The sequence below is a fragment of the Novosphingobium sp. CCH12-A3 genome (assembly GCF_001556015.1).
GTDB lineage: Bacteria > Pseudomonadota > Alphaproteobacteria > Sphingomonadales > Sphingomonadaceae > Novosphingobium > Novosphingobium subterraneum.
In genome coordinates, this window is the sequence record NZ_LSIA01000029.1 from 57,672 (window position 1) to 111,899 (window position 54,228).

The 54,228-nt window shown below is 62.9% G+C and carries 64 protein-coding genes, 1 tRNA gene, 1 pseudogene and 1 riboswitch (2 of these 67 running past the window's edge); of the genes and pseudogenes, 23 read left to right on the forward strand and 43 right to left on the reverse strand.

Annotated features, from left to right (window positions below; translation table 11 throughout):
• From AX703_RS02460 to AX703_RS02470, 3 genes are all read left to right on the forward strand, one after another.
• Window positions 1–410 carry the 3' portion of a cytochrome P450 gene (locus AX703_RS02460; protein WP_062342408.1) on the forward strand. The gene continues 928 nt to the left of window position 1, outside the view, so the window shows 410 of its 1,338 coding nt (coding positions 929–1,338); its start codon lies off the left edge, out of view; its stop codon occupies window positions 408–410.
• 145 nt (window positions 411–555) lie between these two features.
• Window positions 556–1,050, forward strand: coding sequence for a peptide-methionine (R)-S-oxide reductase MsrB (gene msrB / locus AX703_RS02465; RefSeq protein ID WP_062342409.1), 495 nt, complete (start codon window positions 556–558; stop codon window positions 1,048–1,050).
• 61 nt (window positions 1,051–1,111) lie between these two features.
• Complete coding sequence (locus tag AX703_RS02470; RefSeq protein WP_197423584.1) at window positions 1,112–2,104, forward strand: esterase-like activity of phytase family protein; 993 nt, start codon at window positions 1,112–1,114, stop codon at window positions 2,102–2,104.
• A gap of 74 nt (window positions 2,105–2,178) precedes the next feature.
• On the opposite strand, the gene rpmB is transcribed toward AX703_RS02470, so the two are convergent.
• Window positions 2,179–2,463, reverse strand: a complete 285-nt coding sequence (gene rpmB / locus AX703_RS02475) for a 50S ribosomal protein L28 (protein WP_039333029.1) — start codon at window positions 2,461–2,463, stop codon at window positions 2,179–2,181.
• A 120-nt stretch (window positions 2,464–2,583) separates the two neighbouring features.
• Here rpmB and AX703_RS02480 point away from each other — a divergent pair, with 120 nt between their 5' ends.
• Window positions 2,584–3,039, forward strand: a complete 456-nt coding sequence (locus AX703_RS02480) for a nucleoside deaminase (RefSeq protein ID WP_062342497.1) — start codon at window positions 2,584–2,586, stop codon at window positions 3,037–3,039.
• On the opposite strand, the gene AX703_RS02485 is transcribed toward AX703_RS02480, so the two are convergent.
• The 14 genes from AX703_RS02485 to AX703_RS02550 all read right to left on the reverse strand — a co-directional run bounded on the left by AX703_RS02485 (window position 3,036) and on the right by AX703_RS02550 (window position 16,815).
• Window positions 3,036–3,740, reverse strand: a complete 705-nt coding sequence (locus AX703_RS02485; RefSeq protein WP_062342413.1) for a ribonuclease T2 — start codon at window positions 3,738–3,740, stop codon at window positions 3,036–3,038. The two genes, AX703_RS02480 and AX703_RS02485, sit on opposite strands and share 4 nt — an antisense overlap.
• Before the next feature lie 4 nt (window positions 3,741–3,744).
• Entirely contained in the window at window positions 3,745–4,137 is a 393-nt protein-coding gene (locus AX703_RS02490) for a hypothetical protein (protein WP_062342415.1), read from the reverse strand.
• A 12-nt stretch (window positions 4,138–4,149) separates the two neighbouring features.
• Window positions 4,150–5,016 carry a carboxylating nicotinate-nucleotide diphosphorylase gene (gene nadC / locus AX703_RS02495; RefSeq protein ID WP_062342417.1) on the reverse strand — a complete coding sequence of 289 codons (867 nt, stop codon included), beginning with the start codon at window positions 5,014–5,016 and terminating at the stop codon, window positions 4,150–4,152.
• Between the two features lie 120 nt (window positions 5,017–5,136).
• Complete coding sequence (locus AX703_RS02500) at window positions 5,137–5,934, reverse strand: LytTR family DNA-binding domain-containing protein (protein WP_039333025.1); 798 nt, start codon at window positions 5,932–5,934, stop codon at window positions 5,137–5,139.
• Window positions 5,935–6,045: 111 nt separating this feature from the next.
• The gene (locus AX703_RS02505) at window positions 6,046–7,203 is read right to left on the reverse strand and encodes a sensor histidine kinase (protein ID WP_039333024.1); all 1,158 of its coding nucleotides are present in this window, start codon (window positions 7,201–7,203) and stop codon (window positions 6,046–6,048) included.
• Window positions 7,204–7,261: 58 nt separating this feature from the next.
• Window positions 7,262–8,059, reverse strand: a complete 798-nt coding sequence (locus AX703_RS02510; protein WP_062342419.1) for a DsbA family protein — start codon at window positions 8,057–8,059, stop codon at window positions 7,262–7,264.
• 10 nt (window positions 8,060–8,069) lie between these two features.
• On the reverse strand, window positions 8,070–9,449 hold the full coding sequence (locus AX703_RS02515; protein ID WP_062342421.1) for a M48 family metalloprotease: 1,380 nt from the start codon (window positions 9,447–9,449) through the stop codon (window positions 8,070–8,072).
• A 10-nt stretch (window positions 9,450–9,459) separates the two neighbouring features.
• A complete protein-coding gene (locus tag AX703_RS02520) occupies window positions 9,460–10,416 on the reverse strand; it encodes an alpha/beta hydrolase (protein WP_231735322.1) in 957 nt (318 codons plus the stop codon).
• Window positions 10,417–10,472: 56 nt separating this feature from the next.
• A complete protein-coding gene (locus AX703_RS02525; RefSeq protein WP_062342423.1) occupies window positions 10,473–11,834 on the reverse strand; it encodes a hypothetical protein in 1,362 nt (453 codons plus the stop codon).
• A gap of 89 nt (window positions 11,835–11,923) precedes the next feature.
• Window positions 11,924–12,796: a CoA ester lyase gene (locus tag AX703_RS02530; protein ID WP_062342425.1), complete on the reverse strand. Its 873-nt coding sequence runs from the start codon at window positions 12,794–12,796 to the stop codon at window positions 11,924–11,926.
• Between the two features lie 19 nt (window positions 12,797–12,815).
• Window positions 12,816–14,075 carry an MFS transporter gene (locus AX703_RS02535; RefSeq protein ID WP_039333016.1) on the reverse strand — a complete coding sequence of 420 codons (1,260 nt, stop codon included), beginning with the start codon at window positions 14,073–14,075 and terminating at the stop codon, window positions 12,816–12,818.
• On the reverse strand, window positions 14,075–14,503 hold the full coding sequence (locus tag AX703_RS02540; RefSeq protein WP_039333014.1) for a DUF2141 domain-containing protein: 429 nt from the start codon (window positions 14,501–14,503) through the stop codon (window positions 14,075–14,077). Before AX703_RS02540 ends, AX703_RS02535 begins: the two co-directional genes overlap by 1 nt.
• Window positions 14,500–15,210, reverse strand: coding sequence for a sterol desaturase family protein (locus AX703_RS02545; RefSeq protein ID WP_062342427.1), 711 nt, complete (start codon window positions 15,208–15,210; stop codon window positions 14,500–14,502). The genes AX703_RS02540 and AX703_RS02545 overlap by 4 nt, the downstream gene beginning before the upstream one ends.
• Window positions 15,211–15,282: 72 nt before the next feature.
• Window positions 15,283–16,815, reverse strand: a complete 1,533-nt coding sequence (locus tag AX703_RS02550) for a DEAD/DEAH box helicase (protein WP_062342429.1) — start codon at window positions 16,813–16,815, stop codon at window positions 15,283–15,285.
• Window positions 16,816–17,142: 327 nt separating this feature from the next.
• On the opposite strand from AX703_RS02550, the gene AX703_RS02555 reads away from it, so the two are divergent.
• Together AX703_RS02555 and AX703_RS02560 are read left to right on the forward strand one after the other, a co-directional pair.
• Window positions 17,143–18,453, forward strand: coding sequence for a M20/M25/M40 family metallo-hydrolase (locus AX703_RS02555; protein WP_062342431.1), 1,311 nt, complete (start codon window positions 17,143–17,145; stop codon window positions 18,451–18,453).
• Entirely contained in the window at window positions 18,450–18,638 is a 189-nt protein-coding gene (locus AX703_RS02560) for a DUF1289 domain-containing protein (protein ID WP_039333007.1), read from the forward strand. Before AX703_RS02555 ends, AX703_RS02560 begins: the two co-directional genes overlap by 4 nt.
• Here AX703_RS02560 and AX703_RS02565 read toward each other — a convergent pair.
• Complete coding sequence (locus AX703_RS02565) at window positions 18,611–19,930, reverse strand: alginate export family protein (protein ID WP_062342432.1); 1,320 nt, start codon at window positions 19,928–19,930, stop codon at window positions 18,611–18,613. The two genes, AX703_RS02560 and AX703_RS02565, sit on opposite strands and share 28 nt — an antisense overlap.
• 92 nt (window positions 19,931–20,022) lie before the next feature.
• A riboswitch (yybP-ykoY riboswitch) is annotated at window positions 20,023–20,206 on the forward strand.
• A 26-nt stretch (window positions 20,207–20,232) separates the two neighbouring features.
• On the opposite strand from AX703_RS02565, the gene AX703_RS02570 reads away from it, so the two are divergent.
• Together AX703_RS02570 and AX703_RS02575 are read left to right on the forward strand one after the other, a co-directional pair.
• Complete coding sequence (locus AX703_RS02570) at window positions 20,233–20,808, forward strand: TMEM165/GDT1 family protein (RefSeq protein ID WP_039333003.1); 576 nt, start codon at window positions 20,233–20,235, stop codon at window positions 20,806–20,808.
• 37 nt (window positions 20,809–20,845) lie between these two features.
• Window positions 20,846–21,346, forward strand: a complete 501-nt coding sequence (locus AX703_RS02575; protein ID WP_039333001.1) for an MmcB family DNA repair protein — start codon at window positions 20,846–20,848, stop codon at window positions 21,344–21,346.
• Here the strand turns inward: AX703_RS02575 and AX703_RS02580 are convergent, their stop codons facing one another.
• A complete protein-coding gene (locus tag AX703_RS02580; protein ID WP_039332999.1) occupies window positions 21,347–21,760 on the reverse strand; it encodes a hypothetical protein in 414 nt (137 codons plus the stop codon).
• Window positions 21,761–22,030: 270 nt separating this feature from the next.
• Here AX703_RS02580 and AX703_RS02585 point away from each other — a divergent pair.
• A tRNA-Arg gene (locus AX703_RS02585) sits at window positions 22,031–22,107 on the forward strand.
• 305 nt (window positions 22,108–22,412) lie between these two features.
• Window positions 22,413–24,191 (forward strand): hypothetical protein, encoded by a 1,779-nt coding sequence (locus tag AX703_RS02590; RefSeq protein WP_062342434.1) that lies wholly within the window; start codon window positions 22,413–22,415, stop codon window positions 24,189–24,191.
• On the opposite strand, the gene AX703_RS26380 is transcribed toward AX703_RS02590, so the two are convergent.
• The gene (locus tag AX703_RS26380) at window positions 24,109–24,696 is read right to left on the reverse strand and encodes an isoprenylcysteine carboxylmethyltransferase family protein (protein ID WP_082734355.1); all 588 of its coding nucleotides are present in this window, start codon (window positions 24,694–24,696) and stop codon (window positions 24,109–24,111) included. The two genes, AX703_RS02590 and AX703_RS26380, sit on opposite strands and share 83 nt — an antisense overlap.
• Window positions 24,697–24,718: 22 nt before the next feature.
• Here AX703_RS26380 and AX703_RS02600 point away from each other — a divergent pair, with 22 nt between their 5' ends.
• A complete protein-coding gene (locus AX703_RS02600; protein WP_062342499.1) occupies window positions 24,719–25,204 on the forward strand; it encodes a helix-turn-helix domain-containing protein in 486 nt (161 codons plus the stop codon).
• Window positions 25,205–25,218: 14 nt separating this feature from the next.
• On the opposite strand, the gene AX703_RS02605 is transcribed toward AX703_RS02600, so the two are convergent.
• From AX703_RS02605 to AX703_RS02690, 18 genes are all read right to left on the reverse strand, one after another.
• Complete coding sequence (locus tag AX703_RS02605; RefSeq protein WP_062342438.1) at window positions 25,219–26,859, reverse strand: IS66 family transposase; 1,641 nt, start codon at window positions 26,857–26,859, stop codon at window positions 25,219–25,221.
• Window positions 26,860–26,919: 60 nt separating this feature from the next.
• A complete protein-coding gene (gene tnpB / locus AX703_RS02610; RefSeq protein WP_255355017.1) occupies window positions 26,920–27,261 on the reverse strand; it encodes an IS66 family insertion sequence element accessory protein TnpB in 342 nt (113 codons plus the stop codon).
• Window positions 27,258–27,626, reverse strand: coding sequence for a transposase (locus AX703_RS02615; RefSeq protein ID WP_062342440.1), 369 nt, complete (start codon window positions 27,624–27,626; stop codon window positions 27,258–27,260). The genes tnpB (AX703_RS02610) and AX703_RS02615 overlap by 4 nt, the downstream gene beginning before the upstream one ends.
• Before the next feature lie 260 nt (window positions 27,627–27,886).
• Window positions 27,887–28,372 (reverse strand): peptide-methionine (S)-S-oxide reductase, encoded by a 486-nt coding sequence (locus AX703_RS02620; RefSeq protein WP_062342442.1) that lies wholly within the window; start codon window positions 28,370–28,372, stop codon window positions 27,887–27,889.
• 2 nt (window positions 28,373–28,374) lie between these two features.
• Window positions 28,375–29,229, reverse strand: coding sequence for an alpha/beta fold hydrolase (locus AX703_RS02625; RefSeq protein WP_062342444.1), 855 nt, complete (start codon window positions 29,227–29,229; stop codon window positions 28,375–28,377).
• A gap of 29 nt (window positions 29,230–29,258) precedes the next feature.
• Window positions 29,259–29,753 carry a Dps family protein gene (locus AX703_RS02630; RefSeq protein ID WP_058454282.1) on the reverse strand — a complete coding sequence of 165 codons (495 nt, stop codon included), beginning with the start codon at window positions 29,751–29,753 and terminating at the stop codon, window positions 29,259–29,261.
• A 193-nt stretch (window positions 29,754–29,946) separates the two neighbouring features.
• Complete coding sequence (locus AX703_RS02635) at window positions 29,947–30,213, reverse strand: hypothetical protein (RefSeq protein ID WP_062342446.1); 267 nt, start codon at window positions 30,211–30,213, stop codon at window positions 29,947–29,949.
• A 62-nt stretch (window positions 30,214–30,275) separates the two neighbouring features.
• Window positions 30,276–30,722: a nuclear transport factor 2 family protein gene (locus AX703_RS02640; protein WP_197423586.1), complete on the reverse strand. Its 447-nt coding sequence runs from the start codon at window positions 30,720–30,722 to the stop codon at window positions 30,276–30,278.
• 160 nt (window positions 30,723–30,882) lie between these two features.
• Complete coding sequence (locus tag AX703_RS02645; protein WP_027297106.1) at window positions 30,883–31,638, reverse strand: SDR family NAD(P)-dependent oxidoreductase; 756 nt, start codon at window positions 31,636–31,638, stop codon at window positions 30,883–30,885.
• 38 nt (window positions 31,639–31,676) lie between these two features.
• Window positions 31,677–31,958 (reverse strand): DUF427 domain-containing protein, encoded by a 282-nt coding sequence (locus tag AX703_RS02650; protein ID WP_062342448.1) that lies wholly within the window; start codon window positions 31,956–31,958, stop codon window positions 31,677–31,679.
• A gap of 64 nt (window positions 31,959–32,022) precedes the next feature.
• On the reverse strand, window positions 32,023–32,295 hold the full coding sequence (gene grxC, locus AX703_RS02655) for a glutaredoxin 3 (protein WP_027297105.1): 273 nt from the start codon (window positions 32,293–32,295) through the stop codon (window positions 32,023–32,025).
• Between the two features lie 131 nt (window positions 32,296–32,426).
• Complete coding sequence (locus tag AX703_RS02660; RefSeq protein WP_223850255.1) at window positions 32,427–32,786, reverse strand: response regulator; 360 nt, start codon at window positions 32,784–32,786, stop codon at window positions 32,427–32,429.
• 16 nt (window positions 32,787–32,802) lie between these two features.
• Window positions 32,803–34,407: a sensor histidine kinase gene (locus AX703_RS02665; protein ID WP_062342449.1), complete on the reverse strand. Its 1,605-nt coding sequence runs from the start codon at window positions 34,405–34,407 to the stop codon at window positions 32,803–32,805.
• Window positions 34,408–34,473: 66 nt separating this feature from the next.
• Window positions 34,474–35,265: an NADP-dependent oxidoreductase gene (locus AX703_RS02670; protein WP_231735323.1), complete on the reverse strand. Its 792-nt coding sequence runs from the start codon at window positions 35,263–35,265 to the stop codon at window positions 34,474–34,476.
• A 244-nt stretch (window positions 35,266–35,509) separates the two neighbouring features.
• Window positions 35,510–36,775, reverse strand: coding sequence for a thiolase family protein (locus AX703_RS02675; RefSeq protein WP_062342452.1), 1,266 nt, complete (start codon window positions 36,773–36,775; stop codon window positions 35,510–35,512).
• Window positions 36,776–36,850: 75 nt separating this feature from the next.
• Window positions 36,851–37,864 (reverse strand): NADP-dependent oxidoreductase, encoded by a 1,014-nt coding sequence (locus AX703_RS02680; protein ID WP_062342453.1) that lies wholly within the window; start codon window positions 37,862–37,864, stop codon window positions 36,851–36,853.
• Window positions 37,865–37,936: 72 nt separating this feature from the next.
• The gene (locus tag AX703_RS02685; protein ID WP_062342455.1) at window positions 37,937–38,683 is read right to left on the reverse strand and encodes a ferredoxin reductase; all 747 of its coding nucleotides are present in this window, start codon (window positions 38,681–38,683) and stop codon (window positions 37,937–37,939) included.
• Complete coding sequence (locus AX703_RS02690) at window positions 38,676–39,281, reverse strand: sulfite oxidase-like oxidoreductase (RefSeq protein ID WP_062342457.1); 606 nt, start codon at window positions 39,279–39,281, stop codon at window positions 38,676–38,678. The genes AX703_RS02685 and AX703_RS02690 overlap by 8 nt, the downstream gene beginning before the upstream one ends.
• Window positions 39,282–39,584: 303 nt before the next feature.
• Between AX703_RS02690 and nadE the strand changes: the two genes are divergently transcribed.
• From nadE to AX703_RS02735, 9 genes and pseudogenes are all read left to right on the forward strand, one after another.
• Window positions 39,585–40,460 carry an ammonia-dependent NAD(+) synthetase gene (gene nadE, locus AX703_RS02695; protein WP_062342459.1) on the forward strand — a complete coding sequence of 292 codons (876 nt, stop codon included), beginning with the start codon at window positions 39,585–39,587 and terminating at the stop codon, window positions 40,458–40,460.
• A 239-nt stretch (window positions 40,461–40,699) separates the two neighbouring features.
• Complete coding sequence (locus tag AX703_RS02700) at window positions 40,700–41,173, forward strand: peroxiredoxin (RefSeq protein ID WP_062342461.1); 474 nt, start codon at window positions 40,700–40,702, stop codon at window positions 41,171–41,173.
• A gap of 3 nt (window positions 41,174–41,176) precedes the next feature.
• The gene (locus tag AX703_RS02705) at window positions 41,177–41,668 is read left to right on the forward strand and encodes a DM13 domain-containing protein (protein WP_062342463.1); all 492 of its coding nucleotides are present in this window, start codon (window positions 41,177–41,179) and stop codon (window positions 41,666–41,668) included.
• Between the two features lie 8 nt (window positions 41,669–41,676).
• Window positions 41,677–42,936 carry an MFS transporter gene (locus AX703_RS02710; protein WP_062342507.1) on the forward strand — a complete coding sequence of 420 codons (1,260 nt, stop codon included), beginning with the start codon at window positions 41,677–41,679 and terminating at the stop codon, window positions 42,934–42,936.
• Between the two features lie 49 nt (window positions 42,937–42,985).
• Complete coding sequence (locus tag AX703_RS02715) at window positions 42,986–43,723, forward strand: AzlC family ABC transporter permease (protein ID WP_197423588.1); 738 nt, start codon at window positions 42,986–42,988, stop codon at window positions 43,721–43,723.
• Window positions 43,724–43,747: 24 nt separating this feature from the next.
• Entirely contained in the window at window positions 43,748–44,176 is a 429-nt protein-coding gene (locus AX703_RS02720; protein WP_062342465.1) for a transposase, read from the forward strand.
• Window positions 44,173–44,520: pseudogene (gene tnpB / locus AX703_RS02725) on the forward strand (IS66 family insertion sequence element accessory protein TnpB). Before AX703_RS02720 ends, tnpB (AX703_RS02725) begins: the two are co-directional and overlap by 4 nt.
• A 112-nt stretch (window positions 44,521–44,632) precedes the next feature.
• Window positions 44,633–46,264: an IS66 family transposase gene (locus tag AX703_RS02730; RefSeq protein WP_062342510.1), complete on the forward strand. Its 1,632-nt coding sequence runs from the start codon at window positions 44,633–44,635 to the stop codon at window positions 46,262–46,264.
• Window positions 46,265–46,318: 54 nt separating this feature from the next.
• Entirely contained in the window at window positions 46,319–46,678 is a 360-nt protein-coding gene (locus AX703_RS02735; RefSeq protein WP_197423589.1) for an AzlD domain-containing protein, read from the forward strand.
• A gap of 106 nt (window positions 46,679–46,784) precedes the next feature.
• Here the strand turns inward: AX703_RS02735 and AX703_RS02740 are convergent, their stop codons facing one another.
• The 7 genes from AX703_RS02740 to AX703_RS02770 form a co-directional block, all read right to left on the reverse strand.
• Window positions 46,785–47,234, reverse strand: a complete 450-nt coding sequence (locus AX703_RS02740; protein WP_027297094.1) for a hypothetical protein — start codon at window positions 47,232–47,234, stop codon at window positions 46,785–46,787.
• A gap of 81 nt (window positions 47,235–47,315) precedes the next feature.
• Window positions 47,316–47,876: a hypothetical protein gene (locus AX703_RS02745; protein WP_231735324.1), complete on the reverse strand. Its 561-nt coding sequence runs from the start codon at window positions 47,874–47,876 to the stop codon at window positions 47,316–47,318.
• A gap of 106 nt (window positions 47,877–47,982) precedes the next feature.
• Window positions 47,983–48,951, reverse strand: coding sequence for a magnesium and cobalt transport protein CorA (locus AX703_RS02750; RefSeq protein ID WP_062342469.1), 969 nt, complete (start codon window positions 48,949–48,951; stop codon window positions 47,983–47,985).
• Window positions 48,948–49,652: a glutathione S-transferase N-terminal domain-containing protein gene (locus AX703_RS02755; RefSeq protein WP_062342471.1), complete on the reverse strand. Its 705-nt coding sequence runs from the start codon at window positions 49,650–49,652 to the stop codon at window positions 48,948–48,950. The genes AX703_RS02750 and AX703_RS02755 overlap by 4 nt, the downstream gene beginning before the upstream one ends.
• Window positions 49,653–49,786: 134 nt before the next feature.
• Complete coding sequence (msrA, locus tag AX703_RS02760; protein WP_027297090.1) at window positions 49,787–50,326, reverse strand: peptide-methionine (S)-S-oxide reductase MsrA; 540 nt, start codon at window positions 50,324–50,326, stop codon at window positions 49,787–49,789.
• 1 nt (window position 50,327) lies between these two features.
• A complete protein-coding gene (gene msrB / locus AX703_RS02765; protein ID WP_024350804.1) occupies window positions 50,328–50,771 on the reverse strand; it encodes a peptide-methionine (R)-S-oxide reductase MsrB in 444 nt (147 codons plus the stop codon).
• Between the two features lie 146 nt (window positions 50,772–50,917).
• The gene (locus AX703_RS02770) at window positions 50,918–51,793 is read right to left on the reverse strand and encodes a LysR family transcriptional regulator (protein ID WP_062342473.1); all 876 of its coding nucleotides are present in this window, start codon (window positions 51,791–51,793) and stop codon (window positions 50,918–50,920) included.
• Window positions 51,794–52,019: 226 nt separating this feature from the next.
• On the opposite strand from AX703_RS02770, the gene AX703_RS02775 reads away from it, so the two are divergent.
• The 3 genes from AX703_RS02775 to AX703_RS02785 all read left to right on the forward strand — a co-directional run.
• Window positions 52,020–53,246 (forward strand): bifunctional alpha/beta hydrolase/OsmC family protein, encoded by a 1,227-nt coding sequence (locus tag AX703_RS02775; protein ID WP_062342512.1) that lies wholly within the window; start codon window positions 52,020–52,022, stop codon window positions 53,244–53,246.
• Between the two features lie 28 nt (window positions 53,247–53,274).
• Window positions 53,275–53,811 carry a peptide-methionine (S)-S-oxide reductase MsrA gene (gene msrA, locus AX703_RS02780; RefSeq protein WP_062342514.1) on the forward strand — a complete coding sequence of 179 codons (537 nt, stop codon included), beginning with the start codon at window positions 53,275–53,277 and terminating at the stop codon, window positions 53,809–53,811.
• 76 nt (window positions 53,812–53,887) lie between these two features.
• Window positions 53,888–54,228: the beginning of a ZIP family metal transporter gene (locus tag AX703_RS02785; protein ID WP_062342475.1), read on the forward strand. Its footprint extends 421 nt past the window's final position; the window shows 341 of its 762 coding nt (coding positions 1–341); its start codon is at window positions 53,888–53,890; the stop codon falls past the right edge of the window.

Genomic DNA, 54,228 nt, shown 5'->3' on the forward strand with positions numbered 1-54,228 from the left:
CCCGCGATCCTTCGCTGATCCCCAACGCGGTGCAGGAATGCATCCGCTATGTCACCCCACTGGCGCACATGCGACGCACGGCGACGGCCGATGCCGACCTGTTTGGCCAGCAGATCAAGGCCGGCGAGAAGCTGATCTTGTGGTACATTTCGGCCAACCGCGACGAGAGCGTGTTCGAGAACGCCGACAAGCTGATCGTCGATCGCGACAATGCGCGGCGGCACCTGTCGTTCGGCTATGGCGTGCACCGCTGCGTCGGCGCGCGTCTGGCGGAATTGCAACTGCGCATCCTGCTCGAGGAAATGCACGAGCGGCGGATGCAGGTGCGCGTGGCTGGCGCAGTGGAGCGCGTTCGCGCCAACTTCGTCCACGGCTTCCGCAAGCTCGAGGTCGTGCTCGAAAAGCGGTAATCGCGGATACAGGTCGTCGTGCTATGACCTGCGTCACGATGGAGCAGGCAGGACCAGGCTAGCATGGCCCAAGTCCTGCCGGTGGGCACTCCGCCCCCGAGGTAACACCCTCTCTCCCATCGGCAGGACACCGGAAGGTTTGCAGATGATCGCCCAGTCAACCTCACGTCGCAGCTTCATGGCTTTCCTCGCCGCAGGCTCGGTCCTGCCCTTTGCCAGCGCCTGCAGTGCCAAGCCTGCGGCCAAGGGCACGTTCCCGATCATGAAGAGCGAGGCCGAATGGCGCCGTGTCCTGACGGCAGAACAGTTCTACATCCTGCGCGAGGAAGGCACGGAACGCCCCTTTACGTCGCCACTGCTGAAAGAGCATCGCAAGGGCACCTTCGTCTGCTCGGCCGATGGCCATCCGCTGTTCTCGTCCGCCACCAAGTTTGATAGCGGGACCGGCTGGCCCAGCTTCTGGAAGCCCCTGCCCAAGGGCGTGGCGACCAGTTCCGATCGTTCGCTGGGAATGGTCCGTACCGAAGTCCACTGTACGCAATGCGGCGGCCATCTCGGCCATGTCTTTGACGACGGCCCCGCGCCCACGGGGCTGCGCTATTGCATCAACGGCGATGCGCTGAAGTTCCGCCCTGCCTGATTGCAGGACCTGAGCATATTTCGCGATTGACGGTGCTGGGCGCGATGCCCACGGCATGCCGGTGCGTCGCAAACTCTTCACCTTCCTCGTCCTGCTGCCGCTGGCCGTGCTGGTCTGGGCAACGCAGCGCAAGGACCCCTTCACGTTCGACCGACGGGTTGTCGTCACTGACCTCATGCCGGGAATCCCCGCGGCGGAGCGGAAGCAGCTTGGCCCCTTCGTTCTGCAACAGGCCTGGTTGCTGGAAGGGGCGGACCACCGCTTCGGCGGCTATTCGGCGCTGGTGCCGCAAGATGGCGGACTGCTTGCCATCAGCGACCGCAACCGCACGCTTTCGATCCCCTTGTCGCTGACGCCCGGCGCCTTCACCTCATCGATGCCGAACATGGTGGTGCAGCGCTGGCCCGATGGACACACCAGCGTTGGCTTCGATACCGAAAGTGTCGTGCGTGATTCTGCCGATGGCAGCCTCTGGACCGGGCTGGAAGACGATTGGCGCGTGGTCCGGACGGACCCCGGCACCGGTGCCACCAATCTCATCCCGGTGAACGAAACGCGGGACTGGCCCCGCAATGGCGGGGCCGAGGCGATGGCCGGCCTGCCCGATGGCCGCTGGATCATGCTGTGCGAATCCTGCGGCACCGGTCGGGGCGGGCTTCATCTCGGGCTGTTGTTCAAAGGTCGTCCGGGACTGTCGAAGGCGCAAAAGTTCGGATTCATCGTCCCTGCGGCGTTTGATCCGGTGGACGCTGTGCCGCTGCCGGATGGCAGGCTGCTCATCCTTGTGCGCAAGCTGGGCTTTTCACCACCCGGCTTCTCGGCGCGAATCGTGCTTGCCGATCTCTCGCGCCTCGATCCCCGGCGGCCACTGCCGACCACGGAACTGGCCCGCCTCGAAGGACCAGCCATGCGCGAGAACTGGGAAGGGATGGCGCTGACGCCTGGCACGGACGGGCTGTCACTCTGGCTGGTCTCCGACGCCAACGCCTCGACGTTCCAGCAGACACGGCTGCTGAGGCTCTGGTTCGATCCGGCGACGCTTTCCGCCCGATAGCAGGTACAGCAAAAGCCCCCGATCCGGTTAGGGAAAGGGGGCCTTCGATTTTCAAACCCTTGCGGGCAGAAAGATTAGGCGGCGTTCGCCTTGACCAGCTCGCGCTTCACCTTGAGGGCGCGCGTCGAGAGCTTGGTGTCCGACTGCTTGAGCAGCCAGTTGTCGAGACCGCCGTTGTGTTCGACCGAACGCAGACCATGCGTCGAAACGCGGAACTTGAAGCTGCGCTCCAGCTTCTCGCTCATCAGCGTGACGTTCTGCAGGTTGGGCAGGAACAGACGCTTGGTCTTGTTGTTGGCGTGGCTTACGTTGTGACCGACTTGGCGGCCCTTACCGGTCAGTTCGCAGATACGCGACATGGCTAAAACTCGCTTGTGTTCGATAATACCTATCGGGAAGGCGCGGCTCTTATCGATTCACCGGGCGAAGTCAAGGATTCGGAGTTTGAAAGCAGCAAACTGCTCCTTATACCCCGCACCATGATCCGCTGGCCCTTGCCTGAACCGATGCGACTGGCCTTTGCGGAAGCCCGTATTGCTGCCGATGAGGGCGAAGTGCCAATCGGTGCGGTGGTCGTCAAGGACGGCAAGGTCATCGCTGCGGCCCATAACCAGCCGCGCACACTCTGCGACCCCACCGCCCATGCCGAAGTGCTGGCGATTCGCGCAGCAGCTGCAGTGCTGAGGCAGGAGCGGCTTGAGGATTGCGATCTGTGGGTGAGCCTCGAGCCCTGCGCGATGTGTGCAGGGGCCATTGCCCACGCCCGCATCGCACGGGTCTACTACGCCGCCAGCGATCCCAAGGGCGGCGCGGTGGAGCACGGCGCGCGCGTGTTCGAACAGCCCACCTGCCTGCACCGGCCCGAAGTCTATTCCGGCATGGGCGAGGATGAAGCGGCCGAGATGCTGCGCCGGTTCTTCCGCGAGCGGCGCTAGAAAGAGCGCCAGATCTTAACCGGAACCGTGTTTGGCGGCCCGCCGTTGCCGATAGGGCAGCGCATGGGCTTGAGCTTGCGCGAGTGGCACAGATGCACTTCGCGCAGCCAGCCGTCGCGACCCAGCAGCAGGCGGATCATTTCCGGCCGGAGGCGCGGATTGGCGATGACCAGCGCCTGCTTGACCTTGCCCACGTCCAGCCCCTCGGTGCGCGAGAGACGGGCCATGTCGGGAAACTCGAGACCCTGGAACAGCGCGCGGCCCTTGTCGAAGTACTCCGCAGGGGTAATCCCCATGCAGGTACCATGCTTGGCCCACTCGTGCATCATCAGGTCGGCCGAGGGCGTGGTGCAGAAGTTGCGGCGCAGAACTTGCGCATCCGGCCGCAGGCGCGAGGGGCAGTACTGCGGATACTTGCCGCCCTTCCCATCGGGCCAGAGGCCATGGAGCACGAAACCGAAGCGTCCCTGCCGGCCCGAACACTGCGTGGCATGGCGCGAATCGAGCTTGCGTGTGCGGCAGAACTCGGGCGACCAGCTTATGGCGAGCGTGTAGCCTGTCGTCGGCACGATGCGCGGCGGCGCGTCAGGCTCGGGTAGGGCGGGTACGCTGATCTGCGGTGGCACCTGGCATTGCCAGCCTTGCGCGAGGGCAGGAGTGGCGGTGAGGCCAAAGGCAATCGCCGCGATGCGTGATCGCATCGTCTCAGCCAGCCTTGTCCTGCTTCAGCCACGCCGTCGATGCGGGCAGGAACATCAGCACGCCTGCGGCCAGCATCAACATGGTTGCTAGAATGGACATGACGGCGAACAGAATGCCAATGACAGAGGCCCGTCCAGGAACCCCGATCGTGTCGAGCACATCGAATAGAATTGCTACCAAAAGGAACCAGCGCGCCAAACTCATCTTGCCACGTGAGATTGCCAGACCCAGACCCAACTCCACGACGACGTTTGCGATAGTGAGTTGCACAACGCTGGTTTGTGCAACCTGAAAGGTTTCGGCCAGTCGGCCTGAAAAGAGCACTCCAACACCGATCCGCAACAGCTGGCTGGCGATCACGCTGATTTCAAAGGCGCGGATGGTGGCGGGGCGCATCTGGGGTTCCGTTCAGGCGATTGGCGTGAAGTCGAGGCCGATGTCGGCGGCGGGCGCGCTCTGCGTCAGGCGGCCGACCGATACGTAATCCACGCCCGAGGCGGCAATCGCGCCGATGGTGTCAAGCCGCACCCCGCCCGAAGCCTCGCATGGGACGCGGCCGGCAACCAGCGCCACGGCTTCGCGCAGGCAGTCTGGTCCCATGTTGTCGAGCAGCAGGCGGGTTGCGCCGGCATCGAGAGCGGGTTCGATCTGGTCGATATGATCGACCTCGCAGATCACGTCCTTGACCCCTGCAGACAGCGCGCGGCGCACGGCTTCGGCCACGCCACCTGCGACGAGTACGTGGTTGTCCTTGATCATCGCCGCGTCCCACAGGCCCATGCGATGATTGGTGCCGCCACCGGTGCGCACGGCGTACTTTTCGAGGTGGCGCAGGCCGGGGATGGTCTTGCGGGTATCGAGCAATTTCGCGTTCGTCTCGCCCATGGCATCAACGTACTGGCGGGTGAGCGTGGCAATGCCCGAAAGGTGCTGGACGGTGTTGAGCGCACTGCGTTCCGCCGTCAGCATTGCACGGGCATTGCCTTCGAGCCGCATCAGGTCCGAACCTGGTGACACCCTTGCACCTTCCTCGACGAGGATCTCGATCTTCATGCCGGGATCGAGCGCGCGGAAGAATGCGGCGGCAATCGGCAAGCCGCACACCGTTATCGCGTCGCGGCTGTCCATCACGCCGGAAAAGCGCGCATCGGCCGGAATCACGCTTTCGCTGGTCACGTCATGCCCGCCGCCAGGCAGGCCTTCGCCAAGATCCTCGGCGAGCGTTGCGGTGACGAAGGCTTCGAGATCAAAGCCGGGGATGAGAAATTCTTGCATCAAAGCACTCCGCTCGTCCTGAGCCTGTCGAAGGACGCGAGGCAGGCACGTCCTTCGCAGCTACCGGCTCGGGCATGCTTCGACAAGCTCAGCATGAGCGGAAGTGTGAGGCGAATTTGGTCAGTGAACGAAACGCGCTACCACGTCGCGGTAGGAGCGCGATACCTTCACCTCGGCACCACTTTCCAAGACAAGGAAGCATTCGCCGTTGGTATGCGGCTTGACTTGGCGCACCTGATCGAGGTTGACGATCTTGGAGCGGTGCACGCGCTGGAACACGCGGGGATCGAGGCGACGCTCCAAGTCCTTCATCGTCTCGCGCAGGATCAGCGAATTGTCGCCGGTGTAGATGCACATGTAGTCGCCCGCAGCCTCGATGCGCTCGATCGTGTCGACATCGACGCGGAAGATCTTGCCACGGTCCTTGATGTTGATGAGCTTTTCGAACCGGCCGGCAACGGGCTCGCCCTCGTCCTCGATCTCCGGCATGGCATCGGGCGCCACTTCGGCGAGCACGGTCTTGAGCTTCTCGGCTTCTTCGCGGCCGCGCTTCTCGGACAGACGCGTGCGTGCCCGGTCCAGTGCGTCGGCAAGGCGGTCTTCCTCAACCGGCTTGAGCAGGTAGTCGACGGCATTGGCCTCGAACGCCTTGATCGCGTGCTCGGAATAAGCGGTCACGAAAACGAACAGCGGCGGGTCGATTTCCATCACGCCCTTGACCACCGAGAAACCGTCAAAGCCGGGCATCTGGATGTCGCAGAAGACGAGGTCGGGTTTTTCGGTCTTGATCTTGCGGATGGCCTCGCGGCCGTTCGAACAGGTGTCGATCACTTCGACATCGGGGAAGGCCTGAAGCCGGAGCTGCAGCCCCTGAATGGCCAGTTTCTCGTCGTCGACGAGGATCGTGCGGATCGTCATGCGGTTCCCTTGGGTCTTGTCCAGACTTGGATCACGTTGCGCCCCCGAAACGGTCCCCCGTTGGAGTCTGCCTGATGGCAGGACGGGTAAAGTGGCAGTCGGTTCCCGAGATCATGCACCAACCCCCATGCCGACCCCGATCGGGCGTCGGACGGGCATGGCCTGTACGGGCTCTGCCTTTGCTTCGAACGGCAGTTCGAGCACGACCTGAAAACCCCCTTCCGGGCGGTTTGAGATGTCAAAGCGCTGGTTCTCGCCATAGGCCTGGACCAGACGGTCGCGGATGTTGGCAAGACCGATCCCGGTGCTGTCACTGCTCACGCCGAACACGCTTGAAGGATCGGTGCCCGGTGGCAAGCCCGGCCCGGTGTCCGACACGGTGACCCGCAGCATCGGGCCGACGAGTTGCGCCTCGACGGTGATTTCCGCGCCGTACTCCATCGGGCTGACCGCATACTTGATGGCATTCTCGACCAGCGGTTGCAGCAGCAGCGAAGGCATCAGGCCATTGCGGACGGCATCATCGATGCGGAACTCGGTGCGCAGGCGCTCCTCGAAGCGCATGCGTTCGATATCGAGGTAGAGCTTCAATGTCTCGATTTCCTGGGCAACGGTCACCCGCGCGGTCGGCTCGTTGACCAGCGTGTAGCGCAGGAACGAGGACAGGCGCGAAAGCATCGCGTTTGCCGGTTCGGTCTGCTTGAGCAGGACCAGCGTGGAAATCGAATTGAGCGTGTTGAACAGGAAGTGCGGGTTGAGCTGGTAGCGCAGCATGGCCAGCTGGGCCGAGGTTGCCTGTGCCTCCAGCCGCATCAGCTGGTCGTTCTGCTCTTCCACCTGCAGGAAGAAGTTGATCGCGTAATACAGCCCGGTCCACGAGATCACGAGCGTGAGGTCGAGGTAGAACACCCCGAGGAACAGCTGCGCGAAACTGGCATCGCCGCCTTGCCGGTAGAGGCTGATGACCCACGAATCGATGAAGGCGTAAAGACCGACCGCCACCGACATCGCGATGGCAGTCACGCCCCAGGTGACAATCGGCCGCCGGTTGATCAACGCGCGGTAGATTACCGACAGGATCAGCGAGATCGAGAAGCCGGTGATCGTGGCGATGACGACGATGACGAGGAACGACCACGGCTGCGCATTGGCGATGGACGACATCGCACGCAGCAGCATCGCGCCGCCCCAGCCCATGAACTGCAGGCGCCAGAAGGCTCTGTTCTTGTTGCCGAAGAACGGCGTCGGTCTGAACGGCAAGGCTGCCATGAAAAGGTTTGTAACCGTTCGGAGCGGGCTAGGCTAGCCCGCCCCTGTTACTTCCGCCTCAGCTCTTGCGTGCCGCATCGATGGCAGCCTGCAGGTCTTCCTGCGGAACTGCGCCGTGAACCAGCTGTTCGCCGATCACCCATGCGGGCGTCCCGTTGATGCCGAGCTGGCGGGCGAGCTGAAGGTTGCGCTTGAGCTCTTCCTCGACATCGGGCCGGGCTGCAAAGGTGCGTGCCGAGGCGAGGTCGAGCCCCGCCGCGGTCGCCGCAGCGGTGATGCTGGCATCCGAAGGCCGGGCGCCCTCGAACATCGCCTTGTGATAGGCGGGATACTTGCCCTGCGCTGCCGCCGCCAGCGCCATGCGCGCGGCGGGCGCGCTTTCGGGTGCGATGATCGGCAGTTCACGCACAACCACGCGCAAGTCGGGGTTCTTCGCGATCAGCGCGTCCAGGGTCTTCACGCTCTGCCGGCAATAGGTGCAGGCAAAGTCGGTGAACTCCACCAGCGTGACCTTGCCGTCGGGATTGCCCATGACCGCACCGGGGAAGGGTGTTTCAAGCGCGCCGCGCATCGGACCGATCTGCGCTGCCGCCTCGCGCTGCTGCAGCCGCTCCATCGCCTCCGGCAGGACTTCGGGGTGTTCAAGGATATAAGACCGCACCAGTCCTTCGATCGCGGCGCGTTCCTTGCCATTGATTCCTGCGCTCGCCAGCGAGGCTTCAAGGTCCGCGTCGTCGCCTGACGCGGTATCGGCGTCGCGGTGGGCGTACCACCATCCTCCAGCTGCGCCGCCTGCGGCAAGGAGCAGGGCGAGGGCGGCGAAGGCACCTATGCGGCGGGGCTTTGTATCTGACATTGTCTGGTGCCTAGCGGGATTTCTTCTGGCGTTCCATCATTGCCCGCGCCGACATCGCAATGTCCTGCGCGCGTAGCCAGTCGGGCGTGCCCTTGGGCAGTGCGGCCTCGGCGGCCTCGGCGCTGCGCACGGCTTCGGCCAGCCGCATGTTCATCAGCTGCTGTTCGGCACTGGCAAGGCGCGCGCGGGGAATGTCGCCCTTGGCTTCGTAGACCACGCCGAGCTGGTACCAGGTGAAGGGATTGTCCCGGTCGCGCGCTGCCGAGGTCTTCAGCACCTTTTCGGCTTCGGCGAAATTGTCCTTGTCCTCGGTGGCGATCAGGGCGTGGCCAAAGGTGGTGGCGATCAATGGCTCGTTGCCGGTCAGTTGCGTAGCCTTGCGCAGCGGCGCCACGGCATCGGCGGGGCGGCCGGATTCGAGCAGGATCTGTCCTTCCAGCTCGAGAAAATAGGGATTGTCCGGATCGCTGGCGATCAGCGCCCTGGTCTCCGCCAAAGCCTTGTCGACATAAGCCTCCTTGTGGAAGGCATAGGCGCGGGCATAGCGCGCGGGAATGTCGGTCATGTAATCGGGGTAGGCGCGCAGCGTGTCCTGCGGCTCGGCCAGATAGCCGTTGAGCTTGGCCTTGACCCGCTGGAACCGCGCCTGCAGCTCGGCCGGGGGCGGGGTGTTCCACGCCGGGTCCTTCTCGTAGACATCCTGGAGCGTGGTCAGGCGGTCGGACGTCATCGGGTGCGTGCTGTAGAACTCCGCGTCCGGATTCTTGCTGGCATTGTAGCCATAGCGGAATTCCTGGTTCTGCAGCTTCTTGAAGAACTCGATCGAACCGCGTCCGGAAATGCCGGCATCGGAAAGGAATTTTGCGCCCGCTGCGTCTGCCGAGCTTTCCTGCGCGCGGCTGAAGGCGAGGAACTTGCCCAGCGCGGCCTGCTGCCCGGCCATGAACACGCCCAGCGCCGCGTCGGGCGAACCTGCCGCAGCGGCCAGACCGCCGAGCAGCAGCGAAAGCACGGTGATGCCGGTGGCCGGCTTGAGCCCCTCGTTGTACCGGATGATGTGGCCGCCGGTGATGTGGCCCAGTTCGTGCGCGATCACGCCCTGCAGTTCGTTGACGTTGTCAGCCGCGCTTATCAGCCCCGAATGGATATAGATCGCCTGTCCTCCGGCAACGAAGGCGTTGATCGACCCGTCGTTAAGCAGGACCAGATCGATCGCCTTGGGGTTGAACCCCGCCGCCTTGAAGATCGGGGCAGAGGCATCGCGGAACAGCGCCTCGGTTTCCGCATCGCGCAGCACCGATTGCGCAGACGCTGGCTGGATGCAGAGCGACAGCGCGGCGACCAGCGCGAGCAGGCGCGAGAGGAGCAGGGCGGGGATTCGGACCGTCACGACGCCTGGACTATCGACCCGGCGCCTGAACGGCAACTGAAGGTGCCGTGACCTTGGCGAGGAACGGCAGCACTGCGTCAAGCGCGCGGGTATCGCGCGAGAACGGGCGCGCGAACATCATGATGATGCCTTCATGGGAGACACCCTCGAGCAGGACCGGCTGGTTCGGCGCGCCTGCTTCGGTCAGTCGCTGGGCGAGCGCCTGCGAATTGCGCGGCTTGACCCGGGTATCAGCATCGCCCGTCACCAGCAGGAGCGGCGGGGCGTCCTTGCGCGCGAAGTTGACCGGCTGGGTTCTGGAAAGATCAGGCGCACCGCCGAAGCTGTTGATGGTTGCCGGGGAATCGAGGGGCAGGAAATCGAACGGTCCAGCGAGCGAGACCGTCCCGCGGATCGCCTGCGTGTCCAGCCCCACGCCCTTCAGCCACTGCGGATCAAGCGTGAGCATGACCACGTTGTAGGCCCCGGCCGAATGCCCCATCAGCGCCATGCGCGCCGGATCGCCACCATACCTGGCGGCATTGTCCTGCACCCAGCGCAGCGCCGCCGCGCCGTCCTCCAGCATGCCGGGAAACTTCGCCTGCGGATAGAGCCGGTAACCCGCCAGCACGAGCGCATAGCCCTGCGCGCACAGCGTCCGCGCAATGAAGCGATAGTCGTGGGGATCGCCGCTCGCCCAGCTGCCGCCATGCACGAACACCACGATCGGCAGCGCGCCCTTGGCGCCTTGCGGCACGAACATCTCGAGCTTCTGCGCCGGATTCTTGCCATAGCGCTCGGCCGCGACCAGCTGGATCGCGCCATCGCCACCGTTGAGCAGCTTGTCGGCACCGTCCAGCACGGCAACAGCATTATTCCGCATGGCATGGCTGTAGGCGGCATAGCCGACCAATCCGAGCAGGACGAAGCAAAGCGCCGCCCAGCCGATCCAACCCATGCGCCGCCTGCCCTTCACCGTCCGTGCCATGGGGCACTGGCTAGCAGGCTGCCGCCATTGCGCAAGGCACCTGCAGGTGCAGTCTGTCAGCCGATCAGATGGCGCGCTGCACGTTCGAACAGGGCCGCGTCATCGTGCACCTCGCCAAGAGCGACAATCTCGCCGCTCTCGAGGCGACGCACCACCACCAGCGCGAATTCCTCGCCTTCGGGTGGCGCGATCTCGGTGACCTTGCGTGCCGGCAGCGCGCGCAGCGACTGCGCAAGCGCTTCAGGGCCGCGCCTGGCGAGCGCCTTGCCGGCTTCCTCGCGGCGCAGGCGGCGCTCGGCATTGATCACGCCCTTGAGGCCACCAGCGGCTTCGGAGAGGTAGGCGCCCAGCTCACCCCGGCCGAGGCCGATGCGCTGCGCATGGGTCAGCGCGGTGGCGTACTCGGTGAGGCGCGTCTTGTCGTAGTCGGCGCCGAACACCAGCTTGACCACCGGCGTCATCGGCGCGCGCTCCTGCATGGTCAGCCCTGCGTCTTCGAGCAGTTCGGCAAACTCTTCCGGTTCTGCCTGCGCTGCAAGGGCGAAGTCCCAGGCCCGCCCGATCGCGGCATAAAGGGCGCTGCGAGTGCGATCTTCGCTTGAATTGGCCACGAGGGCCAGTTCGCGCGCAGAGGCGAGCCAGTCGGCCAAGGCTTCGGGCAGGGCTTCCGGTTCATCGGCAGGCGCGCCTGCGGGCAGTGGCAGGATATCGTCGTCGAGCCCGAAGGCGGGCTCAGGGAAGATAGCGGCATCAAGCGAGGCGGGGCCATCGGCCCAGGCATCGGTCGGCTCGATCAGCGGACGGCGCGGTTGGCTCTTGATCGGCGCCGAATCGAGCGCTTGCCCGATTTCCAGCAGCAACTCGTCGGTCGTCGCCTGGTCGGCCAGTTCCTTCCAGTTGATCGCACCCATGATGTAGTCGATGCGCGTGCCGTCCGACGAGAACGGCAGCAGGATGCCACGGTAGAGGATCGTGCGGCCAAAGTGGTTCACGAACTCGGCCTCGAAGCCGATCGGCGCCTGATTGGCGATGATCTGCATGTAGTGGTCGGTGATGCGTGACAGCAGCGAGCGGCCGGGCACCTGGCTCAGGCGGGTGATCGAGCTTTCCGTGCCGCACTCGTCGGCCAGCCTGGCGCCGAGAAAGGCAATCGCCGGGTCCTCGATCCCCTCGTCGAAGTGCAGCAGCACGAGGTTGTCGGCAAAGTCCGGATAAGTGCCCGAGAGCAGCGGGGTGACCAGCGGGAACGAATGTTCGCCGAGCAGGCCGGCCCAGTAGTTGTAGGCGCGCACCTGCATGCGGCGCTCGTCCTGCCCCACCACCGGCGGCGGCGGCTCGCTCGGAACGTCGTCCTCGAAACCGGAGAGGTCGAGTTCGGCCTCGGCGGCGTCACGATCAAATCCACGCAAAGTATCCATCAGGCTCACCTGGTCCCCTTGATTGAGGACTGGTCTGGCGCAACTTCGTGAAGAAGTGCTTAAGTTGCGCCAGTGGAGCTTATACGGGGTTAACGCGCAGCGATGGCGGCGGCGGTGGCCAATACCTTCTCGGCTTGGGCAAGGTGCAGTAATTCCACCATTTTCCCGTTGAGGCGCAGCGCGCCCTTGCCGACATTTGCCGGGTCGGCAAAGGCCGCGACGATGGACTCCGCTTCGGCGATATCGGCTTCGCTCGGTGCGAACACACGGTTGCACGTGGCAAGTTGCGCGGGGTGAATAAGCGTCTTTCCATCAAATCCCGAATCGCGCGCCTGCACGCATTCGGCTTCGAGCCGCGCGGTATCCTCGATCGCGTTGCACACGCCGTCGAGGATCACGAGGCCATTGGCCCGCGCCGCCAGCACGGCCATGGTCAGCACCGGCAGGAAGGCCATGCGCCCCGGCAACTGGGCAATGCCGCTATCCTTGGCGAGATCGTTGAGCCCCAGCACGAAGCCTGCAAGCCGCGTGTCTCTTGCGCAATCGGCAATCCGCTCCAGCGCCAAAACGGCGCGCGGCGTCTCGACCATTACCCACAGTTTGACATCGGGCGCGAAGCCGGCAGCGTCCATCCCGGCCGAAAGTGCCTGCACGTCGGCAGCGTCATCGACCTTCGGAGCGAGCACTGCCTCGACCGGAGCCTGTGCGAGCGCAGCGAGATCGTCATGCCCCCATGGCGTCGACAGGCCGTTGATCCGCGCGATCAGCCGGCGATGACCGAAGCCTCCTGCCTGCAACTCGGCGACCAGCGCCGTGCGTGCTTCGGCCTTGGCTTCGGGCGCCACCGCGTCTTCCAGATCGAGGCACACTGCATCGCAATCGAGGCTGCGCGCTTTGGCCATCGCCCGGGCATTGCTGGCCGGCATGTAGAGAAGCGAGCGCAAGGGGCGGGCGTCGGTCATGGCGAGAACCTTCGAACTTCTAGCGTTTTGGCGCAGGGACAGCGTCCAGCCGCCCCTCTTCGCGCGTCGGCATAGGCGCAAAAAAGTGCATGGCAAGTGAAAGCACCAGCCACGCCGCTGCGGCATGAAGTGCGGTCGGCAAGCTGGCAAGATCGGCCACCGAGCCCCAGCACCATGCGCCCAGCGCCATGCCGCCGAAGGTCACCGCCTGATAGATCGACAGGCAGCGGCCGAGAATGTCTTCCGGACTGCGCAACTGCATCGCCACGTTGAGGCTGGTCATTGCGCTGGCCCAACCCATGCCACCCACGAAGGCGGCGAGCACGGCCATCGGGATGCCCGTGGCCGAAGCCATCAGCAATTGCGCGCAGGCGAATATCAGCGTCGCCCCGGTCACCACGGTCTCGCTGCCAAGCCGTTGCCGCACTTTCGAGACGAACAGTGCCGTCACGATCGAACCGATGCCGAACCCGCCCAGCATCAGGCCGTAATCAAGCTCGCTGCCCTTGAGCATGTCGCGCGCCACGCTCGGCATCAGTGCCTGCAGGCCTGCCGCGCCAAAGCCGATGGCCAGACCGCGCAGCAGCACCTTGCGGATCGGCGAGGACGAGGCGCAGAACCGCACGCCCCGGCCGATCGCCGCCAGCATCGGCTCGCGCATCGGCGGCAGCGATTCAGGCCGCCAGCGCGACAGCACCACGATCATGCCGAGATAGCTGATTGCGTTGAGCGCAAAGGCAAGGCTCGTGTCCCACAGCGAGATGAGTATCCCGCCGAGCGCTGGCCCGACGCTCCTTGCCAGATTGAACGAGATCGCATTGAGCGAGATTGCTTGCGGCAGGTCTTGCCGCCCCACCTGCAGCCGCACCGACGCTTGCCATGCGGGGCCGTTCAGCGCCGTACCCATACCCACCATCAACGTGAGCGCCAGCAAGGAGAATGGCCCGACATTGCCGGTATAGGCGAGCACGGCCAGCACCGAGGACACGATCAGCATGCCGGTTTGTGCCGCCAGCATCACCCGGCGGCGATCGTAGTTGTCGGCAATGGCGCCCGCGAATACGCCCAGCAGCAGGATCGGGATCGTTGCCGAGGCCTGAACCAGCGCCACCAGCACGTGGCTGGTGGTCAGCTCGGTCATCAGCCATGCCGCGCCCACCGACTGGATCATCGAGCCGATGTTGGAGAACAGGTTGGCCGTCCAGATTGCCCGGAATGCGGGGTAACGGAACGGTGCTAGGGGACTTCCATGGACAGGCTTGGCAGAAGCGGCTGGCACTACAGGTATCGGACCTTCATCTTCATGCGGACAGGTGCGCCGCCGGTAACGTCAAAGGCCGCCGCCTCGAACTTGGGCGCCGACATCTTGACCGGCGCATCGCGCGAGAAGCCGAAACCTTCCTTCGGCAGGAACAGCGTCTTGTCCATCTTCTTGTTCCCATTCTCGTCATGCAGGAGAACGATGGCATAGCGCCCCGGCATCACGTCGCGGATCACCAGCGGGCCGGGCTGGTCTGCCCGGATCGACGCGGTGCGGCGATTGGGGTCCTTGTCGCATCCTTCCGGGAACAGCTTGGGGTTTGCGCTCATGCACAGCCAGATCATGCCCTTGGCATTGCGCAGGCCATTGATGTCGACCGTGATGCTTGTCGGCGCAGGGGCATTTCCGGCGAGAAGAAATGGCAGAAGGAGTAAGGCGCGCTTCATGGTGCGGACAGTCCCTTGTCTGTGCCGCACAGCCGGTCCCAGAAACGGAAATAGAGACCGTAGTTGCAGCGATAGAGTTCATGATGACGATGGTGATGGCTCGCCGTTATCAGCCAGTTCCCTGCGCCAGAATGAACGAGCCAGCGGGGGAACATCTCCCAGCCCATGTGATTGGTCACGCCCATCACGGTCATCACCAGCAGCACCAGCCCGAGCATCCCGACATGGATCGGGATGACGAAGACCAGCGCCGGAATCAGCAGCGAGACGATCGCCGCCTCGATTGGATGGAAGTTCATGGCGGCCCATGCCGTGGGCGGGCGGCTGGCATGATGGATGGCATGGATGCGCCGGAACACCTGCGGACGATGCATCCAGCGATGCGTCCAGTAGAACCAGGTGTCATGGATGAAGAGGTAAAGCAGCAGCGAGACCGGCATCCACCACAGCGGATAGGCCAGCGGGTCGGCATAGATCCTGGTCCATCCGCGCTGCTGCCAGCCCCACGCGACCACGCCGGCCGGCACGCCGTAGATTGCGGCGGTGGCGAGGCTCCAGGTGATCTCCGAACGGATCTGCTTTTCAAGGCCAGCATAATGCCCCGGCCGCACCTTGTGCGTCGCCCAGGCGAACATTCCGCTGGTGATCAGATAGCGCACCGCGACGATCACGGTCATGGCAATCGCCGAGGCTAGAACGCTGTCCATTGCGCGTCCCTATGCCAAGCTTTTGAGGCGGAGGACAGCCCTGCCTTGGGGCAGGGCCGAGCCTTCCGCAGATCAGCTCGCGCGGCGAACCTTGTGCTTGTGCGCACCGACGCCCGGCGCACCGCGCGGACGGAAGCGACGCGGCTTGCCCGCGTCCTCGCGCTCGCCACCGTTGAGGGTGGCTTCGAGCACAGGATTGCGCACCGGGCCACGATCGGCGGCACCGCCGTCACGACGCTCCTGACGCGGCGAGACATCGCGCGGGCGCCCGTCCCGGCCTTGCGCGCGGCCCCCGTGGGCCTGGCTGTTGCGGTTCTGCCCACCACGACCGTCGCCGCCGCGACCCTGACCGCCGGCACCACGACCGCCATTACCGCGTGCATCGCGCGCGTCACGGCGGGCATCCTGCTCCATTTCCGCAGGCTTGCGGCTCGGTGCAGGCAGCTTGGCGGCTTCGGCCATGAAATTCTCGGGCAGGCCCATGGTGTCGATCTTGACCCGGGTCAGCTTCTCGATGTCCTTGAGGTAGGGCTTCTCGTCCGGCGCACAGAAGCTGATGGCAATGCCATCAGCGCCGGCACGCGCGGTGCGGCCGATGCGGTGGACGTACTGTTCGGGCACGTTGGGCAGTTCGAAGTTGAACACGTGGCTCACACCCGAAACGTCGATGCCACGCGCGGCGATGTCGGTGGCGACCAGCACCGGGCACGAACCCTGACGGAAAGCCTCGAGCGCGGCAGTGCGCTGCGCCTGGCTCTTGTTGCCGTGGATGGCACGAGCGTCGATCCCTGCGGACGAAAGGTGGCGCACCACGCGGTCGGCGCCGTGCTTGGTGCGGGTGAACACCAGCGCGCGGTCCAGTTCCTTCGATGCCAGCAGCGCACGGATGCGCAGCGTCAGCAAGGCCTGCTTCTCGGCCTGGTTGATGAAGGTCACGTACTGCTCGACCCGCTCGGCCGTGGTCGAGTTCGGGGCGACTTCGACGCGCACCGGATTGACGATGAACTGCTTGCCCAGATCTTCGATGGCCTTGGGCATCGTGGCCGAGAAGAACAGGCTCTGGCGGGTCTTGGGCAGCAGGTTGGCCACGCGCTTCAGCGCATGGATGAAGCCGAGGTCCATCATCTGGTCGGCTTCGTCGAGCACGAAGATTTCGGTGCGGCCAAGCGTCAGCGCGCGCTGGTCGATTAGGTCGAGCAGGCGGCCCGGCGTGGCGACCAGAATGTCGACGCCCGGCACCAGGCGGCGGGCCTGCTTGCCGACGGGCACGCCGCCGAACACGCAGTCGACCGACATATTGAGATTGCGGGCATAGCCCTTCATGTTGTCAGCGATCTGTGCGGCCAGTTCGCGCGTCGGCGAAAGCACCAGCATGCGGCACGAGGCCGGCTTGCGCGGCTGCGGATTGGCGGCAAGCCGGTGCAGCGAAGGCAGCGAGAACGCGGCGGTCTTGCCGGTGCCGGTCTGCGCGATGCCAAGCAGGTCACGGCCCTGCAGCAGGGCCGGGATGGCTTGGCGCTGGATTGGCGTGGGATCGTTGTAGCCCTTGGTTTCAAGGGCGCGGAGAATGGGTTCGGCAAGGCCGAGTTCGGCGAAGAATGACATGAATATGCTTTCGTGGGCGCATCGGCGCAGGGCCGACGCGCGAGTTGAATTCGCTGGGCGCACATGCCTGAAGGGCACGAGCGGGGTCGATCATGCGACCCATGCGTGAAAGGGGAAGCGGGCGGGGCAACAACCGTTCGTCCGGAGCGGATCTCTGCCGTTTCAGCGAAATCTCACGCCAGCATCCGGACTGCAGCGGGTTGCCCGCCACCGGTCTTGCTGCGGTGCACATAGGCAGCACTTCCCGTTAAAGCAAGGAAATTCGGGCAAAAGGCGGTTGCAAGGCTTCGTCCAGCTCGCCAACGTGCCCGCAAAAGGAGTGGGTCGATGCGTTTCACGATTGGTCTGGTTTCTGCCTTCGTCCTTGTCGGCAGCCCTGCGCAGGCCGCGCCCACGGGGGCCGAGGCAAGGATGGTCGCCACCGTCGATGCCGAACAGGCGCGCACCCTCAAGTTCCTTGAAACAATGGTCAACCAGAACTCGGGCAGCCGCAATCTCGAAGGCGTACGAAGGTTGCGCGATATCGTTGCGCCCGAGTTCACGGCTCTGGGATTCACTTCGCGCTGGATTCCGATGGAGCAGACCGGGCGCGCCGGGCATCTCGTGCTCACGCACAAGGGTCGCAAGGGCGGGAAGAAGCTCCTGCTGATCGGCCACCTCGATACCGTGTTCGAGCCGGATTCCCCGTTCCAGACCTATGTGCTGAACGGCGACAAGGCGACCGGTCCCGGCGTGGGTGACGACAAGGGCGGTATCGCCGTGATCCTCGCCGCCGTTCGTGCCATGCAAACGGCAGGCACGCTCAAGAACGCCAACATCGAGGTATTCCTCACCGGTGACGAGGAAGAGGCAGGCTCCCCCACCGAAGTCGCACGCGCAGATCTTGTCACCGCAGCCAAGGCTGCCGATGTCGCGCTCGATTTCGAAGGGCTGAGCCGCGAAAATGGCAACGACATGGGATCGATCGCCCGCCGCTCCTCACAAAGCTGGACGCTGACGGTCGAGGCGAAGTCCGGCCACTCCAGCGGTGTCTGGGGGGCAAATGCCGGCGATGGCGCCATCTATGCTGCGTCGAGGATATTGAGCGCTTTCCGGGAGGAACTGCCCGAACCCTACCTTACCCTTAACGTGGGCCTGATCGCAGGTGGGGCGGAAGCTGACGTGGCCGATGACAACGCTCATGTTTCGGCGCAGGGCAAGACCAATATTATCCCCGGAAAGGTCGTGGCGCGCGGGGACCTGCGCACACTCAGCCTCGAACAGAACGCTGCCGCGATGCGCAAGATGGAGTGGATCGTGGCGCGCAGTTACCCAGGCGTCACCTCGGCGAAGATCACGTTCAGCGAAGGCTACCCGCCGATGGCGCCGACCGCAGGCAACAAGGCGCTCCTCGCCAAGCTGAACCGGGTCAACGCCACGCTCGATCTGCCTGAGATGCAGCCGCTCGATCCGATGAAGCGCGGCGCGGGCGACATCAGCTTCGTTGCCGAATACATCGACGGTCTCGTCGGCCTCGGCCCCCATTCCACCGGCGACCATGCGCCCGGCGAGACTGTCGATGTCGCCAGCATCTGGACCCAGGCCAAGCGCGCTGCCCTGCTGATGACGCGGCTGGCGGCGGAAAAGTCCGACCGGTGAACGACGATCACCCGCCCAGCCCATGCACCGGTGTCTGCGAAATCGATCCGGTCAGCACGCAGTGCCGCGGTTGCCATCGCACACTGGCCGAAATCACCGCATGGTTCACGGCATCGGCTGCGCACAAGCACGCGATCCTGCGCGACCTCGCTGCGCGTCAGAGCGTCAGCGTGACATCCAAATAGCCGTAGGTCGTATCCCCGGTCGGCGGCGCATTCGGCGCGTCGCGCAGCAGGCTCCGCTTGAACAGCACTGCCGCTCCGCCATCCACCTGCAGCAGCCCCGGCACGATCCAGTGCCGTACGCGCCCTTCGATCTGGTGCCCGCCGAGGCTGCCTGAGGCTCCGCTGGCATCACGCACCCCGGTCGCGGCAAACTGGTCGCGCCGGTTCTCGGCCCAGGCCGTGCGCCACGCCACGAAAGCGTCGGTTCGCTTCGACGGAGTCACTTCCAGACGCAGCGAGGGCGAGACGATGTTGCTCCGCCGAAACGGCCCGTAAAGCCCGTTTGGCCCGAATTCGAAGCGCCGCGCCGAATAGAGCGTGTCGAAACGGGTGAACTTGTGTGCGCTGCCCTTATCGCCACTCGCGGCGTCGAACATCGCCACCACGCGGGGCTTCCAACCACCGGCAAAGGTATAGCCGGCATCGGCGTGGACGAACCAGGCGAACACGTTGAGATCGGTCACATCCGCCGCCCCCGATGTCCGCCGTGCCTTGCCGAACTGGACCGCGCCTTCGACGTCGTGGTCCCAAGCCCCGGCGCTTGCCTTCACGAAGTGGCGCGCGCCCACCGTGCCGATCCGCCGGTTCGCTGTCGCCAGCCCCGCGCCGTCGCGCTCGATCAGTCCGAAGGCATAGGGCTGAAGGGTCCCGCCAAGCACCTGCGGCAGCGTACCATGCGCGCCAAAGAACATGACGTCGAAGTTCTCGCGGTCCCACTTCACCCGGTCCTCGCGAATGCCCGCAACGTCGTCCGGCAGGCGCTGGTGGGGCAGGGCGAACATCAGGTCGAGCCTGCGTCCCTTGCCCCCGTCCAGCTCAAGATGCGCGCCCGTGAAGGCATTGGTCGTATTGCGAAATCGCTGACGCGCCACCATGCGCCGGTTGCCGAGGTCGAGGGTGTAGCGCCCCAGCGTCAGCGTGCTCTTGCCCGCCAGCTTCACCGCCATGTTTGCCTGCACCAGTTCGAGCGCGTTGACCTCGCCAGTGTTCGCTGAAGAGCGCGCGTCCTGTCCCCAAGCCCGCGCGTCCCAGAGCTCGGCATTGAACCGCACCGGCCCGGCATCATAGCCGGCGGCAAGCTCGGTCCTGAGCGAAACCATCGTGTCGGTTGCGGGGGCAGGGGCGGGGCGGAACTGCCCGCCGATCGATTCCACACGCAGCCGCGCCGAGGCTGACAACGTCCACGGGCCTTCCTCGGCCTGCGCGGGCAGCGCAATGCTGCAGGCAAGGACGGCAACGGCAATGCGCTTCACGATCTGACTTTCCCCGGCGCACCCGTGGTCGGATAGCGTTGCTACTGCCCATAGCCTGCACTTGCATGCCACGCCATACGCAGCTAACGGCACCCCACGTCATTTGGGGAGTAGCCACCGCTGGCAGGTTTTCGGGCCTGGCGCGGCCCTCAGCGTCAACATGCTTGGTCGAGAGACCATGGCGCAGGCGGCAGGACTTTTGTCCACCGGGCGAGACCAATGACAGCGAACCCATCGTCCGGGCCGGGCGGAGGGGTAAGCTGTCGTTGGCCTGATCGCTCCGCCCGGCCCCGGAATTGTCGATGCTCGAAGCCTTCAGCACGTCCACCGCGATTGTCGCGCTCGCCGAGATTGGCGACAAGACGCAATTGCTCGCGATCATCCTCGCCGCCCGGTTCAAAAGGCCGCTGCCGATCGTCCTCGGCATCCTTGGCGCAACGCTTGCCAACCACTTCCTCGCTGCCCTGCTCGGTGCGACCGCCGCCGCCTTCCTCGATGGCCAGTGGTTCCGCTTCGCCATTGCCATCGGTTTCGTCGCCATGGGCCTGTGGACCCTGGTGCCGGACAAGATGGACGAGGACGAAGCACCCAAGCCTTCGCGCTACGGCGCATTTCTCACTACGCTGGTGGCATTCTTCATCGTCGAGATGGGCGACAAGACGCAGATCGCCACGATTGCTTTGGGCGCACGCTTCAACGATGCCATCGCGGTCACTGCCGGTACGACGCTTGGCATGATGATTGCCAACGTCCCAGCCGTGATCTTCGGCAACGAATTGATCAAGCGTGTTCCGCTCGACATCGTGCGAATGGTTGCCGCCGCGCTGCTCGTTGCCACCGGCGTGTGGTTGTTCGTTCAGACACTGGGCTTCTTCTAAGCCTTTACGCGTTCGGCATTTGTTCTAAACTGGCGACATGATCGAATCAGCTGCCACTGGTCCCGGCGCAAGCCCGGATGTCGTCGAACGCGAAGCACGCGCCGTCGCGCGCGGCATCTGCCGCCTGTTCGCGCGCAACGACATCTGGTGCCTGCCCGAAATGCCGCTTCGTTCCGGCAGGCGCGCCGATCTCATGGGCATCGACGCCAAGGGGCAGGTCGTGATCGTGGAGATCAAGGTCTCCCGGGCCGACCTGCTGGGCGATGGCAAGTGGACCGATTACCTGGATCATTGCGACCGGTTCTACTGGGGACTTGCGCCGCATCTTGACCGTGCCGTGCTCGACACCGACAATTTCCTGCCGCATGCTTGCGGGGTAATCGTCGCCGACGGTTATGATGCCGAGATTCTGCGCCCTGCGCCCACCATTCCGCTGGCTGCTGCACGCCGCAAGGCCGAAGTGGAACGTCTTGCCCGCGCCTCGTTGCGCCGTCAGCTTGTCGGCATTGATCCCCATTGCGCCGCTTGGGAAAGCTGATCAGGCCCGCCGCTTGATGCCCAATGGCGGTACCAGCGCCAGCAAGGCGGCGCGCGATGCCAGGAATTCATGCCACAGCGCCGTCGCGGCCGGGCCGGGGCTTTGCCCGCGCGCCGAAACCGCAAGCAATGCCGCCAATCCCGGCTCCATGATCGCGGCGAGATCGTCAACGCCCTGCTTCGCCAAGTCATAGCGCCATCCACCGGTATCACGCATGATCGCCGGGAAGTTGCGCACTTCGGGCTTGCGCATTTCCTGCTGCAAACCCGCGAGAGTGCAGACCACGGCAGCGGCATCGTGCAATGCCGACCACTTCATCGACATGGCATTGCCAGCGGCATGGCCGAACTCGGCCCGGCCCGCCTGCGGCAGCGCGGCGCGCGAATCACCTGATGACGTCGAAACCCCGTTCATGGTTTCGGCCTAGCCCGCAACCCGTTCCCAAATTGCTAAACGCGACTGGAACACAAAATCGCTGGCATGCCCGCCAAGCCGCTGCTAGGTGCCGTCTCGGCCCTGCACCCGTAGCTCAGCTGGATAGAGCGTTGCCCTCCGAAGGCTGAAGTCAAGGGCTGCTGGTTTGTGAGAGACGTAGAAAAGGAGATTGTTTACAAAGGTTTGCGGGAGTTACCGTTGAGGCTTCCACCCTACAGGTTTTCCGCGTAAGCACTGCGTAAGCAACAGGCACCCATAGCTCAGCTGGATAGAGCGCTACCCTCCGAAGGTAGAGGTCTCAGGTTCGAATCCTGATGGGTGCGCCATCTCTCAGACAGACAGTACGATCGCTTTCAGGCTCCTTCATGAGGAACTGGGCGGAGCTGATGGCGCCGTTGTGACGCTGCGAATGCCTCCAAGCCCTGCGGGACTTGACCAGCATCGCTCGCAAGCGGCACGCGTAATGGCAGAACTTACCTGCGACTTCTCGCCGTTCACGAGTGTTTCGGCATCCGACAGCTATTGTCGGACGCCGACATTCAAAGGGGTGCTCAGATGCCGCACTGTTGATTGATCTAGCAGGGAGCGTAGCGCTGTTCCTGATCAAGCTAGCGCGAAGGGGGGCTAGCCAATGCTACAGATCGTGCAAGGCATGTATTTCCGGCCGGTACCGCTCACGGACACGCTACACCGGGGTATTTTTTATACAAACCTGCGCGCCTTTCGTGAGCAGACACTGACCTTCGTTTTTGGCAGGCTGCTGCCTTCGACGACATTTGATGGTCCGCGCACCTTCACGGTCGAAGCGCGAGAGCAGCTGGAAGCCCAGAGCCCCTCCGGGACGCTTGAAGTCCTCGCCGCCACCAGTGGCGACCAGTTGCTCGACGAGGTTGCCGCAGTAGTCGCCTTCTGTACCAACGCCACTTGCGTCCGCGACCATGACATGGCGCGCCGGCTGATTTCTGCTCAACAAGGAGAGGAAAGAAATCGCCGCGGTCCCGCGAGCCTATTGCGCCAGACCTTCGACGCAACGGTTATCCTCACGGACGAGGGTGTAGCGGACCTTGAACGCTTCACGCGCTCACTCCTCGGGCTACAGCGCAAGAGCTACGAGGCGGTCATCAGGGCCATACGCCAGATCGTCGATGCGACGCTTATCGTCGATGAAGACGCCGCATTAGCATATACATTGATGGTGGCGGCTCTAGAATCACTCGGCCAAGCGTCCGAAAGCGAACCCGCTGTCTGGGAGGACTACGATCCGTCGAAACGACATCGGATAGACGCAGCCACCCAAGGACTTGACGACGTTGTCCGCGCGCGGATCGAGAGCGCCGTGCTTGCAAATGAGCATCATGGTCTTCAGCGGCAGTTCGTCGCCTTTGTGCTAGATCACGTTGAGCCCTCCTTCTATCGGAACGAAGCTGTTGGCGCGATCCGACCAATTAAGACTACCGAGCTCCCAAACGCGCTGCGCCAAGCCTATTCTATCCGCTCGCGAACCGTTCACGCTTTGGAGCGCTTGGCTCGGGAGGTTTGGATGGCAGGCGATCGTGCCGATACGGCATTGCTAGACACCGGCATTGTCCTAAGTTTGGAAGGACTGTCACGCCTGAGCCGTCATGTGGTGCGGCGCTTCGTTGAGCGTGCTCCTCAAGGTGTCGATTCGACATTCAACTACCGCTCAGCACTACCCGGAATCATGCCGGGCCGCTGGGCAGCGCAATATTGGATCGGAAGGGCCGAGGGGTTCAATCGTGATACCGCTGCCGAGTATTTCGATGGAATGCTAACATATCTGATCGAGGGGCTATCAAAGCGTAGCGAGACGGGTCTTGTCGATATGAGCCCTGTTCTAGAATCCATCGAGGGCACGGCGCTCGGCCTTTCCAAACGAGAGGATCGCCTTGCGATGGCCGGGATCATGACGGTCTGGAACACGGTCGCTCCCCCGGACCGTCGTCGCAGGCTCAAGCCGAAGCTCGCCAAGCGGTTTGAGGCCGACTTGGCGGAACCGAGCATGGTGAGCTTCGCAATCGGAATGGTGCTCGGACGGCCGATTGAATGGTCGACCGAAGATATGCAGTTGCTTTCCGACGCCCGCTGGAAAGAGCGGTTAGGCAACAAACCCGCCCCTCTTCCGATGCGAGTTGATGCGGCTCTCCACATCCTGCTCGCAGACCGGCTCTTGCACGAGGGCAGCAAAACTAAGGCGCTGGGTGAGCTCGGTCGTGCGGTCGAGACTGTTCCCGGACTTGCTCCCCTGATCGAGTTCGAACAGGCGATCGAACGTAGCCGTCCGGTGGGGGCCGCGAGGCGCTATGGCATCAAACCCAACGAGGCGTTCGTTCGGCATAGGCCCGGTATTCGTCTGCCAGAACAGTGGAAAGGTGGCTTTCCTCTAGCCTGATTTGGACACCCATGAGCACCTCACCGAGCAGCCAGATGGAGAGCGTGGCTGCAGTGGGTAAGTGTATGAACAGGCCTGCCAGATTCAGCCTCAGGGCCAGAAAGATGGGATTGCGTGACACAGCGAACACCCCGTGGGTGACCAACTCGGTAGGCCGTTTGTTGTCGATGCCGATCCGCCATGCGCCTCCCATCGTGCTCTGCGCCAGCGCGACCAGAGGCAAGGTCAGCACCAGTAGCATGGAACCGGCCCAGCGCATCGGCGCGCCGTCCAACCATGGGATCAGGCCCAACCTGTTGGGCTGTAGGCCTAACGTGAGGCATACAGTCAGAGCCAGTATTCCCCCGGTCAGCGCTTTGAACCAGATGCCGACAAACCCCTCTGCGCTGTCGTTGCGTGGCAGGACCAATGGATTGACCCCTGTGCGGCGCCAGGTACGCCAAGTCGGCCACACGAACACAGCGGCGAAGAACACGACATAGTACGGGAGAAGGAGCTTGGTCATGGCGAATGTCCTTGCAACAGGGATGATTCGCCTCTCCAGTGCACCCTGTAGCTACTACAGAGTCAAGTCCGTGAAGATTGGCGAACTGTCCCGGCAAACCGGGACGAACATCGAGACCATCCGCTACTACGAACGCATCGGTCTGTTGCCGTCGCCCATCCGCACGGGGTCAAACTACCGCGACTTTGGCGAGGTGCATCGAGCAAGGTTGACCTTTATCCGGCACGCTCGAGAGCTTGGATTCACGATAGAAGGCATCCGCTCCTTGCTCGACCTCAGCGATCACCCAGAGCAGGACTGTGGGGCGGCCGACCGCATTGCCAGTCGTCACCTGAGCGAGATCGAAGGGAAGCTCGCCCAACTCACTGCCTTGCGAAACGAGTTGCAGCGCATAGTTCAACAGTGCCGCGGGGGGATTGCGGGGGACTGCAAGGTCATCGAAGCACTGGGCGATCACGGACTATGCGCTGAAGATCACAAAGCCGGCGTTGGTCCAAAGCGCAGATAATCTCCGCTGCCCGCCTAAGGCAGTGGGCAAACCCTCACTGCCCAGTTCCAGGGTAGCAGCTGATCGAGCTTGGCGGCGGGGTGATCGGCGATCCGCGCGAGCACATCAGCCAGCCACGCCTGCGGATCGACATCGTTGAGCCGGGCGGTCTGGATCAGCGTGTAGAGCACCGCGGCCCGCTCGCCGCCCCGATCGGACCCGCAGAACAGCCACGCCTTCCGGCCAAGCGGCACGCAGCGCAGCGCCCGCTCAGCGGCATTGTTGGTTAGGCAGATCCTGCCATCATCGAGGAAGCGGGTGAACGCATCCCGCCGGCGCAGCATGTAGTTGATGGCCTTGGCGAGGTCATGATTGCGCGACAGCCGAGCCAGCTGGCCGATCAGCCAGGTGTGAAGCTCTGCCATGAGCGGCGCGCTCAGTTCCTGGCGAACGGCGTGGCGCTGGGCTGCGGTCCTGCCGTTGATCTCGCGCTCGATATCGAACAGCGCATCGATCCGCTGCACGGCCTCCAGCGCGATCGGATAGATCATGCCGGTGCGCTCGTTACGGCTCTGTCGGCGCGCCGCGGCGGCAACATCGGCCAGTTCGAAGAACTTGCGCCGAGCATGGGCAAAGCAGCCCGCCTCAAGCACGGGTCGGGGCTGACGGCCAGCGACATAGAGCTCGCCGTACCCGCCATAGGCATCGGCCTGCAGGATCCCTGACCAGGAGGCGAGGTGCGCGCGGGGATGCTCACCGCGGCGATCGCGCGAGTAGCGGAACAGGGCTGCTGGCGGATCCGCGCCGGCGAAGGGTCGGTCATCACGGACGTAGACCCAAAGCCTTGCCGTATCGGTCTTGCCCTTGGCCATGACCGGCACGGTCGTATCGTCGCCATGCAATCGCTCGGCGGCAAGGACGTGGGCCTCAATCAACCGGTAGAGCGGCATCAGGGCGAAGGCGGCCGCGCCGACCTGATCAGCCAGCGTCGACGTGCTGAGCGGCACGCCTTCACGGGCAAAGCGCTCGGCCTGGCGGTTGAGCGGCTGATGCTGCCCGTACTTCTCGAACAGCAGCATCGCCAGGAAGCTGGGACCAGCCCATCCCCGCGGCACCACGTGGAACGGTGCCGGTGGCTGCGTGATCGTCTCGCAGTCCCGGCATGAGAACTTCTCGCGGACGGTCTGGATCACCTTCCATGAGCGCGGGATCACTTCCAGGGTCTCAGTCACATCCTCGCCGAGCTTCGACAGGCGCTCCCCGCCGCAGGCCGGACAGGCACACGGTGCCGGGATGACGACCCGCTCGCGTGGCAGGTGATCGGGGAATGGCTTACGGGCTGGCCGCTTGCGCTCAAACGCATCGACTGTGGTTGCCTTCGCCGCGGCTGCTTCCGCGATCACGTTGTCTTCTGCCGCGTCGGCTTCGAGATCCTCGAGCTGCAGCTCCATCTGTTCGAGTAGGCGGCGAGTGCGTTCGGCGCTGGCGCCGTACTGCTCGCGCTTCAGCTTGGCGATCTGCAGCTTGAGGTGGGCGATCACCGCCTCGGTGGCGCTCTCGCGGGCCTGAGCATTGGCGAGCCGGGCTTCAGCCTCATTGGCCCGCCGGGTCGCCACGGCCAGCAGCGCTTTGAGCGCTACTACATCGTCAGGAAGGGGCGAAACAGCGGCTTCCATGAGCCCGAGTGAATCAATATCTGGCCGCCGCTGCAAGGCCAAAATGGCATCAGGATGCGATTATCCCGCGCTGGCAGGTCGCCACGAATACTGCGGGTTGCGCCAGTCGATCCCGTCAAGCAGGCACGCCAGCTGCGCGGCTGTCAGCGACACCAATCCGTCCTTGGCCGAGGGCCACACGAACCGGCCCTTCTCGAGCCGCTTGGCGTAAAGCGACATCCCGATCCCGTCATGCCAGATGATCTTCACCAAAGATCCGGCCCTGCCACGGAACACGAACAGGTCGCCGCCGTGCGGGTCGCGCTTCAGGCCCTGTTGCACCATCAGCGCGAGACCCTGCATGCCCTTGCGCATATCGGTGTGACCCATCGCGATCCACACCCGCGCGCCGGCAGGGATCACCGCAGTGCCTTCAACACCGCCGTCACAAGCGCCGGCGATGCCGATGGAAAGATCGTCATCCGCTGGTCGCGCGGCAGGTCGACGATGATAGCTGCGTCCGACACCGGCGCTGCGCGTTCGCGATCCTCGATCACCAGCGCCTCGGCAAAATCAGCGGGACGCCCATCCCCGGTTGGCGGCGTTACCGCGCCAACAGCGAGCTTGTTGCGCCACGTGTAAAGCTGGCCCGTTGAAATCTCGTGCCGCCGCGCGACTTCCGTTGGGCTGGCCCCGGGCGCGAACGCCTCCGTCAGGATCTGAAGCCGCAGTTCTTCGGTCCACCGCCGGCGACGCTCTGGCCCTGAAAACACCGTGATCTGGCCCACCAACCGCTCCTAAGTGCGCTCATACGAGCACTCTTAAGAGCGGGCCGGTCACAGCCGCACAAGGCGACCTTCGCCGGATGGGTACGATCGAACGCGGTGAGGACCCTGTACTGAATCTTAGTCGCTTCGTGCTCGGCGAGGCGGAGTTTATTGGAGCAGCGTCGACTGCCAGCGACCGACCGCAGTCGGATGAGGGGCAACCGGGAGAAGTGCGTTCTGACTAACGTCGGAGATACTCCGGCGTCACTCCACATGTACGACTAACGCTCTAGCGCGTTCTCCGAAAAATGCTTGCGGATGAAGTCGAGCTTGGGATCGATGTATCGCCGACAAAAAGGCCTGTTCGGGTCGGTGCGATAATAGTTCTGATATCGCTCGTCCGAAGCTTTGAAGCCCGCGAATGGTAGGACGAGGGTGTGGACCGGCTTGCCGGTCTCCGCAGCGTATCCGCGTATCGCCTCATCGGCTTCGGCTCGCTGAATCTCGTCGAAGATATAGATCGCGCTTCGGTACTTGTTTTGAACCGAGCGCGCACGAGTGGCGGAGTGTGTGCGCAGGTGCACCTCGGACAGTGTCTCCAGTCCGATAACGGAGGGTTCGAACGTTACAATCACCCCCTCGGCCCAGGTGTCCGCCGGGGCGGCCGATTGTAGGAAACCCTGCTCGACCTGCGTGACGCCACGCAACGCTTGGAAAACGCCCTCGGTGCACCAGTGGCAACCTCCTCCAAAGCCCACCTTTGCCATACTCAACTCCTGCGCAAAGGCACAACGGCTGGGCCAGGCTTATCGAGCTGGCGGACGAACGCGATGATCCGCTGTCCGACATCGTTCGCCATTTCGACATGAGGGTAGTGCCCAGCGCCGTCGACAATCATGGTTTCGGCATGGAGCCTCGAAGCCAAGCTTCTGGCTTCTTCGACAGGGTCCGTGAAGTCGGGATCCTTTGTGCCCATGACGATGAGGCTCGGCACAGAGATCTCGTCCAAGATCGCTGCGGTGTCGGACTTCGACAATGAGAGCATCGTCAAGAGAGCCTGCATGCGCTTTGGCTCCCTGAGGTTTGCAGCAATCGCCGCTCTTACCTCAGCATGATCCGGCGCCGGTTTCGTCGGGAATAGGCTGCTCCAGTAAGTGGTCCAGAACCAGGTTCGCCATGGCCCCGCGAATCCGAGCCCAAGGACAAGTTTCTGGATCGTCGTGAGGGGAAGATCGCGAACGATCGGACCGAGCAGCACCACCCCGTTGACGTGACTAGGAGCTTCCTTGGCAGCCCAAAGCGCGGAGCCGGCTGCGAACGAGTTACCCATGATCACGGCTGGCCCGGCAGCCAACTGTCGGAGGATGGCGACGGCGTCACGGCCGACCGCTCGCGCGGAGTAATCCGACCACTCCGGCGACGATTGGCCGAACCCGCGAACGTCCATCGTCACCACTCGGCATCCCGCATGCTGCAGCATGGGCTTGATGAGCCGATACTCGGAGCGCAGGTCTCCCATTCCTGGGATCCCTACAACGAGAGGTCCGGTTCCGCCCGTATCGTCGAAGGCTATCCTGCCGCCCTCTGTCTGAAGGAACTGGGTCTGCACATCGTTAGGCGCCATGAAACGATCCGATCCGTTGAGCAGCAGACCTATCGGCTGACTTCGAAAAGGAACCACGCTCGGCGTTCCGCCTCGTCGGTCCAGGTATCGATCAGGCCGGAGGTCGCGTTGTCCTTCGCCTCGTCGGCGACGTCCTTTGCGCGGCGCAGCGACTCGACCATGTGAAGATTATCGGCGCGCAGTTCCGCCAGCATGTCCTGCGGCGTGACGAACTCCGCGTCGTTGTCCTTGATCGTCTGGTGGCGGGCGATATCGCCGATCGATCGTATGGTCGTATTTCCGGTCTTCCGGGCGCGCTCCGCCATCGCATCGGTCGCTGCTAGGATTTCCGCAGCTTGCTCATCAAGAAGGAGATGATAGTCCCTGAAGTACGGGCCCGAGACATGCCAGTGAAAGTTCTTGGTCTTGAGGTAGACCGCATAGCTGTTCGCCAAAATGATCTTCAACGCATCCGCGACCGTCATGGTCGCGTTCTCGTCGAGGTCAGATGGTGAAGGCACGGTTGCAGCACTGGAGTTTGTCATCGCGTGAACTTCCTCGATGATGGCTAGCGCAAAAGATCAGCGCCGATTCTCTGGCACGCTGAGGTATAGAAGATGAATTTACCTCAGATCGAAGTCCAATGGCCTGTGTCTATAGTTTCGATAGTTCTGGCGACCAGAAGGGGCGCTTGGAGCGGCATGGGAACATGGGAAGGCAGCGAACCCCACATGCTCATCAGGCACCCGGCTGATAGCCCAATACGAAAGCGATAACCTTCTCCGAGGACATCTCGCACGGCTTCAGCGACGCACTGCCCGAAGCAACGCGATACAGATTGAAGCTGACGATGTCTTTCCCGGCTAGTTCTCGAGCAAAAAGGCTGTTCCTCCGTCCATCCTCCGACCGACGAACCGTCACGCCGAAACGCCTGCCTTCGTAAGCGCCTTCGCTATACCCCTCAGGCAGTCGCTCTAAAGCCGTATCGAATTCTGGATGGTCCATTCTGCATCACCGCCAATCGGCCTTCGCCCTGCGAACGTGAGCGCCGCGCCATGCGATTGGGGTCATCGCGTCAGTCTGACGTTGCGGCCCCAAAGAAACCCCGCGTCATTAGCGCTAGCGAAGTCGGGGTCCACGTAGATGAAAACACGCTTGATAAGCGCGCCGTCAAACTCGAATACGTTGGCGAAACGGCCTTCGGACCGGCCTTCAACCGGCCACGGCGTGCCGTCAGCCATAACGCCACCTTCAAAGCCTTCCACGATCACGTGGTCGCCGGCTACGTGGAAGGTCATGCGATCGAAATCGTGCTCGATCCGCTGAAGCGACCCCAACAGACCCTTGGCGACTTCCATGAATTCGGCTTTGCCATATCCAACTCCGAACTTCGGGAAGTACGTCACGACATCGTCAGTCAGAATGTCGAGGATGGTGGGATCGCCGCTGTCGATTTTCCGGAAATAGCTGGTGGCGACGGCGATGCGGTCTTGGGTCAGCTCTGCATTCGGCACTCTATGAACTCCTGAGATGCGGAAGCTTTATCCGCTATTGCTTCGAGAATAATGGGCCCTGCAGGATCAGCCGGTCTGCTGCCCGGAATTCAACGGAGCGCTGAGGTGCGGAAGTGATCGTCCTTCAGTTATCCGCGTGACACGCCCGTCGAGCATCGATTCAGACCAGGACGCCCCCTGACACATCTATCACCGCGCCAGCTGTGTAGCTTGCAGCGGGACTAACGAGGTAACTGACGGCGCCCGCCACTTCCTCAATCGTGGCGATCCGACGGATGGGATGCATATCGATGACGGCCTGCGGAAAATTCTCAGCAACTTCCCCGGTCATGTCGGTTGGCATGATGCCAGGTTGGACCACGTTGACGGTAATGTTGCGTGGGCCAAGATCGCGCTGCACCCCACGGGCATATCCTGCGATCGCTGCCTTGGTTCCTGCGTAGTCGGCAATTCCCGGCACGATCGCTCGGGTGCCCAGGCCGGAACCGATGAAGACAATGCGGCCACCGTCAGAGATTTTCTGCGCCGCCGCACGCGTGATCGCCACGGTGCCCATGACATTGACCATCCACTGCCTGTCGAACGCGGCGGAATCGAGCGTCGGATCGTCAACCAATTTTCCTTGGACGGCGATTGCGGCGTTGTTGATCAAGATGTCGAGCTTGCCGAGTTCAGCTACGACCTGCTCGACCATGGGCTTGGCGGCGGACGTATCCGCTTGATCGCATCGAATTGCGAGAGCGCGAACGCCTTTGGCCCTCACCACCTCGGCGACGGACTCGGCTTTATCGGCCGACGCAGCGTAGGTGATAGCAATATCGGCTCCCTGATCGGCGAGCGTCGCCGCCAGCACGGCGCCAAGGCCTCGAGAGCCACCCGTGATGATAGCGACTTTGCCGTCCAAAACTTTCGACATCGGCGGTTCCTTTCTGAAATCTAATTGCCGGCGGACGGCTACGCGACGTTGACGCCTTTCCAGAAGGCGATGTGATCCTTGATGGAATGGGCCGCCGGAGAAGGGTCGGCATAGGTCCACGCAGCGTTTGCGTTGCGCCGGTCGCCGACCCGGAGATGGAAGTATTGGGCCGTCCCCTTCACGGGACAGACAGACGTGTGCTCGCTCGGTTCCAGATACTGCCGGTCAACCGAGTGAGGCGGGAAATAATGGTTTCCATCCACAACCATAGTCTCGTCGCTGACCGCGAGGGTGACATCGTTCCAAACTGCTGAGACCAAACCGGACTCCTCTCTCGTCGTTCAGCCACTTCCATCGACAAGTGGCCCTATCGGGCGGGACAAATCAGTTTGCCGTGGTTTGTCCGGCAAGCAGCTTGTCGAGCGAGCCATCTGCATCGAGCGCAACGAGATCGTCGGAGCCGCCGACATGCGTCTCGTTGATGAAGATCTGCGGCACGGTGCTTCGCCCCGACGACTCGATCATCGCCTTCCGATGTGCAGGATCGGCTTCGATATCAAGCTCAGTGAATGCCACGCCCTTCTCTTTGAGGAGCGCCTTCGCACGACGGCAGAACGGGCACCAACTCGTGGTGTAGATGAGGACTTCAGGCTTCATGTTGCATCTCCAATCGTTGAGGGGTGATGGGCCGGTCGGATTCGCGGCGGTCATCCGAAGGCAAAGGCTTGCGCCCCAGGGTCTCGTGGACCGCGCAGCTCCGGCGTCCGAGTTGGTCGAGGCGCTGGACATCACGCCGCCATCTTTCGGACCGTGTCCAAGACCCGGTCTTGCCGGTATGGCTTGGCGAAGAACACAATGTCCGCTGGAACAACGGCTTCGTCAGGCCAAGGCCTCCCGGACGTGATTATGATCTGGATGGTTGGCCACCGCCGGCGGATGCAAATGGCGAGCATGATGCCATCGATCCCGCCGGGCATGTTCACGTCCGTGAACACGACGCGCACATCCAGTCGTTCCTCCAGGGTCATGAGCGCGGCGGATGCATTCGGCGCCTGCAAGACTTCGAAGCCCGCCTCCTCAATCATGTCCGTCGCGAACAGTCGGAGAAGTGGTTCGTCTTCGACGACGAGCACCACGGGTTTCACCATTCCACCCATACTCCCATCAACCTTGAACCAGGTGACGCATGGAGGCGTGCAGATCGGCCGTTAACCCGGCGGGCTCGTAGCGAACATCGACACCTCCGGTGCCGACCAGGCCGATGTTGATCAGCTTCGATCCAAAGCCTCGGTGAGTTGGCGGCACAACCGGAGGCCCACCCCGTTCTCGCCATGTTACGCGCAGAAGGTCGTCGTCCTGGCCGACTTCGACATCCCACGACAGCGAGACGTGGCCGTCGTCACTGGTCAGCGCGCCGTATTTGCAGGCGTTTGTCAGCAACTCGTGGACGATGAGGGAAAACGAGAGCGCCGCTCGTGGCCCCAGCGCCACCGCCGGCCCACTCATGTCGACCCGATCTGAGAACCCGATCGCGTCGATCACTGTCGCTGCGACAGCTTGTAGATCAGCTTGTGTCCAACTCATTTGGTGCAAGGCGTCGTGCGCCGCGCTCAGAGCCATCAGCCGACGCTCGAAGGCGTAGACCGCTTCGCGATCGGTGACGCTTCGCAGCGTTTGGCTCGCGATGGCCTGCACCATGGTGAGCATGTTCTTCAGGCGGTGAGCAATTTCGCCGTTCACTATGAGTTGCTGCTGCTCGGTACGATGCCTGGCGACGCCTGCCTCGAGCCGGTCTGCCGCACTTCGTAGGAACGAGATTTCCTCTGCGGGCCAAGGTCGGGGATGCGCCGAATGAACGAAGAAAACGGCGATGGTTTTGCCACGATCTCGAACCGGCATGTCGACCAGCGACCGAACGCCGACCCGCATTGCGCTCTCGAGATTGTGCAGAGTGCGATCGTCGGTCAGGGCGTCCCACACAACGAGAGGGTCGCCAACGACGAGCGGCTCGCGCAAGTTCCCGTACTCGTCGAGACGGTGGCGCCCGGCAATGCTCACCGCCCCCGGCGCCGTCCAATCGGTTTCGACGTCAATCGTATCGACGTCCTCGTTGACGGATCCGAACCCGGCTCGGTCAGCGGAGAGCGTTCGGCCGACAATGGCGGCGGTCGCCGAAGCCATCTCTGCGGTATCGTGGCTGCTCCGAATGGTCTCGCCGATTTCGACCAAGGCTGTCTGCAGGGCTGTGAGGCGCTCACTGGCCTTTGCGATCCGGCGGAGTTCGAGACTTTCGCTGGCGAGACGGGCAAGGGCTTGCAGCATCGCCTTTTCCATCTCGCTGAGCCCTTCAGGCCGCGGAACGGTATCGATGACGCACAGCCGACCCACGATCGCTCCCGATCGCAAGACGAGCGGCGCGCCAGCGTAGGCGCGAAAGTGCCGGACGCCCGTGACGAGCGGATTGCGCTTGGTCCGCGCATCATTTGTGAGATCGACGATCTCTAGAAGATCGCCTTGATCGATCTCGATCCGACAGACCGAGTGTTCGATCTCCGTCTCGCATACCTCAAGCCCGTACTTGGCTTTGAACCATTGCCGGTCAGTATCCAGCAGGGTGATGAGCGCGATGGGAACGTCACAGGCCTTTGCGGCGACAAAAACGAGATCGTCGAAGGCTTGCTCATCCGGTGTGTCGAGCACCATGAGGTCTGCAAGCGCCCGCGCCCGCTGTGCCGCCCCGAAATCGGTTCTGTCAGCGCTCAGGCTCACCGCAGTTCTCCTGGATGATGCCTCGAAGGTCGAGCGTGGCCGATCATCGGCGTTTCCCGCGTCATGTCAGTGCCCCCTCATGCGGGGCGGCCACTGCACTGACGGCACGCCCGCTTGGCCGCTCTGATCGGCGATGGCGTCACCGACGGCGAGGACGATCTTGCCCTGGATATGGCCTGCCTCTGCGCGTTCGTGAGCGACGGCCGCTTCGGAAAGGGGATATGTGCTATCGACGGCGACGCGGACCTCACCGCTGTCGAGCAAGCGAGCTAGCTTGGCCAACTGATCGCCGCTGGAACGCACCTGCGTCGCCGAAACGGTCACTCCTCGGTCGGCAGCCTCGTCATGTCCGGCAAAGCCAAGGGGAAAGATCGGGAACAGCGCACCGCCACGACGTATGGTCCGAAGGAAGCGGCCGGAGGCCGGACCGCCGACGGCATCGACGACAAGATCGATGTCGCGCACATCGTCTTCGGGTTTGGTCTTCGTGTAGTCGATGAACTCGTCGGCGCCCAGTTCGCGAAGGAACGCTTCGTGCCGGGTTGAAGCGACGGCGATGACACGCGCGCCTTCGTGCTTTGCCAACTGCAATGCCAGATGACCGACACCGCCCGCAGCCCCGTTGATCATAACGCTCTTCCCAGCCAACGGGACCGGGCTGTGGCGCTCGGACTGCAGCGGGTTCTGCTCGTTATGGCCTAGCTCGATCAGGAACTGCCAAGCGGTCAGCCCCGACATGGGAACGGCGGCTGCATGAATGTGGTCCAGGTGTCGGGGCTTGGCCGCAAGGTCGGAAGCAGGCGCGGAAACATACTCGGCGTATCCCAAGCTCTCGCCGAAACTGGGAAAGCGGATCATTCCAAAAACTTCATCGCCGACCGAGAACGCCGTCACATCGTCAGCGACCTTCTCGACGATCCCGGAGACATCCGAGCCGGGTATGGCTCGCGGAGATACCAGTCGGGCGGGTTGAGGCCTGCCGCTTTTACACGGACGAGCACCTCTCCCGGCTTTGTCACAGGTGTCGGCGCCTCCTCATAGCGAAGCACATGAGGAGCGCCGAACTCATGGAAGCGGATCGCTTTCATTTTTCGTCCTCCGATCAGACGCGTTCGAGGAGGGCGACAGTGCCTTGACCACCATCGGCGCAGATGCTGACGATCCCGCGAGATCCGACCGGCATGGCCCACAGCTCTTTCACAGCTTGGCTGAGATCGCGCGCGCCGGTCGCGCCGAAGGGATGTCCGATGGCTACCGAGCCGCCGTTGGGATTGACGCGATCCCAATCGAAGTTGCCCATCTCCTCCGAAACACCGGCCTTGTCTCGGACCCAGTTCGGATCGGTGATGGCCGCGACGTTGGCCAGCACCTGTGCCGCGAACGCCTCGTGGATTTCCCAAAGTGCGATGTCGGCGAAGCCAAGGTGATGGCGCGCCAGAAGTCGTGGAATGGCATAGGACGGCGCCATCAGCAGCCCCTCCGTGTGTAGGTCCACCGCCGAGACTTCGTAGTCGACTATCCGCGCATAGGGCGTGCCGTCGGGTAGCCTCTTCAGCCCCTCTGTGTTGGACACCCAACAGCCGGCCGCTCCATCCGTGATGGGGGAGCTATTGCCGGCTGTCAGGCTACCCATTCCGCTCTCACGATCGAAGGCGGGCTTCAAACCGGATAGACGTTCGGCGGATGTGTCCGCGCGCGGGTTCGCATCGCGGGAAAGCTCCGGCAGCGAGATCACGAGGTCATCGAAGAAGCCGCCGTCCCAGCCAGCGACGGCGCGCTCGTGGCTTTTTAGTGCCCAATCATCCTGAGCCTCACGCGAGATGCGCCACGCCTTGGCGGTCTCCTCCATGTGATCGCCCATCGTCCTGCCCGTAAGGCGGTTGGCCCAGCCCTTCGTGGGGAGCACATAGTCTTGAGGGGTCAACGCCCCCAGGGCGGCAAGTGCCGCAGCCGGATCCTGCGCGAAGAGATCGGTGAGTCGTTTAGATGCCTCAGCGGTGAGCGCGAGCGATGGTCGGCTCATGACCTCAGACCCGCCGACCAGTATCAGGTTGAGCCCGCCGCCGAGCATCCCGGCTGCGGCGAAGCTCGCGGTCATGCTCGTCGAGCACGCTAGGACCACGGCGAATGCTGGAACGTTGGGGTTGAGCTTCGCGTCCAGCCAGATTTCGCGAGCGATGTTGCTCCAGCCCAGGTTCGGGATGACGGTTCCCCAGATCGTCAGATCGGGCTCCGCAAGCTTCGCCATTTCTTCAACGACTGGCACTGACAACGAGACCGCGTCATAATTTGCCAGCGCTCCTCCGCCACGACCGAATGGTGTCCGCAAGCCTGCGGCTATGAAAACTGGTTCGGCGAAGCGGCTCACGGTGATCTCCCAAAGCTAAAGGTTCTAATTAGACGAGGTGGCGTAGTGCGGTCCGCTGACGGCAGGCGCCGGCCGTCAGGGCGTCTCCCCATCCCTGAGGTCGATGACCATTTTTCCGATGTTTTTTCCGGCGAAGAGATCGAGGAACGCCGAAGGGGTTCTCTCGAGGCCGTGAACTACCGTCTCCTGCCACTTGACCTTCCCATCGGCGATCCACCGGGTGACGTCGCGCTGGAAATCCTCCCAAACCGACATGTTGTGGATGGTGACGAAGCCTTGCAGCAGGAGGCTCTTCTCAATAACCGCATAGATATTGCGGGGACCGACCGGCTCGCTGTTGTATTGCTCGATCATTCCGCACAAAGCGAAGCGTGCGAAGTCATTGGCCGCCTCAAGCGCGGCTTCCAGGTGCGTGCCACCGACGTTGTCGAAATAGATGTCGACACCCTTAGGCGCAGCTTCGCGAAGTGCTGCGACCATGTCGTCCGTATTCTTGTAGTTTATCGTGGCATCAGCGCCTGCTTCCTCGCGCAGCCAACGCAATTTGTCCTCGCCGCCCGCGGACGCAACGACCCGGCATTCCTTGATCTTTGCGATTTGGACAGCGAGCGATCCGACCGAACCCGCTGCTGCTGACACGAACACAGTTTCGCCAGCTCGCGGCTTTCCGATCTGGAGCATGCCGATGTAGGCGGCGAAGCCGGGGAAACCGAGCGGGCCCAGATACGCCTGTTCTGGAATCGTCGTATCGATCTTAGTAGCGGACGCGGCGTCGATGATCGCGCGGTCGCGCCAGCCGGCAAAGTGGCTCACGACCTCGCCAGGGCTGAACCGTTCATTCTTGCTTTCGACTACGACGCCGATCGCGGCGCCATCCAGAGGCTCTCCAACTTGGAAGGGCGGCATGTAGCTTTCTCGACCGGTCATGCGGCCGCGCATGTAAGGGTCAACCGAGAGCCACCGGTTGGCGACGAGCAGTTGTCCTCGCTCTGGCGCGGGAAGATCCTGCTCGACGAGTTCGAAGTTGTTGGCCTGTGGTAGCCCTTCGGGACGACTTTTAAGGTGAAATTGACGGGCCATGATGGTCATGGGCGAAGCCTTTCCCGAACAAAGCTTGAGCTGGGCGCTCCCGCGTAATGGGATGCGATCATCTGGCCGCCCCTACCCACCGTAGCGCTCGGTCTTGATGATCGAGACGCCCAGCCCTGCCGACAATGCGCTGTCCGTCGCGATGTTGACGAAACCGTTCGACCCGCAAACGAACACGTGGCCCGGGTCGCGACCGAGACGTGCGATTGTTGCCTGGACCATCCCATCGTCGATCCGTCGGCCATAGTCCAAGGCACGCTTTGGCGCTTCGCGCGTAATCGCGAGCGTCAAGACGAACGTGGGATCGCTCATCTCGATTGAGTGGAGTTCGCTGGAGAAGAGCACGTCCTCAGCGGTTCGCGCCGACAAGAGCAGAGCGACTGGAACGGCCTGTGCCGATGCCCGACGCTGCCGGATCATCGCCATCAGCGGCACCACGCCTGAACCTGCGCCGATCAGGAGCACCGGCTTGTCGGTAGGCTCGGGCCAAAGAAAGTGCCCTCCAAGCGGTCCCCTGAGTTCGATCTCGTCGCCGGCTGCGGCGACATCGTGGAAGAATGGCGAAACTTCGCCATTCGGCAGGCGCTCGATGACGAGTTCCAGGATCGGCGAAGAGCCCGCCGACGATGCGATCGAATAACTGCGCATCGCCTGATAGCCGTTTGGGGCGGTCAGCCGGACGTCGACGTGCTGGCCTGCTGTATGAACGAACGGTTCCGGCAACCGCAGGAAGAAGCTCTTGATACTCGGTGTCTGTTGGACGATTTCGTCGATCACGCCTGACTGCCACGACGCGGGTTGCGCGTCGAACTCAGTCATGGGTGTACCGTTGCTCGCGCCACGGATCACCGTAGATGTGATAGCCGCGCAACTCCCAGAACCCGGCCTCGTCGCGAGTGGTGAACTGCAGCGCATTCACCCACTTGGCGGACTTCCAGAAGTAGAGATGCGGAACAAGAAGGCGCGCTGGTCCGCCATGGTCGCGGGGAAGCGGCTGGCCCGCGTAGCTTAGCGCGACCATAGCCTTGCCGGACAACATGTCCGCGAGCGGGACATTCGTCGAATAGCCATCGTAGCAGTGCGCAAGGACGAAGTCTGTTGGCTGTTCAACTCCAGCGTCCGCGAGGATGTCCTCGATCAGCACGCCTTCCCACTTCGTGTCGAGCTTGGACCAGGACGTGACGCAATGAATGTCTTTGGTCACTTTGGTCTTTGGAAGGGCGTTGAATTCACTCCAACTCCAGACCTTCACGGGTCTCGGACCGATCTTGACCGTGAACTTCCAGTCGGACGTCTCGATACGAGGCGTTGGCCCGGCGGTAAGAACGGGAAAGTTCTCCACGAGATGTTGACCTGGCGGAATACGGCCCTCGTGGTCGCCGCCTGAACCGCGGCCGGTGAAACCTCTGGTGACCATGCCGAACCCCCTTGCTCGTCACGACGGACCGACCGACTTCATCTCAGGCTAATGCGTAGATGACCCTCGCAAAGGAAAGATATCGAGCGGATCGCAAAGCTGATGTTCAGACAACCGGATGTTAAAACAGTAGAGATACGCAATTCATCACTATGACTCGCGATGATCCCGCCTCGACTATAGCTTTATATCAGACTGCTTTCCCAATGCCCTGTCGCTATAGTTTCGATAGCTTTGAACCAGTGTTGCGTGCGCGTCGTGGCTCGTGGGACAAATGAAGCTTCGCGAGGTGAGGTCGCCAGCATGCGACTGCGGCGTGCACAGGAGGTCGTCATTCCCATCCAAGACGAGATTATCGCAGCGCTCGGCGTTTCGGCGTCGTTCGATGCCCGACACGAGGCGGCAGAACGCGCCGCCTTCCTCCGCGACTATCTGAGGTCGTCGGGGCAGCGAGCGTATGTGCTTGGAGTCAGCGGCGGCGTCGATTCCCTGACGGCGGGTCTAATCGCGCAATCGGCCGTGAAGGATCTGCGTCAGACTGGGTACGAATGCGACTTTGTAGCGGTGCGGCTGCCCTATGGCGAACAGATGGACGAGCGCGATGCTCAGCTTGCCTTGTCAGCCATCAGGCCCGACCGCGTTGTGGTGATCAATATAAGGCCCGCGACCGACGCGCTGTGGAGCGAGATGACAGGCTCCGATTACGAGTCCGCCGACCCCGGCCTGCGCAGCACGGTGCTCGGGAACATCAAGGCACGCCAACGGATGGTCGCCCAGTTTGCTCTCGCGGGGACCCTGGGCGGCCTTGTGATTGGCACGGACCATGCAGCCGAAGCGGTGATGGGTTTCTTCACAAAGTTCGGCGATGGCGCGGCCGATGTTCTCCCTCTCGCCGGTCTCAATAAGCGGCGCGTTCGAGGGATCGCGTCTCATCTGGGTGCCCCGGCGGAACTGATCAGTAAGGTTCCCACGGCAGATTTGGATGACGCGATGCCGTTACGCCCCGACGAAGACGCCTACGGCGTGACCTATGATGAGATCGACGATTACCTCGAAGGAAGGGGTGTGGCCCCGGCTGCGGTCGAGACGATCCAAAGGGCGTACCGAGCCACCGCGCATAAACGCGCGCTGCCTGTGGCGGCCAACGTGAAGCTTCTGGCGCCGCAAGGGTCGAACTGACGCTAAATTCGCTCCCACCTAGACATGGAAACTATGTCACGCCGCTATTGGAAAAGACCGGCGTAGGAATTCATAGTCATCCACGTAAACTCGTGGCCTCGTCGGGTATAGTCTAGACAGGATTCTGGTCTTATCGACTATTCGACGCTCGGGCCGTGGGGCGGTGAAGTATAGCAGTTTCCCTGCGCTCGCGAGTTTTCGCTGCACGTTGGGCACATGCTTCGTGTTCGGAGAGAGGGATGACCGCGGCCGATCGTCAAGCGCCAGAGCTTCGCATTCATCGGTGGATCGGCGTGGATGGAAGCGACCTTAAGGCGCCGATCAAGCTATCGGATCTTGGCGTAGGGCCGAAGGTCCTTTTCGCGTTTCAGCACTGGTGCAGGGGCTGCCATCTGCATGGGTTTCCTACACTGCAGAAATTGCATGGTGCGCTGGAGTCCAGAGGCGTCGGATTCGCGGTGATCCAGACGGTCTTCGAAGGCGCGCACGAAAATACATTCGACAAGTTGCTCATCAATCAGGTGGAGTACCGTCTCCCCGTCGCTTTCGGGCACGACGAACCGCCGCCTGGTGCTGCGTTTCCAACGTTCATGGAGGATTACCGGACACGGGGAACGCCGTGGTTCACGGTCATCAATGCCGACGGTCACATCGTCTTTTCGGATTTCCACCTGGACGCGGATCGTTTGGTGGCAAATTTGGAGAGCTCGTGAAACATGCCACGGTGGCTCATTCTAGCCTGCACCCACTTCGTCGTTGGCATCACAGGCTTTGCTGCCGGCATCTACACGCTGCCTATCCTCACCGCGCCGGCGTCGCCCACTGAAGCTGCGTTGAGGAGTTCGACGCCTGAGGCGCTCTATTCGGGAAAGCTTTCTCGTGATCTAGCCGGCAGCGACCTGCTGCACTGGGGTGAAGGCGAAGTGCAGATCCTGCCTCACCGGATCGCGCACATTGGCCGTCTCTCTCCCGGGCCGGACTACAAGCTTTATCTCGCCCCGCACTTCGTCGAGACCGAGGAAGCGTTCCTCGCGATCAAGGCCGCGTCCGTTCGGGTCGGCGATGTGAGGACCTTCAACGGCTTCATTATGGAGGTGCCCGCCGACATCGACGTTCGCGACTACAGTGCCGTTGTCATCTGGTGCGAAGCCTTCGATCAGTTCATCAGTTCTGCGGCGTATCAGCCTCCGCGCCAGGCTCGGAAATGAGTCAGGCGATGGATAGCGTGAAGGCGGCCTGCGCGCGGGGGCTCGTTCTGGCGCCGGTCGCAGCGCTGTTGTTGAGTGTCGCCACCTTGCTCTTGGGCAATGGTCTATTGGGTACCCTTCTGATCGTGAGGGCTGGTGAGGAAGGCTTTTCCGCTCAAACGATCAGCGCGATGATGTCCCTATACTTTGCGGGCTTCACCATTGGCGCTCTCACGCTGCCCAGGATGATCGTGTCCGTCGGTCATGTGAGGACTTTCGCTGGCTTCGCCGCGATCGCCTCGATGACGGCTCTTCTTCATGTCGCATTCGTGGAGGCGAACGTATGGATGCCGCTTCGCCTTGTGACCGGCTTCGCCTATGCAGGCATGATCCTGGCGACTGAGAGCTGGCTCAACGCTCACGCGATTCAATCCACGCGCGGTCAGCTTTTGTCGATTTTCGGCGTTGTTTCGATGGGTTCATGGGCCCTTGGTCAAGCGCTTCTCAACATCGCGCCGCCCGCAGACGTGACGCTGTTCCTGTTCGTCTCGCTGCTGATATCTGCTGCCGTCGTCCCCGTCACGCTACTGCCCAGTCATCCCCCGGCCGAGGTTCAACAGGAGCCCGTCGCCTTTCGCGATCTCGTTGCAATTTCGCCCCTTCCGTCGGTCGGCGTTTTCCTAGCCGGTCTGGCCATCGGCGGCTTCTGGGGACTAGGGCCCAATTTTGCGCAGAGGATTGGCCTCGATGTGGGCGGCATTTCTGCGTTCATGGCTGCGGTCCTTGGTGGGACGCTCGTGCTCCAGTGGCCATTGGGATGGCTATCGGACCGCGTGTCGCGGACACTCGTCATTGCCGGCGCCGCCCTGGCTTCCGCGGCGGCCGCGATCGGCGTAGCGCTGGCTGCGGACGCGCCTCTGCCTGTGCTACTTGCGGCGGGCGCGCTGTTCGGCGGCTTCGGTATTCCCATCTATTCGCTATGCCTTGCCGTTGCGAACGACGACCTTCCTCCGGGTCGGCTGCTGGGCACCGCTCGCGGACTTCTCCTACTCAACGGGATCGGAACCGCTGCCGGGCCGCTCATTGGAGGCCTGGTGATGGACCTCCTCGGTCCTGGCGGCCTGTTCCTCTACGCGGCGGCATTGCTGACTGCCCTGGCGGTCTTGGCCGGTGTGCGTAGGCACTCCGACCGCTCCGTCAAGACAAGAGCGACACGCTGCCCGAGCACGGCGATGATAACCGGGTCGCTCGACGCGATGATACGAACCCCGGCGGATCAGCGCCGCTGAGACGACGATGCCCACAACCGAAGGACTGCCAGTCGGCTGTTAGAGGAGCGTGGCTGAGAACAAGGTGGAACGCGTCATGGATGAGGGCGTGAAGGCTTCAGCCCCGAGAGACGCATACGAGGCTAGACGGGGGGCGATCGCCATCCTCCCGTTGGCCTTGGGGGCCAGCGTGTATGGCTTGGCCTTCGGTTTCCTGGCCGTACAGGTAGGTTTCCCATGGTGGGGCGTCGCGATCATGAGCGCCTCTACCCATGCGGGCTCTTCGCAGATCATCGCGGTTGAGCAGTTCGCTTCCACAGGTGTCGTGTTGGGCGCGGTTCTGGCCGGTGCGTCACTGAACCTGCGCTATGTCGGCATCATCGCCTCTTTATCCGAGGTGCTGGCCGGCTTGTCGCTGAGGAAAAAGCTCTTCGCCATCCACATTACTGGCGACGAGAACTGGGCTTTGACGATGTCCGAGCGGGCAAAGTCCCCCGATGTCGGAGCACCATTCCTCATAGGCTCAGGGCTGGTGAATATCTCCATGTGGACAGCCTCCACGACGCTCGGGGCTTTGCTTGGCGCCGCGCTGCCCGATCTCGGACGCTTTGGCCTGAGCTTCGCGTTCACGGCGGCCTTCATTGCAATGGCGCGAGGTCTGTGGCGGGGACGTTCCCAAGCCCTGCCATGGACCATGGCCGCGGCAGCGACCATGGCCGTCATCTCGCTCGGCATGCCCAAAGCTTACGGGATCATCGTCGGCGCATTCTTCGTACGCGTCCGGCGTAGGCCGCCTTGCGCGGGGTGATGCAAATCGTTGAGCACTGTCGGTATGGACAGCCATACTGACAGTGTCTTGAATCGCCTCGACGTGGTCGAGACGGGGCGTCGTCGCCGCTGGAGCGAGGACGAGAAGGAGCGGATCGTGCTGGAGAGCATGGCTGGTCCGCGCCTGATCTCAGCGACGGCGCGGCGGCACGGGATCGCGCGCTCGCAATTGCTGGCTTGGCGGCGTGCGATGCTTGTCGAGCCAAGCGCTACGCCTTCAGGCTTCATTCCGATGCTCGTGACGCCCGAGACTGACCAGCGCGAAGACGCGCGGACGATGGGCGCTGGTGCGCCGCCGGCCTTGGCGGTCGCCGCGCCGACGCCGGGGCGGATCGAGATCGTCCTGCGGTCGGGTCGGAGGATGATCGTCGAGGGCGCCGCCGATATGGACGCCGTCTTGAAGCTCGCGCGGGGCCTTGAGGCTTTTCGATGATCCCGGTCCCGGTCGGCGTGAAGGTCTGGCTGGCGACCGGCCACACCGATATGAGGAAGGGGTTCGCCTCGCTGGCGCTGGTGGCGCAGGAGGTCTTGAAGCGCGATCCGCTCGGGGGCCACATCTTCTGCTTCCGCGGGCGTCGCGGTGATCTTTTGAAGGTGATCTGGCACGACGGGTAGGCGGCGAGCCTCTATGTGCGCCGACTGGAGAAGGGCCGCTTTCTGTGGCCGTCGCCGGCCGACGGCGTCGTCGCTATCACGCCGGCGCAGATGGGTTACCTGCTCTCCGGCATCGACTGGCGCAACCCTGTCGAGACATGGCGTCCGACGTCGGTCGGATAACGCCTTTTTGCTTGCGTTCGCAGAGGGATGTGATTCCATCCTGGATGTGAGCGCCGCCCTTCCATCACCGTCCTCGCCTCCGCTGCCAGCCGATCTGGCTGCGGCGCATGCAATGATCCTGGCGGAGCGTCAGGCCCGGATCGAGGCAGAAGCGGCGGCGGCGCTTGCCAGGGATACAGCCTCCCGCCTTGACGCCGAGGCGCTGCAGCTCAGGGCCGCCGCATCGTCCACCGAGGCGATGATCGCCCACCTCAAGCTGCAGATCGAGAGGCTGCGCCGCGAGCTTTACGGACAGCGCTCGGAGCGCACGGCCCGGCTCATCGACCAGATGGAGCTTCAGCTCGAAGAGCTGGAGGCAAAGGCCACGGAGGACGAGATCGCCGCGGAGGCGGCATCACGCCAGGTGGCGTCGCCCATGCCGGCGCAGCGTCGCCATCCCGTGCGCAAGCCCTTCCCCGAGAACCTGCCGCGCGAGCGGGTGCTGGTGCCCGCGCCGACGTCCTGCCCGTGCTGCGGCTCGATGAAGCTGTCGAAGCTCGGTGAGGACGTGACCGAGACGCTGGAGGTGATCCCACGCTCGTGGAAGGTGATCCAGACGGTGCGGGAGAAGTTCACCTGCCGGGCATGCGAGGCCATCACGCAGCCGCCCGCACCCTTCCACGTCACGCCGCGCGGCTTCGTAGGCCCGAACCTGCTCGCCACCATCCTGTTCGAGAAGTTCGGTCAGCATCAACCGCTCAACCGCCAGAGCGAACGCTATGCCCGCGAGGGCATCGACCTCGCTGTCTCGACGCTGGCCGACCAGGTCGGCGCGGCCACGGTGGCGCTGAAGCCGCTGCATGAGTTGATCGCCCGGCACGTCATGGCGGCGCAGCGCCTGCACGCCGACGACACCACGGTGCCGATCCTGGCCAAGGGCAAGACCGACACGGGCCGGATCTGGACCTATGTGCGCGACGACAGGCCGTTCGGCGGCGCCGATCCGCCGGCAGCGCTTTACTACGCCTCGCGTGATCGCAGGCACGAGCATCCCGACGATCACCTCAAGAACTGGCGGGGCATTCTGCAGGCCGATGCTTATGGCGGCTACAACGGCCTCTACGATCCGGCACGCAAGGCGGGAGCGGTCACTTCGGCACTCTGTTGGTCACACGCACGCCGCGGCTTCTTCGAACTCGCCGACATCGCCGCCTCGGCACGGCGCGGGCCATCGGCTGCGCCCGTGTCGCCGATTGCGCTGGAAGCGGTGACGCGTATCGACGCTCTGTTCGAAATCGAGCGCGCGATAAACGGCTTGAGCCCCGAGGACCGTCAGCGCGTCCGGCAGGAGCAGTCCAGACCCGTCGTCGACGACCTGCACGCGTGGCTGCTGAGTAAGCGCCCCACGCTGTCGCGTTCGTCGTCGGTCGCCAAGCCGATCGACTACATGCTCAAGCGCTGGAGCCGCTTCGCCGGCTTCCTCGACGACGGTCGCATCTGCCTGACGAACAATGCGGCGGAGCGTAGCCTGCGCGGCTTTGCACTCGGCCGGAAAGCCTGGCTCTTCGCCGGCTCCGACCGCGGCGCCGACCGTGCCGCCATCATGGCGACGCTCATCACCACCGCGAAACTGAACGACATCGACCCGCAGGCCTGGCTCGCCGACGCGCTCGCCCGCATCGCGGCGACCCAACAGAGCCAGCTCGCCGATCTGCTGCCGTGGCACTGGCGCCGCACCACGGTCGAACACCGCAGCGCAGCTTAATCAGACGGCCGTCGTCACCAGACGCGTTCGCCGTCAGCCCGTGGCCCTCGCCGGATGCATACCATTCTTCGGCTTGGTGGTGATCTCCTTGAAGCGCAGGATCGAGGCGGCAGCCCGATGAGCGCTTCGCACTGGGCTGTCGTCGGTTTGCTCGTCGTGGCTGCGTTTGCGATCCGGGTCGCCGGGTTGATTGCCGGTGAGCGAATTAGGGTTTCCAGGCAGGCTTGGGTTCTGGACGAGTTGCCTGGGCTGATCGTGGTCAGCTTGGTCGCTTCGTCGTTGATCGGTCAGCCACCTCCAACCTGGATCGCGGCCGGTGTCGCGCTGGGTGCAGCGATCGCCACGAACCAGGTCATCGTGGCGATGGTATTGGGAATGCTCGCCTACGCAGGTCTGGGGTGGCTTGGCTCGTAAGTGCCGATCATCTGCGAGAAGGAGCTATGGGGAGGCCAGCAGTCGTCCAGTCAGGCTGCGAACGTCGATGGCCCGCACTCACGATCCGAGGATCGCGGGTTTTCGCCTACGCAACAGCCTCCACGGTCAAATCGCGGCCATTGAACTGCACCGTTTCCCCGGCTCGCGCGCCTTCGATCGCCTCGTAGATCGGGGCCATCGTCGAGATGCCCATCAGTTCCTGCCCATGACAAATGAACCTGCCAGTCGAGACCGAAATGACGAAGTGCTTGCCGGACAGCTTGACGACGGCGCCTTCCGAGACTTCTGACTTCGGTCCAAAATCGATCGTCCGAAGCTTGTCGAGCTTATCAACATAGTCATCGAGAGTGTCATCGAGCGCCTCAGCGAAATCGCTCGCCACCTCGGCTTGCGCCTGCTCGTCGTTCTCGATCGGCTCGCTGCGATCGAGGCGCGCGGTGGAAACGTAATCCAGATACTTCTCGCGAGCGCTTTTCAGTGCCGCTGTCTCAAGAGACAGCATGGTCTCGCGAATGTGGTCCTTATTCCAGTCCATCTCTGCCTCGTTATCGCTGACCTGAAAGGGAAATCCCATCCTTCGTTCGGGTCCAATTTGTTCCCGCACGCTGCGCCGACCTCATTCGTCGGGAATCACGTCTTCGCCCTGGTAGGGAATCCTTATCAGCCGGGGATCCCGAATAATGCTCGTCACGAGCCAGACGTATGATTGTTCTGCTGTATCGAAGCCAAGGATGCTGAAGGCTCCCCCGAACGGGCATGCCGGGAAGTCTGGGAAGCCTTCCCGCAAAACGTAACGCTCAGGGTCGCGATCAAACTCGCTTTTGTAGACCTTGCGCAGCCCATGCTTGCTCGGCACGTCCGCGTCACCGGCCGGAGATGTTTCACGATGCTCAAGAAGCCGTTCGGACAGGTCGCGGTGGCATATCTCGTCGAACACATCGAAGGCATCGATCAGCAGACCTTTGTGCTCGGTCGCCGGGTCGGTGATGGCGTAGATGTTCGATGCGTCTTCGGCTCCATCGCCGCTTTCGAGGCGTAACGCGGCATCGACACGGATGCTGCATGCGTCGAGGGTCGATCCGAGCTCGAGATCGACGAGAGCGCCGTCCTTCACACGGTACTCTCGGTCATAGCCCTTAGCCACGAAAGACTGCACGGCGTCCAGAACGTCTGTCACTTGAGTTGTCATCAACGCACCTCGAGTTCGGATTGTAAGGGTTGCGCGCCGACCGAAGGCGCGCATTGGCGCGGTGACCGACCAGCACGGAAGGTGCGGAGCGCCATCACAGCCACTTGGCTCGCTTGAAGCGGACGAACAGGACAAGACAGAACGTCAGCATCAGGCCGAGCACGACGAAGTAGCCGTACGCTGTGTCCAGCTCCGGCATATTCCTGAAGTTCATTCCATATATCCCCGCGATGGCCGTAGGGACCGCGAGTATCGCCGCCCATGCAGCGAGTTGGCGTGTGATGACGCCTGTCCTTTGCGCCTCGAGAAGGCTGCTGAATTCGAAGACCGTGGACAGCACCTGGAGGAGGCCATCGACCATGGACTGGACGCGGTCGACGTGGTCGGCAACGTCGTTGAAATACGGCCGCACCTCAGCGCTGATACACGGGAAATGTCCGCGAACAAGCTTGCGCACCAGTTCCGCCATAGCGCCAAGGGTTCGCTGGAAACGGGTCAATTCGCACCGCAAGCCGAAGATGCGCGCGACCTCCTCCCGCCCCAGGAAGTCGTCGAGCGATCGCCTCTCCATCGCGAGGACATCGTCTTCGATCATTTCGAAGATCGGCAGATACTGATCGACGATGCGGTGAAGGATGGCGTGCAGGACGTAATCGACACCCTTACCAAACTGAGCAGGCGAACCCTCAAGCTGCTCGCGAAGATTGCCGAGCGCTCCGGCGTTGCCGTGACGCACGGTGATCAGATGGTTGTGACCAGTGAAGATCGCCGTCTTGCCGTAGCGTATGCGGTCCCCGACCAGCTCGGCCGTCTGAGCGACGACGTAAAGCTCGCCGTTATAGACTTCGAGCTTCGGCGGGCACATCGGGTGCATCGCGTTATCGATCGCCAATGGATGCAGATTGTAGGTCGCCTGAAGCGCCCTGAGTTCGCTTTCCGAAGGCTCGCTGAGCCCGATCCAGCAGAAGCCAGATCGGTTCTTGTCGAGTTCGATCCGCTCGTCGATAGCGACCTCGCGGATGCGGCGACCCTCGTTGTAATAATAAGCGGCGATGACGCTCATGCGGGCCTCGCCGGGATGACCAGGCCCCGCTGCACGGCTGGTCGAGCGAGGCCGCGATCCAACCAACCCCGGACGTTCCGATGATCGGCGATGCGCAACAGGTCGCCGGCGTCATAGGTGCCGACCAGGGCATTGACCCAGCCGAGCGTCGCGATGTCGGCGATGGAATAGTCGTCGACGATCCACTCGCGCCCATCTAGCTGGCGATCCAAGATTCCCAGCAGGCGCTTCGACTCGTCGGCGAACCGTTGCTGAGGCCGCTTGTCTTCGTAGTCCTTTCCGCCCCAGCGCAGGAAGAAGCCCAGCTGACCAAACATCGGGCCGATCGCAGACATCTGGAAGAATACCCAGCTCAGCACCTCATAGCGCCTGGCTTGTCCCGGTGGGATCAGCCGGCCCGTCTTCTCGGCGAGGTAAACGAGGATCGCACCGGACTCCCAAACCCCGAGCGGCTCACCATCGGGGCCTGACGGATCGATGATCGCAGGGATCCGCCCGTTTGGGTTCAGCGACACGAATGCGGGGTCTTTGGTCTCGTTTGTGCTGATGTCGATAAAGTGCGGCTCGTATGGCAGGCCGGTCTCCTCAAGCATGATGGACACCTTGACGCCGTTGGGCGTGGGCGCCGCATAGAGTTGCAGGAGATCAGGATTGGAGGCAGGCCAGCGCTCGGTGATCGGATATGACGAAAGGTCTGGCATGCTGGGGCAATCCTACCAAATCGATGGCCGGCAAGCGGCATGACCGCTTGAGGGGCCTTTCGAGGACCGCATCGTTCGCCGATGCGGTCCCATTGCTTGCGATGCAGAGCGCTATGTCGCGATAGGCGCTGCAGCTATTCAGCTGCCGCTCCGGTGGTAGGCTGGGTAGCACCAGCGTCGTCACGCTTGGGGAGCACCCAATTCGCGCGCGGGAAATGGCACGTGTAACCGCCCGGACGCTTCTCGAGATAGTCTTGGTGCTCCGGCTCCGCTTCCCAGAAATCGCCGACGGGCTCGACTTCGGTGACGACTTTTCCGTCCCACAGTCCGGAGGCGTCGACGTCGGCGATCGTCTCCTCGGCGACCCGTTTCTGCTCCTCATCGACATAGTAGATGCCTGATCGATAGGAGAGGCCGCGATCGTTGCCTTGCCGATCTTTCGTCGTCGGGTCGTGGATCTGGAAGAAGTATTCCAGGATGTTGCGGTAGCTTGTCGCTGCCGGGTCGAAAATGATCTCGATCCCTTCAGCGTGAGTGCCGTGATTGCGATAGGTGGCGTTCGGGACGTCGCCACCGGTGTATCCGACGCGGGTCGACACGATGCCGGGCTGCTTGCGGATCAGATCCTGCATGCCCCAAAAACATCCGCCTGCGAGAACAGCGCGCTGATGCATGTTACGCCTCCTCCACCTGATCGAGATATTCGCCGTAGCCCTCGGCTTCCATCTCATCGCGCGGGATGAAGCGAAGGGCGGCCGAGTTGATGCAATACCGCAGTCCGCCACGGTCGGCCGGACCGTCGGGGAACACGTGGCCGAGATGGCTGTCGCCATGGACCGATCGAACTTCCGTCCGGACCATGCCGTGAGAACTGTCCCGCACCTCGTTCACGTGCGCGGGGACGATAGGCTTGGTGAAGCTGGGCCAGCCGGATTTCGACTCGAACTTGTCCGTCGATGCGAAAAGCGGCTCTCCGGACACGACATCGACGTAGATGCCCGGTTCCTTGTTATCGTTGTATTCACCGGTGAAGGCCCGCTCCGTGCCGTCTTCCTGAGTGATCCGGCGTTGCTCGGGGGTCAGGCGGTCGATCGCTGCCTGAGACTTTTCAAACTTCATGATCGTCTCCAATACTTGGTTACAGGGCCAGGCACATTACGGACATCTTATCTTGCTTGACGGTCGCCTCGACTATCGCAGTGCCAAATATATTTATCCAATACGCTGTGCGTATAGTTTCCATAGCTCCGCTGTGTCAGCGGTGTTCAGTTCCACGCGTATCTGGCCGCCAACTGCGCGATCTTTCGGATCTCAACCGGCGCCGTGGAGCCGGAGACCGTCGCGATCACGACCTCTCGCTCGAGGACGAACCCGTCGATAGGACGGGTAACCAGACCTTGGGCTGTAGCCGACCGCTCCGGAAGGATGCATATGGCCTCGCCTTCGGCGACGACCCGTTGCACCCAATCGTCACGATCGGACCGGAAGCGCGGTCGCATCAGCACCTCCCGTCGTGCGAAATGGTCTAGGATCTGCTCGCGAAACTCACACTTCAAACGATCGACGAACGGGAACTCCAACAGGTCCTCGCCGCGCACGATATCGCTCGCCGCGAGCGGGTGCTTTGCGGAACAGCCGAGCACGAAGCGCTCGCGGAACAGAGGTCGCACATCAAGCTTGCGGTCCGGCCGCGTCTCGCGTGGCAGGATGCATGCGTGATACTTGCCCGACAGCACCTCCGATGTGTCTTCACTCGCCCCAAGCGAATGCATCTTGATCTCGATCGATGGCACCTCGGCCAACGCGCTCTCGAAAAAAGCCGTGAATAGCTTCGGCCCGACGGTCGGAGCGACGGCTACGTCCAAGACCCGGTGCCTTCCCATGGCCCAGTTCTCAGAATGATGCCGAACACTTTTCATCGCAACTAACATGCGCCGAAACTCAGCCTCCACGTCCTGGCCAAGGCCGGTGAGACGGCTGTTCTTCCCATCGCGATAAATGAGCGGACCGCCGAGTTCTTCCTCCAAGCGGCGGATCGCGCGTGTCAGACTCGGCTGGGACACACCGCTCAACCGCGCCGCTGCTGTAAAATTCAGCGTCTCGGCCAAGTTTATGAAATAGCTGACCTGATTGAGTTCCATAGCCCTTCGGCCTGCGCGCCCTGACTGATGCCGCTTCCAGGACCGGTCTTTTCGACCGCCACCAGAAGTATGCGCGACGCATATAATCACGCTTTAGGGGCTTGTCTATATGCGCCACGCATATAAAAAGAATGTCTTGGACGGCTAGTCCGGGCCTGATGGCGCTTCCGCCAGGGCCCAAGGGTTCCGGTGCACCCACTAAGTCGCCGTGGGAGGCTCGACGCTTATGACAGGAACACCGTTCACGTTTCCCGGTGGTGGAGGCTCTAATCTAACCGGGTATTTGGAGGCGCCCGAAGGTACGCCTCGCGGCTGGGCTATTTTCGCCCATTGCTTCACTTGCGGGAAAGACAGTCGCGCCGCCGTGTACATCGCACGTGCGCTTTCGCGGGCCGGTATTGGCGTCTTGCGGTTCGACTTCGCCGGCACAGGGATCGAGAGTTCTGCGGATGAAGCGATAAGCTTCGCTTCCGACGTCGATGATCTTAGGGCCGCCGCGGAGGCCATGGCTGTCGCCGGTAAGGCCCCCTCCCTCCTTGTCGGACACAGCCTGGGTGGCACGGCTGCGATCGTGGCCGCCGCCGACTTGCCGGATATCGCAGCGGTAGTGACGATCGGCGCCCCGGCTGACCTTCAGCATATATTGCGCGTCTTTCAACCTGCCGACCTAGACGCGATAGCGAGCGAGGGCGAGGCATCTGTGGAGATTGCTGGCAGGCCCTTCCCGATCCGCCGCAGTTTCCTGGAAACGGTCGACGAAGTGGACGTCGAGAGGTCTATCGCTGCCCTTCGACGTCCGGTGCTTGTGATGCATTCACCGGTGGATCAAGTCGTGGCTATCGAGCACGCCTCGCGCATCTTCGTCGCGTCGCGCCATCCCAAGAGCTTTGTTTCGCTCGACAAGGCCGATCACCTTCTCACCGATGTCGAAGATGCGAATTACGCCTCAGCTATGGTCGCAGCCTGGGCAAGCCGCTTCCTGCCTCCGCTCGCGGCGGACCTTCCACAAGTCGAGGTAGCGAATGGAGTCGTGGCGTCGGAAACGTTAGCGGGGAAGTTCCAACTCACGGTCCGTAGTGGCGGGCACACGCTGTTCGCCGATGAACCGGAATCGGTCGGAGGTCTCGGCAGCGGCCTGTCTCCGTACGAACTGGTGTCGGCCGGACTGGCCGCCTGCACGGTGATGACAATGCGTCTTTACGCGAACCGCAAAGGCTTCCCGCTGGAGCGAGCGACGACGACCGTGCGACACGAGAAAGTGGCGGACATGATGCCTCCCGACCGCTTCACGCGCACCGTCTTTCTCGATGGGCCGCTCAGCGATGAACAGCGCGCGCGCCTACTGGAAATCGCGGATCGGTGTCCGGTCGACCTGACACTCGTTCGAGGCTCGGATGTGCAGACCGAACTTTCGAGCAATGCGCAGCCTGCAGGTGCGGCGCCGGCGAACTGATGTGGTGCACAGAGCGGAGGTTGATCGGATGCAGAGTCTGCCCACTACTGACCAGACGCCGACACGAACCGAGCGAGCGATACTTGCGGGTGGATGTTTCTGGGGCCTCGAAGATTTACTTCGCCGCGCGAAGGGCGTCGTGGCGACGCGTGTGGGCTACATCGGCGGCGAACTGCCAGACCCGACTTACACGAGACACCATGGTCATGCGGAAGCGGTGGAGGTCACGTTCGATCCTTCGATACTGACGTATCGTGCTCTCCTTGAACTCTTCTTCCAAATCCACGATCCGACGACATACGAGCAACAAGGCAGCGACGTCGGGCCAAGCTATCGGTCCGCGATTTTCTATACCTCTGAAGAGCAGATGGACGTTGCTCTGGAGACAATCGCCGAGATTGAGGCGTCTGGTCGCTGGCCGGGACCTGTCGTATCCGAGATCAACCCGGAAGAGCCGTTCTGGGAGGCCGAGCCAGAGCATCAGAAGTACCTCCAGCGTCGACCCGGCGGCTATAGCTGCCACTTCGAGCGACCGGCCTGGCGATTGGACCGAGCGAAACGATGAGCGCGCAGGGACGGTCATCAACGGTACGCACGCGATGGCGCTCGCCCCGCGTTGCTAGGTCAGCCGGGTTCTTGCGATGATACCCGAATACGCAATCGCCGGCTTGTGGGGGCTTTTGTCAGGAAGCGGACTTCTGGTGGGGGCGGTACTTGCGGACGTGCTGTACGGGCGACTCACTCACCGCATGATCTCAGCGGTGATGGGCTTCGGTGGTGGTGTGTTGATTGCCGTGGTCGCTACCGAACTCATCGGTGATCGCGTGTCGGCTGGCATGGGACCTTGGGCGATCTTTGCGCTGCTCGCAGGGGCCGCAATCCTCAGCGGCACAAACTGGTTTCTCTCTCGCAGGGGCGCAAAGCATCGAAAGCGATGCGGTGAATGCACCGAGCAGGCCACTGAACAGGAGCACCGCGGCAG

Excerpts from the sequence above, each read along its gene's own strand:
- AX703_RS02500 (WP_039333025.1), bottom strand. The coding sequence starts at position 5,934 with ATGACGATCCGCACGATCCTCGTCGACGACGAGAAACTGGCCATTCAG.
- AX703_RS02590 (WP_062342434.1), top strand. The coding sequence starts at position 22,413 with ATGCTACAGATCGTGCAAGGCATGTATTTCCGGCCGGTACCGCTCACG.
- AX703_RS02575 (WP_039333001.1), top strand. The coding sequence starts at position 20,846 with ATGATCGAATCAGCTGCCACTGGTCCCGGCGCAAGCCCGGATGTCGTC.
- nadE (WP_062342459.1), top strand. The coding sequence starts at position 39,585 with ATGCGACTGCGGCGTGCACAGGAGGTCGTCATTCCCATCCAAGACGAG.
- msrB (WP_024350804.1), bottom strand. The coding sequence starts at position 50,771 with ATGAAGTTTGAAAAGTCTCAGGCAGCGATCGACCGCCTGACCCCCGAG.
- AX703_RS02600 (WP_062342499.1), top strand. The coding sequence starts at position 24,719 with ATGATTCGCCTCTCCAGTGCACCCTGTAGCTACTACAGAGTCAAGTCC.
- AX703_RS02550 (WP_062342429.1), bottom strand. The coding sequence starts at position 16,815 with ATGTCATTCTTCGCCGAACTCGGCCTTGCCGAACCCATTCTCCGCGCC.
- msrA (WP_062342514.1), top strand. The coding sequence starts at position 53,275 with ATGCAGAGTCTGCCCACTACTGACCAGACGCCGACACGAACCGAGCGA.
- AX703_RS02625 (WP_062342444.1), bottom strand. The coding sequence starts at position 29,229 with ATGGCGCCTAACGATGTGCAGACCCAGTTCCTTCAGACAGAGGGCGGC.
- AX703_RS02705 (WP_062342463.1), top strand. The coding sequence starts at position 41,177 with ATGCCACGGTGGCTCATTCTAGCCTGCACCCACTTCGTCGTTGGCATC.
- AX703_RS02635 (WP_062342446.1), bottom strand. The coding sequence starts at position 30,213 with ATGGACCATCCAGAATTCGATACGGCTTTAGAGCGACTGCCTGAGGGG.
- rpmB (WP_039333029.1), bottom strand. The coding sequence starts at position 2,463 with ATGTCGCGTATCTGCGAACTGACCGGTAAGGGCCGCCAAGTCGGTCAC.
- AX703_RS02750 (WP_062342469.1), bottom strand. The coding sequence starts at position 48,951 with ATGAGCGTCATCGCCGCTTATTATTACAACGAGGGTCGCCGCATCCGC.
- AX703_RS02740 (WP_027297094.1), bottom strand. The coding sequence starts at position 47,234 with ATGGACTGGAATAAGGACCACATTCGCGAGACCATGCTGTCTCTTGAG.
- AX703_RS02480 (WP_062342497.1), top strand. The coding sequence starts at position 2,584 with ATGATCCGCTGGCCCTTGCCTGAACCGATGCGACTGGCCTTTGCGGAA.
- AX703_RS02690 (WP_062342457.1), bottom strand. The coding sequence starts at position 39,281 with ATGGTCACCAGAGGTTTCACCGGCCGCGGTTCAGGCGGCGACCACGAG.
- msrB (WP_062342409.1), top strand. The coding sequence starts at position 556 with ATGATCGCCCAGTCAACCTCACGTCGCAGCTTCATGGCTTTCCTCGCC.
- AX703_RS02525 (WP_062342423.1), bottom strand. The coding sequence starts at position 11,834 with ATGGATACTTTGCGTGGATTTGATCGTGACGCCGCCGAGGCCGAACTC.
- AX703_RS02730 (WP_062342510.1), top strand. The coding sequence starts at position 44,633 with ATGATCCTGGCGGAGCGTCAGGCCCGGATCGAGGCAGAAGCGGCGGCG.
- AX703_RS02580 (WP_039332999.1), bottom strand. The coding sequence starts at position 21,760 with ATGAACGGGGTTTCGACGTCATCAGGTGATTCGCGCGCCGCGCTGCCG.
- nadC (WP_062342417.1), bottom strand. The coding sequence starts at position 5,016 with ATGCAAGAATTTCTCATCCCCGGCTTTGATCTCGAAGCCTTCGTCACC.
- AX703_RS02620 (WP_062342442.1), bottom strand. The coding sequence starts at position 28,372 with ATGGCAAAGGTGGGCTTTGGAGGAGGTTGCCACTGGTGCACCGAGGGC.
- AX703_RS02660 (WP_223850255.1), bottom strand. The coding sequence starts at position 32,786 with ATGGTGAAACCCGTGGTGCTCGTCGTCGAAGACGAACCACTTCTCCGA.
- AX703_RS02505 (WP_039333024.1), bottom strand. The coding sequence starts at position 7,203 with ATGGCAGCCTTGCCGTTCAGACCGACGCCGTTCTTCGGCAACAAGAAC.
- AX703_RS02735 (WP_197423589.1), top strand. The coding sequence starts at position 46,319 with ATGCATACCATTCTTCGGCTTGGTGGTGATCTCCTTGAAGCGCAGGAT.
- AX703_RS02645 (WP_027297106.1), bottom strand. The coding sequence starts at position 31,638 with ATGTCGAAAGTTTTGGACGGCAAAGTCGCTATCATCACGGGTGGCTCT.
- AX703_RS02700 (WP_062342461.1), top strand. The coding sequence starts at position 40,700 with ATGACCGCGGCCGATCGTCAAGCGCCAGAGCTTCGCATTCATCGGTGG.
- AX703_RS02775 (WP_062342512.1), top strand. The coding sequence starts at position 52,020 with ATGACAGGAACACCGTTCACGTTTCCCGGTGGTGGAGGCTCTAATCTA.
- AX703_RS02545 (WP_062342427.1), bottom strand. The coding sequence starts at position 15,210 with ATGGACAGCGTTCTAGCCTCGGCGATTGCCATGACCGTGATCGTCGCG.
- AX703_RS02670 (WP_231735323.1), bottom strand. The coding sequence starts at position 35,265 with ATGATCCGCTTTCCCAGTTTCGGCGAGAGCTTGGGATACGCCGAGTAT.
- AX703_RS02570 (WP_039333003.1), top strand. The coding sequence starts at position 20,233 with ATGCTCGAAGCCTTCAGCACGTCCACCGCGATTGTCGCGCTCGCCGAG.
- grxC (WP_027297105.1), bottom strand. The coding sequence starts at position 32,295 with ATGAAGCCTGAAGTCCTCATCTACACCACGAGTTGGTGCCCGTTCTGC.
- msrA (WP_027297090.1), bottom strand. The coding sequence starts at position 50,326 with ATGCATCAGCGCGCTGTTCTCGCAGGCGGATGTTTTTGGGGCATGCAG.
- AX703_RS02710 (WP_062342507.1), top strand. The coding sequence starts at position 41,677 with ATGGATAGCGTGAAGGCGGCCTGCGCGCGGGGGCTCGTTCTGGCGCCG.
- AX703_RS02685 (WP_062342455.1), bottom strand. The coding sequence starts at position 38,683 with ATGACTGAGTTCGACGCGCAACCCGCGTCGTGGCAGTCAGGCGTGATC.
- AX703_RS02490 (WP_062342415.1), bottom strand. The coding sequence starts at position 4,137 with ATGCGCCCCGCCACCATCCGCGCCTTTGAAATCAGCGTGATCGCCAGC.
- AX703_RS02755 (WP_062342471.1), bottom strand. The coding sequence starts at position 49,652 with ATGCCAGACCTTTCGTCATATCCGATCACCGAGCGCTGGCCTGCCTCC.
- AX703_RS02770 (WP_062342473.1), bottom strand. The coding sequence starts at position 51,793 with ATGGAACTCAATCAGGTCAGCTATTTCATAAACTTGGCCGAGACGCTG.
- AX703_RS26380 (WP_082734355.1), bottom strand. The coding sequence starts at position 24,696 with ATGACCAAGCTCCTTCTCCCGTACTATGTCGTGTTCTTCGCCGCTGTG.
- AX703_RS02520 (WP_231735322.1), bottom strand. The coding sequence starts at position 10,416 with ATGGCACGGACGGTGAAGGGCAGGCGGCGCATGGGTTGGATCGGCTGG.
- AX703_RS02540 (WP_039333014.1), bottom strand. The coding sequence starts at position 14,503 with ATGAAGCGCGCCTTACTCCTTCTGCCATTTCTTCTCGCCGGAAATGCC.
- AX703_RS02605 (WP_062342438.1), bottom strand. The coding sequence starts at position 26,859 with ATGGAAGCCGCTGTTTCGCCCCTTCCTGACGATGTAGTAGCGCTCAAA.
- AX703_RS02485 (WP_062342413.1), bottom strand. The coding sequence starts at position 3,740 with ATGCGATCACGCATCGCGGCGATTGCCTTTGGCCTCACCGCCACTCCT.
- AX703_RS02720 (WP_062342465.1), top strand. The coding sequence starts at position 43,748 with ATGGACAGCCATACTGACAGTGTCTTGAATCGCCTCGACGTGGTCGAG.
- AX703_RS02510 (WP_062342419.1), bottom strand. The coding sequence starts at position 8,059 with ATGTCAGATACAAAGCCCCGCCGCATAGGTGCCTTCGCCGCCCTCGCC.
- AX703_RS02555 (WP_062342431.1), top strand. The coding sequence starts at position 17,143 with ATGCGTTTCACGATTGGTCTGGTTTCTGCCTTCGTCCTTGTCGGCAGC.
- AX703_RS02530 (WP_062342425.1), bottom strand. The coding sequence starts at position 12,796 with ATGACCGACGCCCGCCCCTTGCGCTCGCTTCTCTACATGCCGGCCAGC.
- AX703_RS02630 (WP_058454282.1), bottom strand. The coding sequence starts at position 29,753 with ATGACAAACTCCAGTGCTGCAACCGTGCCTTCACCATCTGACCTCGAC.
- AX703_RS02680 (WP_062342453.1), bottom strand. The coding sequence starts at position 37,864 with ATGACCATCATGGCCCGTCAATTTCACCTTAAAAGTCGTCCCGAAGGG.